This window comes from Pseudoalteromonas sp. S8-8, assembly GCF_000497875.1.
GTDB classification, from domain to species: Bacteria; Pseudomonadota; Gammaproteobacteria; order Enterobacterales; family Alteromonadaceae; genus Pseudoalteromonas; species Pseudoalteromonas arctica.
Window position 1 is genome coordinate 57672 of record NZ_AUTR01000033.1, and the last position, 57671, is coordinate 115342.

Below are 57671 nucleotides of genomic sequence, written 5' to 3' on the forward strand. Positions count from 1 at the left end.
ATTGCCAATAACCGCCCGTTACAAGTAGTAGGTACTATTAACGCCTACACAGCGATGATGGCTGAAAAAATGGGTCACCAAGCTATTTACCTCTCAGGTGCCGGTGTTGCAAACGCCTCGTTTGGTATGCCTGACTTAGGCATGACAAGCCTTGATAACGTGCTTGAAGATATTCGCCGTATTACAGGTGCTAGCGATTTACCACTACTTGTTGATGCCGATACCGGTTGGGGTGGGGCATTTAATATTGCACGCACAGTAAAAGAAATGACTAAAGCCGGTGCGGCGGGTTTTCATATAGAAGACCAAGTAGCGCAAAAGCGCTGTGGTCATCGCCCTAATAAAGAAATTGTAAGCCAAGGTGAAATGGTTGACCGCATTAAAGCGGCGGTTGATGCAAAAACCGATAGCGATTTTTATATTATGGCGCGTACCGATGCATTTCAAAAAGAAGGTTTAAACGCCGCGATAGACCGTGCAGCTGCCTGTGTTGAAGCCGGTGCTGACGCTATTTTTGCAGAAGCCGTGCACGACCTTGCTGATTACCAAGCATTTGCAAAAGCGATTAACGTTCCAATTTTGGCAAACATTACTGAGTTTGGCCAAACACCTATTTACACAAAAGAGCAGTTAAGCGATGTAGGCGTTGAAATGGTGCTTTACCCACTAAGTGCATTTAGAGCCATGAATAAAGCAGCACTAAGCGTGTATTCAGCAATTTTAAATGAAGGCTCACAACAAAGCCAAATTGAAAATATGCAAACGCGTTCTGAGCTTTACGACTTTTTAGATTACCACACGTACGAGAACACACTCGACACCCTTTTTTCATCAAAATCTGACAAATAATAATTATTAAAAAATAAAATCACACACAAATTTAAGATAGGAGAAAATCATGGTAGATAAAGCATTAGGCGGCGCGGGTTTACGCGGACAAGTAGCTGGTCAAACAGCATTGTGCACTGTAGGACAAAGTGGTTCTGGTTTAACGTATTGTGGTTACGATATTAGTGAACTTGCCGAAAAAGCGCAGTTTGAAGAAGTGTCTTTTTTACTTTCACGTGGTGAGTTACCTACTACAAGCGAATTAGCAGAATATAAAGCTAAACTTAAAAGCTTACGCGGCTTACCAGATGCACTTAAAATCGTGCTTGAAAATATTCCTAAAGACGCGCATCCAATGGATGTAATGCGCACGGGCTGCTCAATGTTGGGTAACCTTGAAATGGAGCTTGATTTTAACCAAGCCAACGACGCAATTGACCGTATGATTGCTGTGTTCCCAAGTATTATTTGTTACTGGTACCGCTTTACACATGATGGCGTACGCATTGAAACACAAACTGATGACGACTCTGTTGGCGCACATTTTTTAACACTGTTACATGACAAAGCACCTAGTGATTTATTTGCACAAGTGATGAATGTATCACTAATTTTATACGCAGAGCATGAGTTTAATGCCTCTACATTTGCGGGTCGTGTGTGTGCATCAACGCTTTCTGATATTCACTCTTGTGTAACAGGCGCGATTGGTACGCTACGTGGGCCACTTCATGGTGGTGCTAACGAAGCCGCTATGGATATGATTCAAGGTTTTACAAGTGCTGAGCATGCTGAGCAAGAAGTAATGGGCATGCTTGAACGTAAAGACAAAATAATGGGTTTTGGCCATGCGATTTATCGCGAATCTGATCCACGTAATGTAATTATTAAAAAATGGTCTGAAAAACTAGCGGCAGAGGTGAGCGATACGGTGCTTTACCCTGTGTCTGTTCGTTGTGAAGAGATTATGTGGCGCGAGAAAAAACTGTTTTGTAATGCCGATTTTTTCCATGCATCTGCTTATCACTTTATGGATATTCCGACTAAGTTATTTACGCCAATATTTGTAATGAGCCGCGTTACTGGTTGGACTGCACATGTAAAAGAGCAACGCGCTAACAACCGTATTATTCGCCCAAGTGCCGATTACACAGGGCCTGATGCACGTAGTTACACACCAATCGAATCAAGAAGTTAATTATTTTTAACTAAGGTGAGCCAGTGGCTCACCTTTTACGGCTTTAATGCTTTATATAATAAAAACAACTACAAACCTAAAGCCTTTCTTGAAAAATACCAATTACACTCTCCATAAAATTGGTACTACATCCGTCACCAAATTAGCGAACCCTTACCATGACCATAATTAATAATACCCAATACCGTAAACCTCTACCGGGCTCAAATGTCGACTATTACGATACCCAAGAAGCCGTAGATGCAATTAAGCCAGGTGCATACGCCACGCTACCTTATTCATCACGTGTATTTGCCGAAAACCTAGTACGCCGATGCGACCCTGCCATGTTAACCGATGCACTTAATCAGCTAATTGAGCGCAAACAAGATTTAGATTTTCCGTGGTATCCGGCGCGTGTGGTGTGCCACGATATTTTAGGGCAAACAGCACTTGTTGATTTAGCCGGTTTGCGTGATGCAATTGCAGCCAAAGGCGGCGATCCGGCAAAAGTGAATCCGGTAGTACCCACGCAGTTAATAGTGGATCATTCGTTAGCGGTAGAGCATGCTGGTTTTGATCCTGACGCATTTGAAAAAAACCGCGCCATTGAAGACAGACGAAATGATGACCGTTTTCACTTTATAAACTGGACAAAAACTGCCTTTAAAAATATTGACGTTATTCCACCGGGTAACGGCATTATGCATCAAATTAACCTTGAAAAAATGTCGCCGGTTATTCAAAACCGAGATGGCATTGCATTCCCAGATACCTTAGTTGGTACCGACAGCCACACGCCACATGTTGATGCGCTGGGCGTTATTGCTGTCGGCGTAGGTGGGCTTGAAGCTGAAAGCGTAATGCTGGGCCGTGCTTCTTATATTCGCTTACCTGATATTGTTGGTGTTGAGCTAACAGGTAAGCGCCAACCCGGTATTACCGCAACCGATATTGTGTTGGCTATTACTGAATTTTTACGTGAGCAACGTGTTGTTTCTACTTATTTAGAGTTTTACGGTGAAGGTGCCGATGCGCTTACTCTTGGCGACAGAGCAACCATTTCGAACATGACGCCTGAATTTGGCGCAACTGCAGCCATGTTTTATATCGATGATAAAACAATAGATTACTTGCGTTTAACAGGTCGCGAAGAAGAACAAATTGCCCTTGTAGAAAACTACGCAAAAACAACAGGCCTTTGGAGCGATAGCTTAAAAACCGCAAAATATGAGCGTGTGCTTAAGTTTGATTTATCAAGCGTGGGGCGCAATATAGCGGGTCCATCGAATCCACACCGCCGTGTATCGACAAGCGATTTAGCTAAAGAAGGTATTTCGGGCGTTGTTGAAAATGAAGAAGGCTTAATGCCAGACGGCGCATGTATTATTGCCGCTATTACTAGCTGTACTAATACTAGTAATCCACGCAATGTAATTGCCGCTGCACTACTTGCCCGTAACGCAAATGCTAAGGGTTTAATGCGCAAACCTTGGGTTAAAACTTCATTAGCACCGGGCTCAAAAGCGGTGCAATCATACCTTGAAGATGCAAACCTACTAACAGAGCTTGAGCAACTTGGCTTTGGCATTGTTGGTTTTGCGTGTACTACCTGTAATGGTATGAGCGGTGCCCTTGACCCTGTTATTCAAAAAGAAGTGATCGAACGCGATTTATACACTACAGCGGTGCTTTCGGGCAATCGTAACTTTGATGGGCGGATTCATCCTTACGCTAAGCAAGCATTTTTAGCGTCACCTCCTTTAGTTGTTGCGTACGCTATTGCAGGTACTATTCGCTTTGATATTGAAAAAGGGATACTAGGGCAAGATCAACAAGGCAACGATATTACGCTTAAAGATTTATGGCCATCAGACGAAGAGATTGATGCAGTAATTAAGCAAAGCGTTAAGCCAGAGCAGTTTAGAAAAGTATACGAGCCGATGTTTAATTTAACCGTAGATTACGGTGAAGATAACGACCCACTTTACGACTGGCGCCCAGAAAGCACCTACATTCGTCGCCCTCCTTATTGGGAAGGTGCACTTGCGGGTGAGCGCACAATGACCGGTATGCGTGCGCTTGCAGTTCTTGGCGATAACATTACAACGGATCATTTATCGCCATCAAACGCAATTATGGCAAGCAGCGCTGCTGGCGAATACCTGACCAAAATGAACGTCCCAGAGGAAGACTACAACTCGTACGCAACGCACCGGGGCGATCATTTAACAGCGCAGCGCGCAACCTTTGCAAATCCAAAGCTGCTAAATGAAATGGTACTTGACGAAAACGGCGCAGTTAAACAAGGTTCTTACGCACGGTTAGAGCCACAAGGTACTAATACCCGTATGTGGGAAGCAATCGAAGCCTACATGGAGCGTAAGCAACCGCTTATTATTGTAGCCGGTGCCGATTACGGGCAAGGTTCGTCGCGCGATTGGGCTGCAAAAGGCGTAAGACTTGCAGGCGTTGAAGTAATAGCAGCTGAAGGTTTTGAGCGTATTCACCGTACTAACCTAATTGGTATGGGTGTTTTACCGCTTGAGTTTAAAGCAGGCACAACGCGTAAAACTCTAAAGCTGGATGGCAGTGAAACGTACGATGTAGCGGGCGATTTAAAACCAGGTGCCACCGTTAATTTAAGTATTACCCGTAAAGATGGTGAAGTACTCACTGTGCCTATGAAGTGCCGTATTGATACGCAAGAAGAGCTTTCTATTTACGCGGCTGGTGGTGTGTTACAACGCTTTGCACAAGACTTTTTAGAAGCAACGCAATCTGCATAAGGGCAAGCATTATGTTTAAACCGCAAATTAAAGTGCCTGCAACCTATATGCGTGGCGGCACCAGTAAAGGTGTATTTTTTAATTTAACTGACTTGCCAAAGCCTGCTCAAGTAGCAGGCGAGGCGCGCGATAATTTATTACTGCGCGTTATTGGCAGCCCCGATCCGTATGCTAAGCAAACGGATGGCATGGGCGGTGCTACATCAAGTACCAGTAAAACCGTAATCTTAAGTAAAAGTGAGCAAGCTGACCACGATGTAGATTACTTGTTTGGTCAAGTGGCGATAGATAAACCTTTTGTAGATTGGAGCGGTAACTGCGGCAACTTAACGTCAGCAGTGGGTGCTTTTGCCATTAGTAATGGTTTGGTCGATAAAAGCAGAGTACCTAATAACGGTGTTGCTATCGTGCGTGTGTGGCAGGCTAATATTAAAAAAAGCATATTAGTGCATGTCCCCATGACAAATGGCGAAGTACAAGAAACCGGCGACTTTGAGCTCGATGGCGTTACATTTGCAGCAGCTGAAGTAAAACTTGAATTTATTGACCCCGCTGATGGCGATGGTGCGTTATTTCCAACTGGTAATGTAGCTGATGATTTAGAAGTACCGGGTGTTGGTACTCTAAAAGCCACGATGATAAATGCAGGTATTCCTACCATATTTATTAACGCCACTGATATTGGTTATACCGGCACAGAGCTGCAAGACGATATAAATAACGATGTTGCAGCGCTTGAAAAGCTTGAAACCATTCGTGCTTACGGCGCTGTTAAAATGGGCTTAATCACTAATATTAGTGAAGCGCAAGCTCGGCAACATACGCCTAAAGTTGCGTTTGTTGCATCACCTTTAGATTACAAAGCATCTAGCGGTAAAATTATTGAAGCTGCAAATATCAACTTGTTAGTACGCGCTATGTCGATGGGTAAACTGCACCATGCCATGATGGGTACAGCTGCGGTTGCTATTGGCACGGCCGCAGCAATTGAAGGCACACTCGTAAATATAGCCGCTGGTGGCGGCGCATTGAGTGAAGTCAACTTTGGTCATCCGTCGGGCACGCTAAAAGTAGGTGCAGAGGCTAAAAGTAGTGCAGGTAATTGGCTAGTTACCAAAGCAAGTATGAGTCGAAGTGCACGGGTATTAATGGAAGGGGTTGTAAGAGTCCCTTACTAATAACTGACCCAGTTACACGCAACTAAGCATTTACTTTAGTTGAGTAAACAAGTTTTATAAACGTTTGCTTAGCTAAAGTACATTCAACTAACCCTCCATATAAACAATCCTTTTTTATTAATTTTTCGAATTATCCTCTTTTTTAGCTCTCATCCATCGCATTTACTTGAAGAATATAATTAACAAACTAAATTGTATGTAATATTCATTTAATAAAGTGAATATATTGTATCAATATGTGCTGGTTCTTTATGAGTGTCTATAGGTTGTTGAATAATAGAGATGCTGATAAAGAAGTAGCTCATAGAATAAAGATAAATACTTCTATAAAACGTATAAATATGTAGCATAACTATATAGCTTAATGGTATTTTTAATGTTCTGGTAACAAAGGTTATGATTGTGTACTTTTTTAATGCTTTTCAAACATAAAAGCTTACACAAGCCACTATCAACTAAACTAATTTCTGATACTCATTCCAGGCTATCAAGGAGAAATAAATGGTAAAGCGTACGATCAAATTTACACCTATTGCAGCTTCAGTTGCACTTACATTAGGCTTAACAGCATGTGGTTCGGACAATGACAGAAACATTCCTGTTACACCTGTAGAATCTTTTACTGCAACAGGTGATGCACAGTTCAACATTGAAGTAACAGGTAAAGCTGTTAAAGGTTCAATGAAAAGTGCAGTAGTAACTGTAATGACTTTAGATGCATCTGGTCAAAGCGTTCCTGTTGCGTTTCGCTCAGCTGCTTCAGCAGAAGCAGAGTCTTTTTCTGAAGAAGCATTATCACAAAGTGCTGCTGATGCTGCAGTAGAAGCAAGTAAAATTGCTGCTAACCCTGAAGTATTAACTGATGAAAGCGGCCGTTACAGCATCTACTTAGATGATGACTTTACTGGACCAGTTTACATTACTGTTAAAACGTCTGCAGAAGGCGATGATAGCTTTTTACGTTGTGATGCTTACGTAGGTTGTGGCGATTACGATGTAGCGCCAGAAGAAGATGACGTAAATGATGGCGATACTGCGATTGAGTTTGGCGAATGGTACAAAACTGACCTAGAGCTTTCAGTTGTTAAATTTATTCCAGCTGTTGAAGCAGATACATCTGGTGCAAGCGGTGCTGCTGGCGGTCCTAATGTTGCAGGTTTTTATAAAGCTAATGTTACTTTCTTAACATCGTTAGTGGCGGCTCTTCTTCTTGACTCAGGTTCAAGTGTAGATGAAGACGCAATTGCTAAAGCAAGCTTAGATACTGTTGTACAAGTAATGGGTCAAGACGCTGCACTTTTACTTGCAGCTATTATTGGTGATTTATCTAACGGCGGCGCTGTAGATTTAAGTGATGTTGATGGCGAAGAAGAACTTACTGACGGTATTTTAGCAATTGCACAGCTTTCATCTTCAATTCAAGGTTTACCTTCAATTGGTGATGTAATGAGCAGCATTAAAGCTGGTATTAAATCAGGCCAGTTTAAAGGTAATACTGATGCTGGTATTGCTGCAATAGCTACAATGTTACAAACAGCTATTACAAACACTGCAAATATTTTTGTTGCTATAGCAACGGGCGATGAAACTGCAATTGAAGACGCTTTAAAAGCGGCATTCACTGCTAACAACCCTAGCGCAACACAGGCACAAATTGATGCGTTTGCCGCTAATTCAGTAGGTATTGCCAAAAAAGCAAAAGCTGCTAAAGATAAAGCTGTTAAAAATGGTGCAGCAACTGATGCTGGTCTTGCAGCCGCTGCAGTGAAAATTAAAAAAGCACTAGAAGTAATTGGTTGTACTGGCGAAGAATGTACAGTTGGAGATGACTTTTATACAGCTCTAGCAGCTGCTTTAACAGTAGAAGTTACTGCTTCTCAAACTGCACTTACTGCATTAGAGATGAGCATTGAAACAGCTCAAAGCTCACTTGCAGATGTTCAAGCAATGGGTGGCGATGCTCTTACAGCTGATAACGCAGCTGCATTTGTAAGTGCTGTTACATTACTAAAAAATGAAGCTACTACAGCTGATTTAACAGCTAAAGCGGCTTCTATTTTCGTTAAATCACAAGGTTATGTAACTGCTGCAAAAGCGTTAGTTACTCAAAGCTCTGATTACCAACAAGTTCTTGATTCTGCAACATCGTTGCAAACAGATGCATCTGTTGCTGTAACTGACACCGCTGCATACGACGCGGCACTAGCTGCACTAGTAGCTGAAGCTGAAGCAGCGATTACAGAGTTTGATGTGGCTCTTGCTGCTGCAAAACTAGTTGCTGAAGACACTGCAGACGTTGCTGATGAGAAAAAATCAGTAGCAGACACAGCTGAAGCGGCTTCTACTAGCGCACTTGCTAACGCAGAAAGTGCAATGGTAGATACAGCTGCAAACGCAACAGAAGCTCTTGAGCTTGCAATGACTGCAGTTACTGCTGCGTCTGATTTTGCTGCTGCTGTTGATGCACTTGAAATTGCTATTGAGCAAGCACTTGTTGCTGCTAATGCCTACCTAGAACTTGAAGGCGAAGGCGCACAAGCAATGATTGATACGCTTACAGCTATGCAAACAGCTGCTGTAGCTCAAGGTGAACTAGCTAGCGAGCAATTTGTAACAGCTTATAATCTACAGCTTGCTGCTGAAACTGCAGTTGCAAAACTTGAAGTACTAACTTCTGTTAAAGCTACATCAGAGTCATTATCGACTATGACTGTGCTTACAGGCACTGGTGCTGATGCAGTTGCTGATGCAGCAGATATTCTTGCAGACGTAATTGATGAATTAGCTGAAATGGGTAATAACTCAGGTACAGGCACATCAACTCGCAATGCTGATTGGGACTATGCTTACAGCTTAGATGATCTTACGCTAATGCTTAGCAATGCTACTACAGGTGAGATGATTAATGCAGCGGCTTCTTATGAAGGCGACAAGCTTGTTGTTGCTTGGGGCGCTACATTAAAAGGTGAGAATGACGTATCTGTTGAGCTTGTTACTGCTGCTACACAAACACAAGCACTTACAGATTGTGTTGATTTTGCAGCAGGTACAATTGATGCTACTCAAATCGATTCATGTTTAGTATTTACTTTTGATGGCGCAGTAACTGCTGACAATGTAGATGATGCAGAAATCATAATGACTGAAACGGCTAACCATGTTGAAATTATGGATGGTGATTCTGGCTTCACTGGTATGTTAAGTATTACAGCTGATGATGCAACAGATTCAGGCTCTATTACATTAGAGGGTGTTTCTGGTGATGTAGACTTTAAAGTAATGACTACATACCTTGACAGCGACATGGAAGAAGCAAGTGCTTTAACTATTACAGTGAATAATGCAATGGGTTACACGTTGTCTATTACTGGTAATGAAAGTGCAGGTTATACTGGTGACGTTATGGCTATGTACAATGAGATGATGATGTCTTTTGGTACTGCAGCTAAAACAACAAACGGTCTTTCAATTACTTACATTGATGGTGACGTAGTTGATTACACTGATGTTGATTTAATTGATTCATCTAAGTAATATTTAAACTATAAAAGGGGAAAGCAGCGCTTTTCCCTTTTTTTATAGAAAGCGATTAAATTATGAAAAAAAAAATTCTCTTGTTAGGATTTTCAACAGCTTTTATTTCTCCTCTTGCTTCCGCAGATAACCAATTTCAAATTTTTACCCACTTTGACGCAGAAATTTATACAGAAGCACAACCAGTACAAGCTTTTGTAGATGATTTTGATGCTCCATTAAAATCGGGTGACAGTGCATTTACCTATAATATATTTGAAGTAGGTGTTGGCTACGGTAATTTTAAGGTAGGTTTACAAAGTCGTTACGACTATGTTCTTAACTTTGATCCTGATACAGCTAAATATACTCATACCGAAAAAAATGATTTAGAGTTTGAAGATAGATTTTATACATATTACCTTGATGCTAAACAAGCAACGTCTAACGGTGTATTTGTATCTTATGATTTTAAATTTTTAGATAAAAATGCATTAACAATAACACCTAAACTTTCTGTTTTTGCCAGCTCACACTATCAAGATGCCACTGTAAATGGTGAAATTTATAGTGATGAAGTTGAAGGCGCTGTAACTGTTGATTACAACTTTTCAAAAGACATATTATTTAAAAAGTTTTCACCGTCACAAAAACCTGAAGGACTTGGATATAGCCTAGATATTTTTGCTGATTGGCAAGTAAATGATGAGCTTCAAGTTGGTTTTAGCGTAAAAGATTTGCTCTATAAAACAGAGTACGAAGACAGCGGCTCTGTAAAGGGTCAAACTACTGAAATTCCATTTAGCGAAGATGACAACGGCGATATTATTACTCAGCCAACAGTTTCATTAAAAACATCTGCATTTGGAAATACGGTATCTCATGATTTCGAAATGGAAATGCGACTACAAGCATTTGCCGATTACAGAATAAACGACCGATTTTCGACTCAGTTAACTTTAAAACGTTACGACAAAGACACGTTCAGCCAATTAAAAGGCCGTATACACTTTTGGGATCATTGGAAAGTACAGGCAGGCTACGAGACAAAAAGTGAAGCATTTTTAGTTGGTATAGAAAACGAGTATTTTGGTCTTAATTTACAAACTGATAGCCTAGATTTAGATAAAGCCTATTATGCTAATGTGAATTGGTACGTGAACATTAAGTTTTAAGGAATGAAGATGTTAAAACAAATTATACCCTTAGGGGTAGCTATTGCATTGGTAGGTTGTGGTTCTTCATCAGACAGTGACAGTTCAGAGTCTGTTGCAGTGAGTGAGATTGCTACATCTTCTTCTGTGAGTTTTTATGTATCTAATTGGCAATCACCGCAGGGCACGCTTAATGTTTTAGATAGCGACGGGGTGGTGCAAGAATCAATTGAAGTTGAAAACATCAATACTGCGAGTGTAAGTGTAACTCCACTTACTTTTAATAGTTTTGAGTTTATACCGAGTGATACTGCTCTACCTTGTCCGCGCTTTACAGGTTGTGGCAGAACAGTTCGTGGTGATGTAAATGACTTAAACGCAAACCGTTTAATAGACTACCAAGAATTGACAGCCGTTACTCTTAATTACAAAGCAGATGCATTTAGTGCACCAGGTGTAAATACGGTTTATTTATCGCCATTGAGTAAAGCAATTACAGATGAAGGCTTTAGTGCTACGCAAGCTAGTTTATCAGCCACGCCTTTTTATCATTTAACGCACAGCAATTTAAATGCAAGTGTTGAAGCAGAAATGGTTACTAATGCATTTACTTACGCGGCAATTTTAGCTGGTGTTGCTGATAGTTCGTTTAGTGTTGAAAGTGCTTTTAATGCATTTACTAACTTAGAGACTGACCAACAGGCATGGCAAGATTATAGCGATTTAGCAGCGCAGTATGTTACAGATAACTTATTTAGCGACCAAGGTAATGCTTTACTGCAAAATGTAGCTGGTCAAGTTAAGCAAACAATTGCAAGTGTAACTACATTTACAAAATGGCAGGCTCGCTCAACAGAAGTTCAAAGCTTAGATTCAAGAGAGTTACTTGTTGATACACGAAATATTATAGGTGCTGCAAGACTTCAAGAAAAAAGCTATTCAGATGAATTAGACGTAAAATTTGCTGAGCTTGAAAGTGCGTTTGATGAAGACACACAAAGAACCCTTGATGCACTTACTAATGCTTTAAACGAAGTTATTACAAATTATTCACCACTAGCTGATGGCTCTACACCATCAGGACAATATAAACTTCGTGACTTAGATATTGATTACAGCCAATCACCTTATACTTGGGCTATAACTGGCACATATGATGATTTACCTATAACAATTGATTTATCAATTCCAACATTTAGAGTAAGTGGTGTATTAGGTAATAAAATTGAAGGTGTAATGAGTGCAACGGTCACAAATGGTGCCACGGTATTAAGTGTAGATGTAAGTGAGTTGCTAATTCAGTTTGATGGTATAGATGCTCAAAGTGAATTAAATCCAGAAGCCGACACAGGTATTACACAGGTAACTACCAATGTAATTATCAATAAAGCCGCTGGTAAACTTGAAGGTGACTTATCACTAAACTTAAATCGCTTTGTTAATTCATTAGGTGAAGAGTCTACGACGTTATCTACTTTTGATTTTAATGGTGATTACGTAAGTGACATTCAAAACACTGCATTTCATATCACTGCAATAGAGGCTTCGCCTTTTATTGGTGAAGATAATGACGATTTAGCATTTACTTTTGAATTAGATTTTCCACTGAGTGGTGCAAGCGGTTTTAAGTTTGCTTACGTGGGCGATGTTGAAAACTTATCAGAGCTTACCTCTACAGATATATTTGTTAGCATAAAAAATCGTGCTTTAGATTTACGTATTCGTGATGTTAGTGGCAACATTAATCTAATAGCGAAAGGCGAAAATGGACGTTGGTTAGATGTAAAGCAAAAGGGCCGTAATTACAGTGGCGGTTTATATTTTGGTGATACTAAACTAGCCGATGTTACTGCAGTACGTGGTATTCCTGGTGTTTTATTCCCAAATGGTGAGTTTGAATCGTTATTTTAACCATTAGTTAAGTGGTTTTAGAAATATTCAAAATCCGATATTAGTTTTCTAGTATCGGATTTTTTAATGCTTGTTATATTAGGTAAATGCGCCTGAATCAAGGTAGCTGCCGATCCCGAGTGTAAACATCCACATCCCCCATAAACTATGCTCAATAACACACACGACGGTTGAGCGGCTTTGTGCATAGGTATAAGCAAACAGTAAGCCACCTAAAAAAGCTAAGGCTACTGCAATCCAATTTGCATACACAATATGAGCCAATGCAAATACACTCGCACTAACTATAATACGCACTGCTTTTTTTGGCATGATGCGTTTATAACGATGAAAAAAATACGTTCTGAATATTAACTCTTGAGGAATAACCGACAGTATTGGGTAGAGTAGCAACAGTAAAAGCCAATCATTAAACGAGTTGCGGGGAAGGGTAAACCAGTTGCCCTGATGAATAATCCCGTAAAACATACCTGAGAACAGCGCACCTAAAAAAAAGAAGCTAAACACACGTTTTTTAACAGCAGAAAACTGCCCAAGGCTTGTGAGTCTAAACCGTTTAAAATGGGGATCGCCCAGTAGCAACATACAACACACACTCATAAGTATAATAAGCGCAGGAATAAGCCAGTTAGCTAAATGCTCACGTAATCCAAAGCCCAATAAAGGCAGAAATACAAAAATGAGGGTAAATTCAAACCAACGGTATTGATTAGCGTTCAAGGTCGTCTCAACTTGTTTTTTTAATAAGCTAACAAGCTAAGACGACACTTTTATGACGAGGGGGCTTACTTTGCTGGTTCTTCTTCACTAGGGAGGTATTTGTACAAGGCAATGATAGTGGCAAAAATACTCACAAAGGTAATACCCATTAAGCCAAACACTTTAAAATTAACCCAAAAGTCGAGCGAAAAATTATACGCAATATAAATATTTAGTGCTGCTATTCCAGCAGTTATAGCAACCCACATTAGGTTAAGCTTATCCCATAACGGTCCTGGGACAACAATGGCTTGTTTTGTATCATTAGCATTTTCGAGTATTGAACTAAGCGCTTTTTTAACTAGATTTTTTTTAAGTGCATAACGACTAATAAGTAACGTTAAGCTTAAACCTGCGTATATGAGTGTTGCTTTCCATTTTATGTATTGCTCATCATGAAGTACCAGCGTTAACGTACCAAACACGGCAGCAATGCCAAAAAATATCCAATGACGAGTAGGCACATTGCCATGTTTAAAATAGCTATAAGCAACTTGAATGAGCGTAGTGGCCATTAATAAACCGGTAGCCCAGTATATATCGACTAGCTTAAAAACTGCAAAAAACAGTATGAGTGGGATGTATTCAATTAATGCGTGCATATACTACCTAAATTATACAAAAAAGAGTCAAAGGCTTTTTACCACATAAAGCTTAGCAACTACAAGGTTGACTTGTTGCCCTGTAACCCTTAGCCTGCGTGGCTTTATTACCAATTTGGTTTGGTATTTTTCATATCATCATATTCCCACGCTTAACCAACACTGATTTGGCGTGTATTTAGGAGCCTAAAATGAATAAAGCAGAACTCGTTGCTGCCATTGCACACAAAAGTGAATTAACAAAAAAAGATTCTCAAGCGGCACTTTCAAGCTTGCAAAAAGTAATTACTAAATCGCTTTCTGAGGGCGATCAGGTTCAAATAAATGGCTTTGGTACGTTTGCACTAAGTTACTACCCAGCGCGTACTGGGCGTAACCCGCAAACAGGGGCTGCAATTGAAATAGAAGGCGCAAATAAAGCGGTTTTTAAACCGGCTAAGGCGTTAAAAGATCTACTTTAATTCTATTTAAGGTTTTAAACCCCGTATTGATAGATAAGTTACATGAGCGCGAAGTAAATTCGCACCTACGGGTATATATTGTAGGTGAGGTTTTACACCTCGCGTTTGGTGGCTTTAAATTATATGAGCTGGAAATAAATTCGCACTTATGTACATTATTCATAATCTCTAAATAATTTACATAGCATCACAAACTCTACTCTAATTTATTCTTTAATTTTCAATGGTTTGTTATCGGCATGCATTATGCTGTTTAACTGTGTGTTTCGAATATATTTTTCAAGAAAAAGGAGATCTCAATGAGTACATTACAAACAAGCACACGTTTACAAGGCAAAAAAATTGCAATTTTAGCCACTGATGGGTTTGAGCAAAGTGAGCTTTTATCTCCACGCAGCGCATTACTTGATGCCGGTGCAAACATCGAAATAGTATCAATTAAAGAAGGCCAAATTACGGGCTGGGATGAAGATAAGTGGGGCGATAAAGTAACAGTAGATAAACTAGTTACAAACGCAGACCCCGCCGATTACGACGCGCTTATGCTCCCTGGTGGTTTATTTAACCCAGACAGTTTACGCCAAGATAAAGATGCTAAAGCCTTTATTGATGGCTTTTTTGGCGCAGAAAAAAACAAACCCGTTGCTGCAATTTGCCATGCTCCGTGGTTGTTAGCTGAAATTAATAAATTGCGCGACCGTACCATTACCTCTTTTCCAAGTATTAAAAGCGATTTAATTAACGCAGGTGCCAATTGGGTTGACCAAGAAGTATGTGTAGATAAAGGCCTAGTAACAAGCCGTAGCCCAGCCGATTTAGAAGCATTTAATGCTAAATTTATTGAAGAGATTTTAGAGGGTAAACACCAAGCTCACTAATTTTTTTAAAACGTTTGGATATTGCTATAGCGTTTGATTTTTAAAAAACAAAAAAGGGCATTTTAAATGCCCTTTTTTAATGCGTATAAAACACGCCTTAGTTAGCTTAAAGCGATGTCGCTGCTTTCATATCAGCTACAAATGCTTTTAGCTGAGCGGTCATTGTTGGTAAATCATTAAGGTTAGCTTCAATAATTTTAACCACGGCAGAACCTGAAATAGCACCGGCTGCTCCTGCATTAAGAGCCGCTTTTACATCATCTGGCGTTGAAATGCCAAACCCTAAAAGAGCAGGCGCTGCATGGTATTCTTTTAATTTAGTAACAATGTTACCCGCTGGCATTTGTGCCTTAGTATCGGTACCGGTAACACCTGCGCGCGATAGTAAATATGTGTAACCACGACCGTAAGAGGCGCACTGGCGAAGTGTGTCGTCATCCGCATTTGGTGTTGCAATAAAAATTGGGTCTACGCCGTTATCCATTGCTGACTTTCTAAACATTTTAGATTCATGCAGAGGCACATCAGCCACTAAAATTGAGTCTACGCCTACCGCTTTTGCATCTTTATAAAATGCTTCTATACCGCGTTTAAACACAAGGTTTGAATACAATAATAAGCCAATTGGAATATCAGCATTATACTCACGTATTTCTTTAATAATATCAAAGCAATCTTGTGTGTTAATGTGCACATCGAGCGCGCGAATATTAGCTTTTTGAATTACTGGACCATCTGCAATTGGATCTGAAAACGGAATACCAAGCTCAAGCGCATCAGCGCCGCCGTCAATTAGACTTTTAATAATCGCAATACTTTGCTCTTTACCTGGGTCGCCAATCGTTACAAATGGTACAAATGCACCTTGTTTTTGCTCGTTAAGCGCTGCAAACATTTTGCCGTAACGATCCGTTTTTACTTGGCTCATAGCTGACCTCTTTCAGTTAGTACATTGTGAACGTGTGCTAAATCTTTATCGCCACGACCACTTAAATTAATCACTATAACACTCTCCTCGGTTAGCTCCTCTGCGTACTTAAGCGCATAAGCTAACGCATGGCTTGATTCAAGTGCCGGAATAATCCCTTCATTTTTAGCAAGCGATTGAAACGCATCAAGCGCTTCTGTATCGGTAATACCAACGTATTGAGCGCGACCAGTTTCGTGTAAAAATGCATGCTGAGGACCAACAGCTGGGTAATCAAGACCCGCTGATACAGAGTAAGACTCTTCAATTTGGCCATCATCATTTTGCATAATGTACGTATAAGTACCGTGTAATATACCTTTTGTGCCTTTACAAATTGTTGCACCGTGCTCATTTGTATCAAGCCCTTTACCAGCAGGCTCAACACCAATTAATTTAACGCCTGGCTCGTCAATAAAGTCGGTAAACATACCAATCGCGTTTGAACCACCACCAACACAGGCAATAACAGCGTCAGGTAAACGACCTTCTGCTTTAAGTACTTGTTGTTTGGCTTCTTCACCAATAATTTTTTGATACTCGCGTACAATTGTTGGGAATGGGTGAGGACCCGCAGCTGTACCTAGTAGGTAATGTGCGTCTTGGTAGTTTGCTGACCAGTCACGCAGCGCTTCATTTACTGCATCTTTTAATGTGCCAGAACCCGCTGTTACTGGAATAACCTCTGCGCCCATTAACTTCATTCTAAATACGTTAGGTTGCTGACGATCAACGTCTTTTGCACCCATATAAATACGACATTTTAAACCCAGTAAGGCACACGCTAGCGCTGTTGCAACGCCGTGTTGACCGGCACCTGTTTCAGCAATAACTTGTTTTTTACCCATACGCTTAGTAAGTAACGCCTGACCAAGTACTTGGTTCGTTTTATGTGCGCCGCCGTGTAGTAAGTCTTCACGCTTTAGATACAGTTTTACTTTTGGGTTTTTAACTAAATTGCGCGTTAAAGTAAGTGGGGTAGGACGACCCGCATACTCGTTTAATAATTTACTTAGCTCTGCCTGAAACTCAGGATCTTTTTGTGCTTTGTTAAATTCGTTTTCTAACTGCTTAAGCGCAGGGACAAGTAACTCAGGTACAAACATACCGCCAAACTCGCCAAAATAAGCTGGATTTTGCATTTTAACCTCAATAATTTCTGATGCTTGTGAAAGCATTATGTAATTTGTTAGGGCACTTTTTACCCGCAGATTCTTCAACGCCTGAGTTTAAATCAAGGCCTAAGGCACCTTTAAAAAGCGCATCTTTAATATTGTCTGGATTTAAGCCTCCAGCGAGCATAAATGGTGTAGTTGCGCCGCTAAGCACCGACCAATCAAATGCTTTACCTGTACCGCCAGCTTGTGTATCGCTGTGCGTATCGTAAAGGTGTCGATCAACCCCATTTACAGGCGTTGGCAATGCATCTTTTATTGCTTGGGCTTTCCAAATTTCGCAATTAGTTGGTAACTGTGTACGCAACTCAGCAATGTAATCGTCACTTTCTTGGCCATGTAATTGAACTGCCGCTAATTTTAGCACACTTGCGTATTGAGTAACTTGCTCAATGGGGGCATCTACAAATACACCAACAAAGTTAAGTGGTGCGCTTTGGCTCAGCTCTCTTGCACAATCTAAATCGACATAGCGAGGCGATTTAGGATGAAAAATTAAACCACCATAAACAGCACCGTTTTGATATGCCGCTTGTGCATCTTGGCTACGTGTTAAACCACATACTTTATTGTCACCTAAAATAACACGGCGACATGCTTGCTCTAAATCACGCTCGCCCATAAGTGAGCTGCCAATTAAAAAGCCATCGCATAATGGAGCTAAACGTTTTACGTCTTGATGGGTGTAAATACCCGATTCCGAAATAACCACTTTATCAGCCGGAATAAGCTTTCGTAGTTTTTCAGTAGTGGCTAAATCGGTGCTTAAATCGCGTAAATCGCGGTTATTAATACCAATAATTTGTGCATCAAGCGCAAGTGCGCGGTGTACTTCTTCTTCATTACTTACTTCTGTTAGCACCGACATATTAAGTGAATCGGCAACAGCATGCAGTGCTTTATAGCTTTCGTCATCGAGTACCGAAAGCATCAGTAATATAGCATCACCGCCATAAATACGTGCCATGTACACTTGGTACTCGTCTATAAAAAAGTCTTTACAGATAAGCGGTTGTTCTACTTGGCTGCGCACAAATTCGAGGTAGTCAAAGCTGCCTTGAAAATATTTAGCATCAGTTAACACACTCATGCAGGTAGCATATTTTTTATAAACTGAGGTAATTTCAGTTAAATCAAATGGGTTTCTAATTAACCCTTTTGAAGGCGATGCTTTTTTACACTCTAAAATAAACTGAGTGCCAGGTGCTGCAAGTGCTTTATAAAAGCTACGGCTTGTAGGCACTGCAAGATGCCTAAAGCTTTCAAGCGGGCGCGCAGCTTTTCTCTCAATTAGTTCTAATTTTTTATCAGCAACAATTTTGTCTAATACATTAGCCATTACTTACCTCAATAATTGCACTTAGTGTGTTCATGGCTTGCCCTGAACTTAATAATGTTTGTACTTGTTTTGCCCCTTCTTTTAACGTTTCTGCTTTACCTGTTAGGTATAAAAGAGCAGCTACGTTAACCACAATAGCAGCATTATGTGCATCTGTGCCTTTGCCTTGCAAGATGGCGAGGCTAGCATTTGCGTTGTATTGTGGGCCTTCACCAGCGAGTTGTTCAAGTGAATAGTTTGCAAGGTCGAAGTCGCTTGGGTTTAGTGTGTACTGCGTAATCTCGCCATTATTTAGCTCAACTACCGTTGTTGGGCCGTGTAGGGCTATTTCGTCAGTGCCCGAGCCATGAACAATCATAGCGCGCTTTGTGCCAAGGGTTTTAAGTGTTTGTGCCATTGGCATACACAACGCTTCGTTATACACACCTAACAATTGCACTTCAGGTGCTGCTGGGTTAGCAAGCGGGCCTAAAATATTAAAAATAGTGCGTGTTTTAAGCGATGTTCGTACGCCCATCGCATGGCGTACGCCACTGTGATAGTGCGGTGCAAACAAAAAGGTAAAATTGGTTTGCTCAAGGCATTTTGCTGCTTGCTCTGGGCTCATATCTATATTAATGCCCAGGGCTTTGAGTAAATCGGCTGAGCCTGAATTACTCGATACACTGCGATTACCATGTTTTACCATGTTAATACCAGCAGCAGCGGCAACTATGGCTGCTGTTGTGCTTATATTAATTGTGTTTGAGCCATCGCCGCCGGTGCCACAGCTATCGGCAAGTTGCGTACTGCTGGTAGTAAAAGCAACGGCGTTTTCGCGCATTGAGGCTGCAGCGCCTGCAATTTCGTCGCTTACTTCGCCTTTAATTTTAAGGCTTATAAGTAGGGCGGTTAGCTCAATTTCACTCATATTACCTTGCATTATTTCATCAAAAAGCGCTTTGGTGTCTGCGTAGCTTAATGATTGCCCAGTAATTAGTTGCTCAATAGCGTGTTGAACATTTATGGGTTGTTCTGGTTGTGTACTCATAATGTCCTCTTTTATTTAGCGCGTGTTAAGTAAGCGACACTTTGCTGAAGTAGCATTGCGCCGTTTGGCGTTAGTATTGATTCTGGATGAAACTGATAACCTAATGCGTTGTCATCATGATGATAAATAGCCATAGGGATATCTTCGTACTGGGCAATAACCTCAATATTATCAGGCACTTTTGTTGCCATTAATGAATGGTAACGTGCCACAGGCATTGTATTGCCCATACCATCAAATACAGGGTGCTCGCCTAAATTAATAATTGAAGACTTACCATGTACGGTTTCACCCGCGTGACCGATTACTCCACCGTAACTTTGTGTTAATGCTTGTTGGCCTAAACAAATGCCTAGCATTGGGAAGTGGCCTTTAGAGAGCTCAATAAGCTCCATTAAACAGCCTGCATCGCTTGGTGTTCCAGGGCCAGGCGAAAGTACTAATAGCACTTGGCCTTGCTCTTGGCGCATTTTGTTAAAAATAACCTCAGCGCTAATGTTGTTTCTGTAAACAACCAGTTCGCAGCCAAGCATCATAAGCTCATCAACAAGGTTATATGTAAATGAGTCAAAGTTATCTAAAAAATAGATTTTGATAGGATTCGCTTTACTCATTTTATACCGCCTTATACGTAGATTTTATGGCGGTGATAACCGCTTGTGCTTTAGCGCGAGTTTCGTTTGCTTCTGAAATAGGATCTGAGTCAAACACGACACCGGCACCTGCTTGCACATACGCTTTATTATTTTTAACAAAAGCTGAGCGAATAACAATACAGCTATCCATTGCGCCATCACCGGTTAAGTAACCTACTGCGCCGCCATAGCTGCCACGGCGTTTACCTTCAGTTTGACGAACAAGCTCAGCAGCACGAACCTTTGGTGCACCAACAAGCGTGCCCATGTTCATACAAGCTTGGTACGCATGCAGTGCATCAAGCTCGGGTTTTAGTGTGCCAACAACGCGTGACACTAAATGCATTACTTGTGAATAGCGGTCTACTTTTAATAGCTCTTTGGCAAAACGAGTACCTGCAACACTAATGCGGGCTACGTCGTTACGGGCTAAATCGACAAGCATTAAATGCTCGGCGCGCTCTTTTTGATCGTTTCTAAGTTCGAGCTCAATGCGGCTGTCTAGGTCTGGGTTTATTTGCCCATTAGCAAATTTGCCACGTGGGCGAGTGCCAGCAATTGGGTATACTTCAACTTGCTGAGATTGCACTGTGTATTTAAGTGCTGATTCAGGCGATGCGCCAAATAAAGCAAAGTCTTCATCGCGCATATAAAACATATACGGGCTTGGGTTTTGCTTTTTAAGCTGGCTATAAGCGTGCAGAGGATCAGGACAAGGTAGTGAAAATGTACGCGATGGCACTACCTGAAAAATATCACCATCTACAATATTCTTTTTAAGCTTAACCACTTGCTCGCAGTAAGTGTCATCGTCTATATCAACGCTTACCTCACATTCGCCACTTTGCATATCCGCACTAAATTCTGAGGCGTTATCGCACAGTGTATTTAATCGCTCTAGCTCTTTGCCTACTTCAAAGCAATTTGCATGTACGTCTGGGCCGTTAAATACATTACCAATGAGTTCGGTTGTTTGTTTTTGATGATCAATAACAACTAAGGTTTCGGCTAAATAAAATACGTAATCTGGGCAGGTATTTTCGCCATCAGGTACATCACTTAACTGCTCAAAGTTTGCTACCATATCGTAGGCAAATACACCGCCTAAAAATAACGAAAATGGATTGTTAGTTGTGCTTTTTATACTGTTAATACAAGTGCGCAGAGCGCTAAATGCATTATCTGCAATTAGTTTACTCGCTTCGTCAGTATCGCCGCTAGTGTCTAAATAACACAGGGTAAGTGTTGCGCCGTCTAAAGTAGCGTCACAGCTTTTAACATTTGCCTGCAAGTAGCTTAGAAGCTGTTGCCCATTATTAGATTGAGCAGTAATAGTGACTGTTTTACCTTGGCATACAATGCGCAGTGCACAGTCGACTAAAATTAAACTTTTTACACTGTCTTTAGAATCAATCTCAGCCGATTCAAGCAGTAGTGAGTTAGGCTTATCAAGTGCCGCGTATAATGCAAGTGGACTACTTATATAGTCGCGTACTTGCGTAATGCTTGTTACTTCGCCTGGTGTGGTAGTTATATGACTAAAAATCAAACCTCATTCCCTCAAAAAATTAAACCCCGCAATGCTTTAGCAATGCGGGGTTTGAATAACGATATCTAAATTACAAACAGATCATTACCGTCCCGCTATATCAGGCGCCACCACCAACGATGTGTAAGAGTAAGACCGTTATTCATGTTTTTCTGCCTCAAAATTTGTTAAATATTTTTAACGTATACGTTTCGTAAAATTTAGTTATAAAAAAACCCGCATAGTTGCGGGTTTTGAATTTTTGTTAGACACGACAATTCATCACCCGATAATTACGAGTGCCACCACCAAATAGTGTTTAAGTTTGAATTGATCATTATTGTTAATTCTTAATGTGTCTGAAAGTGGCTACAGTAAAACGTATCTTATGCTTTTGTGTCAAGTGTTTATTTAAAACAATTTAGTCAAAAAAGTTGTTATACTTACATAAACACCAGTAACCCTTAATTTTAAGCAGTTTTCTTTTGATAAAATATGATTTACATAGCCATACCACACATTCAGACGGGCGTTTAACGGTTGAAGAATTATTGCATCGCGCTGTTGATAAAAATATTGATGTGTTTGCTATTACCGATCATGACACTGTGGCGGCTATTAAGCCTGCGCAGCAATTTATTAAAACCGAAAATTTACCGCTTTCATTAATAACGGGTACCGAAGTGTCTACTAAATGGGAAAGCTTCGAAATTCATATTGTAGGTTTAAATATTGATATTAATAATATTGACCTTACCTCTTTATTATCAGCTCAGCAGCAAAAGCGAGAAGAGCGTGCACTAGAGATTGGTGTTCGCCTTGCAAAAAATGGCTTTGATGGCATTTACGAGCAAGCTAAAGAGCTGGCAAAAGACGCGCAAATAACGCGTGCACATTTTGCACGCGCCCTTATTGAGCGCGGTGTTGCTAAAAATTTCCCGGGTGTTTTTAAAAAGTACTTAGGGCGTGGCAAAACAGGCTACGTACCAAGTTGCTGGTGCACTATGCAAACCGCTATTGAGGCCATACATGCCGCTGGTGGTGTTGCTGTACTAGCGCATCCAAGTAGCTATCAAATGTCAAACAAGTGGCTACGCAAATTATTAGTAGAATTTAAAAGTGTAGGAGGGGACGCAATGGAAGTTGCACAACCTCAACAGGCGCCAAGCGAACGTCAATTTTTAGGTGAACTCAGCCGTGAGTACGAACTACTTTGCTCGCAAGGGTCTGATTTTCATTTTCCGACAAGCTATTTAGAGCTTGGCAAAAATTTATACCTACCAAAAGACTGCCAAGGTGTTTGGCAAGCTTGGGAAGGAGAAGAAGGGGCATTAACATGAGTCAATTATTTCATATTCATCCTGATAACCCGCAACCGAGACTGATTAGTCAAGCCGTTGATATTATTAAACAAGGCGGCGTTGTTGTTTACCCAACAGATTCGGGCTACGCCATCGGTTGTAACATTGGTAATAAGCAAGCCAAAGAGCGCATAGAGCGTATTCGTGGTATTGAAAAAAACGATAATTTTACGCTAGTTTGCCGTGATTTATCGGAGCTATCTACTTACGCACGCGTAGATAACCAGCTATTTAGGTTAATAAAAAATAATACGCCAGGGCCATATACCTTTATTTTTAAAGGCACAAAAGAAGTCCCTAAACGTTTATTAAACGACAAGAAAAAAACCATTGGCATGCGTGTAATTGAGCACCCAATAGCTTGCGCGTTGCTCGCCGAACTTGGTGAGCCGTTAATGTCGTGTTCTTTAATTTTACCAGGTGAGCAGTTTACAGAATCAGATCCTGATGAAATATTAGAGCGATTAGATAAACACGTTGATTTAATTATTCACGGTGGCCACTTAGCCGAGCAAGCAACCACGGTAATCGATTTGTCGGAAGATGAAGTCAAGATTTTGCGTGTTGGCTGTGGTGATACAAGCCCGTTTGAGTAATAGCGAGTGAGCGAAAGCACTGCGAATACAAAAAATAGTGAAAAGCCAGTGCAGCAAAAGCTGCCACTGGCTTTTTTGCATGGTAAAGCGGTTGTAGACAAACCTGAAGATTTATACATTCCACCTGACGCGCTCGAAATAATATTAGAAACCTTTGAAGGCCCGCTCGATTTACTGCTCTATTTAATTAAAAAGCATAAGCTTGATGTACTCGAACTTTCTATTTTTAGTATTACAGAGCAGTACGTAAGTTATGTAGAAATGATGACCGAGTTTCAACTCGAACTTGCTGGCGAATATTTAGTAATGGCTGCGTTACTTGCACAAATTAAGTCGCGCTTATTATTACCTGTACACGAAGAGCTAGAAGAGGAAGAAGATCCTCGCGCTGAGCTTATTAAGCGTTTACAAGAATATGAGCTATTTAAAAAAGCCGCTGAAAATCTCGATGACATTCCTCGTGTTGGTCGTGATATTTTTATAGCGCATGCCGCTATGCCAATACGTGAAGACACAACTCAAAAACTCCCCGAACTTGAACTTAAAGACTTAATGCTGGCGTTGAGTGATGTAATGGCGCGCGCAAAAACGTTTGAGCATCACCAAATTACTGCTGAAGTACTCTCAACGCGAGAGAGAATGAGTCAAATATTACAGCAACTATCGCAAGCAAACTCGGCAGTGGTATTTAATGCGCTTTTTACCCCAAATGAAGGGCGAAGTGGTGTAGTGGTTAGTTTTATAGCTATGCTTGAGCTTATTAAAGAAGGACTTGTTACCTGTTTGCAAGTAAGCCCTGAGAGCTTAATTTATGTCAGCTTAAGCGAACAATCCACCCTATAAACTTATCTGTTTAATCATCTATTTGCAAAACTGACTCTAAATAATAAAGTTCTGTGCGTATACGCACGTAAAGTGTTTGTAAATGTTATTTTCATTTACGGCTGTGCACTATATTGTAACGTCATAGCATTATAGGAAGTTACACATGTTTAAAAATACACCTTCATCTTACGGACTTGTCGCCATTATTTTACATTGGCTCATGGCACTGACTATTTTTGGCCTGTTTGGTTTAGGTTTATATATGGTTGAGCTTACTTATTACGATAGCTGGTATAAAGGTTCACTCGATTTACATAAGAGTATTGGTATTACGCTTGTGGCCGTATTTTTATTTAGAATTTTATGGCGTGCTTTATCTACACAACCTAAACCATTAGGTGAGAGTAAAGGCATGAACCAATTAGCACATACTGCGCATATTGCTATGTATATTATTTTGGCCGTTATTGTTGTTGCTGGGTATTTAATATCAACCGCAGACGGACGTCCAATAGAAGTGTTTACCTTATTTAACGTATCAGCGCTTGATTTTGCTTTTGATGACCAAGCCGATATTGCAGGAAAAGTACATTATTATGGCGCGTGCACATTAATCGGGTTTGCAGTATTGCATGCACTAGGGGCGTTAAAACATCACTTTATCGATAAAGATAAAACCTTAATCAGAATGATCAAACCATTAAAGGATGATTAAAATGAAAAAATTATTAGTAAGCACAGCCGTTTCGGCTGCAATGATGTTATCGGCAACAGCCGCTAATGCAGCTGATTATGTTATTGACACAAAAGGCGGGCACGCATCTGTTAATTTTAAAATTAAACACTTAGGTTACAGCTGGTTATATGGTCGTTTTAATACTTTTGACGGCACATTTAGCTACGATGCTAAAAACCCTGATGCGTCAAAAATTATGGTAAACATTGATACCACAAGCCTTGACTCTAACCATGCAGAGCGCGATAAGCATTTACATGGTAAAGATTTTTTAAATGTAGATAAATACCCAAAAGCGACATTTAAAAGCACGAGTATTAAATTTGATGAAGACGGCGAAGAGGCTGATGTAACCGGTGAGTTCACGCTGCACGGCGTAACTAACACTATTACCTTTGAAATAGATAAAGTGGGCGAAGGTAAAGATCCGTGGGGCGGCTACCGCGTAGGTTTTGAGGGCGAAACCAGCCTTAAACTTACCGACTACGGTATTGATTATAACTTAGGACCTGCATCTACTCATGTTGATATTATTTTATCAATAGAAGGCGTTCGTCAGTAATACCATTATTAAATATAAAAACGCCACTTACTGTGGCGTTTTTTTTGCTTAACAGAAACTCAAATTAAGCGACTTCGAATTTGCTTATTTTGCGCTATTAATACGTGACTGTAATAGCGGCCTTAAATGCTCGGGCAACCAGCGCATGAGTAAATCATTATAAGCCTGCGTTTTTTTAATAACTTTGAGCTGCTCATTAAGAATAGCAATGTCTTCTGCGCCTTGCTCGTTTTTAGTACAGCCAATAAAACCATAACTTAACGCGGGTGATTCGGTTAATGGACGCTGCGTTAAGTTTTCTTCAAAGTGCATTGATTTAGCTAAATAGTAATGCTCGCTTGGGTAACCCAGTAAAATATCAATTCGTTTTAGGTTAAGCATATATGTGAGGCTCGCTAGGCTATCGCGAGTGGGTCTGATTACTAAATCTATATTAGGCGTACTGTTTATCAATGTATCTATCTCTTGGCCATAAGAGCGACTCATAGAGATCCCAAGAGTTAGTTTTTTATCTTGTATTAAATTGAGTAGTGATACTTCTTTTGATTCCGCTATATTTAGCGCTTTGGCGAGTCTTTTGTGCATTGCTATTGAAGGCGAGAGGCCCGTTGTTGAGCTCTCCTCTGTAAAATAAATATGCTCTTTTCTGTAATCATTTTTATAAAGGGATAACGCACAAACATTATTTGAAGTATTAGATAGCTCTTGGATTACTTTACCTGAGGGGATAAGCATGCGGTTAAAGGTAATATTAGGAAGTTGTTTTTCAAGTAATGAAATTATGCTTTCGTCACGGCCTTGGTGTTGATATTGACCATTTAAAATATAATAGGGTGCAAAGTCGTGCGCTAGCCAGTTTATGGTTCTAGCATTGCCTATTGAGCTCAGACAGAAAAAAAGTAAGAAAGTTAAAAATATACGGAGCATTACAACAGCTGCCAGTAATTATTATTGTAAAACTATTGTAACCAATAAAGAGCTAAAAAGTAAAATGCCAGCAACGAGGCTGGCATAATATCTTATCAATAATTGCAATAATAAAAGGGCAATTAAAGTTATGTGTTGCTTAGTTAGCTTTTAGCCACTTAACAAACTGGCGTGCATCACTCGCTTTTTGAAACAATGCATTTTTTAAACCTTGTGTATCACTAAAGATTACACGATGTTTGTTTACTGAAATTGATTGCACTGGATGTGCGATTTGGATCATAGACCCATTATATTTATAAGACATAATAAAACTCACTTTATTCTTGTTATTTATTCTGCGCTATATTTTTATAGCAAATTGCAGTTAATAAATTAACGATGTTGTGTTTAGCTTCATTACAGTGTTGACGATCTTTATGACACTTTTGCGATGATAGTAAAAAATCATCTCGGTATTATTCAAGGGGTTCTCGCCGTACAATAACTTAGCTTTCAAATATACGTTTTGCGGGGCTTACTGGATCAGGGTAAATGGTTAACCGCGGCGGTTTCTTTAAACCAGAGGGGGAAGGTAACTTATATATAAATTGTGTGCAAGCTATTTTTGTAAAAATATTTATAATAAATCTTATCAACTGCTTACAAAGCCCATTTTTAGTTACCAAAGGATAAGTATGAATTACCTAATAGTGAGTGATATTTATGGTTTAACCCCTGCTTTAAGGAGGTTATCACAGGCAATTAGTTCAAATTTAGTTATTGTTGACCCTTATAATAACAAGTTTCAAGCTATTGAAAGTGAACAAGATAGTTACAACAATTTTATACAGCAGTGTGGCCATGATAAATACACCGACAAACTTCAAAAATGCTTTGAGAGTTTAAAATTGCCCACCACGTGTATTGCTTTTAGTGCAGGGGCAAGTGCAGCATGGCGGGCACAGTTATTAACAGGCAATACACACCTTAAAAAGTTAATTGGCTTTTACCCGTCGCAAATTAGACATAATTTAAATTTAAGCGCAAAAGTACCCTGTGAGTTCATATTTCCAGCAAGTGAGAGTCACTTTAATGTTGATGAAGTTATTAAAGCTTTAAGCACCAAAGCGAATGTTAAGTGCTATAAAACCAATTTTTTGCATGGTTTTATGAACGAGTACTCAACCAATTTTAACGCGCAAGGGCTTGTTGAATATAGTAACTATATAAAACAGAGCAGCCGTTAAAGCGTGTTTAGCTGCTCTTTACTAATATCAGGAAAATCGGTGCGGGTATTATATTTTGCATACAGCGTTGTAAAAACGCTACTACCGGATAGCTTATCTAACTCTTTTATAAAGGTTTTAGCACTAGATCGAGCGGGTCTACAGCATACTTGATACTGTTTTATTATACCCGCGACAGATAAACCTTGTTTTTGTAGCTCCAAATCGGCCTGTGCAAAAAAAGCCGCACCTGTCCAATAAACACGTTGCTGGGCTCGTTGTTTCCACATATCGGCAGAGAGCTCATTAAGTGGCTGTGTTTTAGTTTTAGTTTGCATGCGGGCACGATCAAATCCTGCATTTAAACGTTGTACAAATTGCGGCTGGGTAATTATACCGCTGTTACGCATTATTACGTTTTGCATGTAACTGGCAAAACCTTCGCTTAGCCAAAAACCGGAGTAGGGAAGTAGCGGCAAATATAAATGCGAAAGTTCATGGTATAGCGTCCAATCTTTAGTGAATGCATTTAAACTGGCATAGCGATCTATATGTAGTTCAAGCCCATCGGGGTTATTGCGCTTAACTGTAGCCCAAGGTACAGGCTCAAAAGCAAAGTATTGCGGTTTTAAATAAATAGGTAATGTGGTTTGTTTTAAAGGTCCCAGTGTATTTTGTGTTTTTTCAACACTTTGATTAACCCATGTAGACACCGTATTTTGAGCATTACTTGAGAGCGAGCTAAGGTTATGTATGACCACTTCAACGGCTAATACGTTAAAAGAGCTGATTGATAGTAGCAGTACAAAAAAGAATTTCATTAAAATGCTCCACTGTAATTTAATAACTGGTACGCCAGGCTTAATATACAAGACCAACTAAATGGATAAATAATCACGCCTAATTCTTTATTTTTTAAAATGATAGTAACTATAAAAGTACAAATACAGACACTCCTAGCTAAGCATGGTTTAATCAATTAATCGTTATTTTAAGTTAGGTTTAGCCATGACGTATCAGCATATTCACGTTCCTGAGCACGGCCAAAATATCACTATTGATGCACAAGGACATTGGCAAATACCGTTAGAACCTATAATTGCCTTTATTGATGGCGATGGCGTGGGTCTAGATGTTATGCCGGTAATGCGCCATGTTGTTGATAGTGCAATTGAGTATTGTTATAAAAGTGCACGGAAAATTCATTGGATGCAGGTTTATAATGGCGAGCAGGCCGCAAAGCTGTATGACGGTGATTGGTTTCCGCAAGAAACAATTAACGCGGTACGTGCCTGTAAAATTGCCATAAAAGGGCCGTTAACCACACCACTGGGTGGTGGCTTTCGATCTCTTAATGTTGCACTCAGGCAAGAAATGGATTTGTTTGTAAATATGCGCACTATAAAAGGCTTTAGTGCACTCCCTTCTCCTTTAAAAAACCCTTTTTTAACAAACATAACAGTGCTTCGTGATAGTAGCGAAGACGTGTACTCAGGTATTGAGTGGCAAGCAGGCAGTGTAGAAAGCGAAAAAATGCTCGATTTTTTATGTGAGGAAATGGGCGTAACCCGCTTAAGGTTTTCACAAGAGTGCGGAATTGGTATTAAAAATATATCTAAAGAAGGCTCTGAGCGACTAATGCGCTTTGCAATTAACTATGCACTTAAAAACGATAATGAATCATTAACACTAGTGCACAAAGGTAATGTACTTAAATTTACCGATGGGGCATTTAAGCGTTGGGGGTTTGTACTTGCACAAAACGAGTTTAATGCCACCGCACATGAAAATGGGCGTTGGTTGCAAATAGAGCGAACACACCAAGCGCCCTTAATTATTAAAGAAGTCATAGCCGACAACATGCTGCAACAATGTTTAATGCATCCAGAGCAATTTGATGTAGTGGTGACTACTAACCAAAATGGTGACTTTTTAGCGGATATGCTCAGTGCACAAGTTGGCGGTGTTGGCATAATGCCCGCTGCAAATTTAAATAACGATGTCGCATTTTTTGAGCCTACACATGGCACGTTTGAACGTATAGCAGGGCAAAATAAAGCAAACCCCAGCAGTAGTATTTTAAGTGCGGTATTAATGCTTAAATTTATGGGATGGGACGAAGCCGCATTACTCATAGAAAATGCGTTAGAGCAAACATTTAAAAGCGGTGAAGTAACCTTTGATTTAGCGCAAGAGCAGAGCGATAACTCAAGTATTCATAACTCGACAACCTTAACTTGTACTGGCTTTGCAAAGAAGGTTATCGAGCACTTTTAAATACATTCATTATTAAGCTGCTGAGGCAGTTTTTACTCTGTGCATACAAGGGCGGTTGGTTAACTGCGCTGCACGATGGTAAATCTCATGTGCTTGGGGTTCATCGCACTGCGTACCACTAAGCGTATCCATTAACGCAACAACAATAATTGCAGGAACCTGGCAGCAATATTCGTCTAAAACGGCTTCCGTAGTTTGTGCATCAACATGGCAAAGTGGATGATTTTTAAGTTGGTATGCGTTTAATAATGTATCAACTTCTAATACATCATCTGGTTGGTGCTTTGTTTTACGGCATTTGCAACCAAACTCATCAACTAAAGTAGCTAACGCTTGGTAAGTTTCAGTGGTGTTAGCTTTAGTGCATAACTGCTCTTCAATGAACTGATGTAAGTTAGCATCGATGAATAATCCGTCTTGGCGTGTGAAAGAAGTTGTTGTCATAATAATTACTCTTAGTTTGTTGGCTTAACTTCACTCTAGCGCTAAGTGTATTATTAATAAAATTGTTGTTTTCAATAACTGATATTGATTTTATCAATAGTAAGTTTAAAAACTAAATAAAAAATAGAAAACATATCTAAATAATACTAATTAATTTGGTGCAATGCGGTGAAGGTGTGCACAAAACTGGAACAAGGGGAGGAGTTGAGGAATAAAGAAGGAATCTTAGTTAATTGTTTTCATTGAATTTTAATTATTTTATGAAGTTGGTACTAAGCTTGCTAATAATACACTGTAGGTAGATTCCTATATCGACGATTTCCAAAAGCGCCACGGTATTTTCCCAAAGTTGAATACCGTGGCGCTTTTTTATTTTTCGCGTGTATTTTATTTAGCCGTCACAATAACAATAGCAATAGCAATAGCAATGTTAAATTTTAATAAAGTAGGGAATAGCCACTAAAATAGCGCCTACAATCAGCAGCATACTAACACTGGTCATAAAGTACGGAAAAACCAATAACGACAAACCAATACAAAGTGGCACTACGGCTTTTTTTCTTCGCCCGTAAGTAAGGTAGCCAATACCTATGCCGCCAAACAAAACACTCCACGCAATTATTGATGCACTATCCATTTATAAATTACCTATTTTGAAATACTGATTTAAATTACAACCGACATAGCCAGCTTTTCAATACCATGTGAAGGAGTCCATCTTTTGAATTCCACGAAACCATGCTTTTTATATAAATTTATTGCAGGAGTATTAGCAACTGCAGTCTCAACTCTTGCATGAGATAAATCACCCATTGCTAGAACATAATTTATTAGCTTACTTGCGATACCTTTTTTAAAATAGCTAGGATCAACGGTTAAACTACAAATATCTAAAAACTCGTTGTTTATATCTACTTCTATAACTGCTGCTAAGCATTCATTTTCGCTGTAGCCATAAAAGGTTGTTTCTGACTTTTTAATATCTTCAGTATTACGTGTTAAAGGAGGAAAGTTATGCGCGCCGATCAGTTTAGCCTCAATAGCATAGGATTTTTGAAAGACAGCAAAAATTATATTTGCAGTATTCTTATTATTAAGTTTGTTTATCATTATATTCTTTTTTAGAAAATAAAGTATGAATACCATATGCCGTAATAAAACCTCCGGCACCAATTGTGAAAAAAAGAAATAAATAAAACTTTTTCGGGTTACTTTCTAAAGATGCCACTGCCGGCTCATTGTATCTCTTATAAATGACACCACTTTCGTAATTAAAATAGCTGCGTAAAAGAATAAACAAACCTAAAACAATACACAGGAGCGCTTTACTTATTTTCTTAGTGTTATTTTCAGCTATTACTATTTGTTGCGCAGATTTCGGCTCGTTACGATTTGGTTTAGCTAATTCATCTTTAAGTCGTTTATAGTTCTCTGGATATTTATGTGAGTCAATACTTTCAAGTGCTTCGTTTAATTCACTAAGTGAATAAGCAGAGTAATCAATATTTATAATAATCTTCCTTAAAAGGCTCTTAAATAACATTTACACAGCAAGATTTTTAAGTTGTTGTTATTTAATGGTATTTTTATAATCCGATTAAGTTTATTTTAATGTAGCAAAGACTTGAGGTTAGTCACTTTTACTTTCATATTTAAGCTCGAATGAAACTATTGCAGCCAATATACCTCCAGTCGCTAATATAGCAGCGCTAAATAACATCTCCCATAATAATTTTTTCAATAGTAGAGTCTGATGAATATTTGTAAATATTACGCTCCAAGTTTGTTCAAAGTTGTATAAATTAACAACTTCATGAACATCATATAAAAAAGTACCTAACCCATTCAAAAAGTATGCAAGAGCTATATAAACAAAAAGTCGTGCAGTAAATAAGAGGGTTTTTAAATTATCAGTTTCAACTTTAGAGAAAGGAAGAAAGCTAATTTTAGTGGCCTTGCTCATTATAAGTGAACACTTTAAATATAAGTATTGGTACATATAATTCCATTTTTTAATATGTCGTAGGTTCTTGATAACGAGTATCTAAAGTTATTGGCTTTATATTACTAATTAAGAATAACGCAGTACCTATTTTGATTCAATTCTTTAGCGAACATTGTATTTGAGTTCTAGCTTTTTCATTAGGTAGTTTTTAACTCAATGTATTTAAAATGCTAACCAAGCTATTAGCTCAAAATCAGATGATTCAGTACATAGCACAGGCACTCGCATTAGGCTCTTGAGTGCTAATTAAAGGTTTGCTCTTAATTACCTATCTGCAATCGTTTTAGCAAACGCTAATAACTCACGTCTTAACCATTGGTGTGCAGGGGCATGGTGCAGCAGTGGGCTCCATATCATTTTTACTTCAATAGGCACTATTTGAAATGGTACAGGGCTGATTACTAAATCAGTATGAGAGGTTAATAGCTTAGCTTGCCTGCGCGGTAGGGTGGCAATAAGTTGCTCTGATTGGCAAAGCAGGCTTGCGACCATGTAGTGGCGAGTAAAAACACGTATTTTACGGGTTTGTTCTAGTTGCCAAAGCGCTTCGTCTACCCAGCCTAATTTTTGCTTTCCCGATTTATTAGTAACAGCGGCCTCCGGCCCCCAACCTGCACGGTTTACCCAAATATGTTCTTTTTGTAAGTAGTCGTCTAACCCTGATTGTTGTAAAAATGTATTTTTAGGATGGGTTAAACAACAGTAGTTATCTCGCCATACACTGGCTTGATGAAACGAGCGTGGTAGGCCATTAAAGCGGTTTATTGCTAAATCAATAGTGCCTTTTTCCATGTCTTGCAGGTTTACGTCGCTTGGGCTTAATACATCAAAATTAATACCTGGATTTTTACTAAGCTGCGCAGTTATAAAAGGGGCTATTAAGGTCGACTCTATGTAGTCGTTTGCCATTATTCTAAAGGTAACTTCAGCGGTTGTAGGGTTAAATTGCTCACTAGGCTGCGTAATAGCTTCAGCCATTTTTAATAGGGCCTCAACTTCGGGCTTTAATGCAAGTGCCTTTGCCGTTGGCGTCATAGAGCCTGCGGCACGCACAAGTAGCGGGTCGTCAAATAAATCGCGCAAACGTTTTAATGCGTTACTCATAGCCGGTTGAGTAAGCGCGAGTTTATTTGCAGCTTTTGAAACACTTTTTTCATCTATTAACACATTTAAATAAACGAGAAGGTTAAGATCGACATTTCTTATATTCATTAGATCAATGCTATTTATATGCTTTATTAATTATCTAAATTAAAGCCTGCTTGCTAAGGTGTAAACAATTAATAAAAAATAACCGCCATAACTGGCATCAATATAAGTGCTGTATTTATGCAAAATAGGCTAACAAATCAATCTAATAATGCGCTACAACACGTTGTAGCCAGTAAGCTTGCACGATCTGTTTTTGCTGGATTTGAGGCGATGTTTTCGCAATTTTTAAATATTACACTGGGTGCACAAAGCCGGTTTGAGCAACGACAGTATCACAGTGTACAAAGTGCTATGCGTGAACGTTTACAAGTGTATGAGCGCGAAGTAAAAAACGTGAGTGAAGCCGTGAGAGTTATTGCTTACGCTGAACTTACTTGCCCGCAAACGTGGCAGTTAGCTAAAAATATTTATGGCGATATGGTACAAAATCATGAAAATAAACCTATTGCGCATACCTTTTTTAACTCAACGTTTGGCGCAATTTGGGACGATAAAAAAATTCGTACTGTGCATTTATTTGTATTAAAAGCAAAGTATCGTAGTGAGCCACGCTCTTATGAAAGCTTAGTGAGCAGGGTATCGCTACATAATGGGTTTAATAACGCCGTTAAAACGCTTATTACTAATCAAGTATTTAGAGTGCCATTTAGTAATTTAGAACGCGATGTAGCCACATTACAAAGTACGTTAATGCAAGGCGCTAAGCAGCAATGCAAACAGGTGTACGAACTTATAAATTTAAACGATGGGTATATTGAATACGCCAACTCATTATTTTTTAGAAACAAAGCCTGTTATTTAATTGGGCGCTGCATTGCTAAAAATGGCGACAATATGCCTTTTGCTATCGCTATTTTAAATACCGATGAGGGACTAAAGCTTGATGCTGTAATGATGGGCGCCGATCAATTAAGTTTATTATTTGGTTTTGCACGCACCTATTTTATGGTTGATACCGATAAGCCCGCTCGTTATGTAGATTACTTAAGTGTGTTAATGCCACATAAACAACGTTTTGAGTTATTTAACGCCATTGGTTTTATAAAGCACGCCAAAACTGAGTTTTATCGACACAAGGTTGATACGACTAAAAATAGTCCAGCCAACTTTAAGTATGTCACAGCACCAGGGACGCCAGGTATGGTAATGCTGGTATTTACTATTGAAGGGCTAGATTACGTTTATAAAGTAATTAAAGACAAATTTAGTGCGCCAAAAACAGCCACCAAAGCACAAGTGAAAGAAAAGTATAACTTTGTAAAACAAGCCGATAGGGTTGGTCGTTTGGTAGACACACACGAATTTAGATATTTAGCGTTTGATTTAAGCCGTTTTAACGACGAGCTGCTTGAGCAGATGAAAAGCCAAATTGGTAGCAGCATGGTTATATCTGGCAAGGCACTTATTTTAAAGCATGTTTATGTTGAGCGTAAAATGACCCCGCTTAATTTATATATTACCCAATGCGATAACAAAACCTTAGAGAGAGTTATGCATGATTACGGTAAAGCAATTAAAGAATTAGCCGGTGCTAATATATTTCCGGGCGACATGCTAATGAAAAACTTTGGCGTAACGCGATGGGGGCGAGTGGTGTTTTACGACTTTGACGAAATTTGCCCACTAACCGATTGCAACTTTAGAGAGGTGCCACAAACCCAAAATGCACTCGAAGAGCTAAGTAGTAACTCGTATTTTGATATAGCTGAAAACGATATATTTCCGAGCCAATTTAAGGTGTTTTTTAGCGCCAACGAGATTGCGTTTAATTATTTTAATAATGAGCACAGTAACTTGTTTTTAGCGACGTTTTGGCAAGGTTGTCAGCAACAAGTACACAATGGTTATCTACCCGATGTTTATCCTTACAAACAAAGTTGGCGCTTTTGAGGTTGTTTGAATCTGTGTTCATCCCCATCTATATGTTATTACAGTTTTTAAACTTGGAGCAACAATGAAATATATTTCTCATGAAGATGGTAATCTTGCATTTAGTGAAACCGAAAAACCGGTTTTAAAGAGCCATGAAGTACTTGTTAAAGTTGCAGCAATAGGTGTAAACCGTGCAGACAGCATGCAGCGCCAAGGTAAATACCCGGCCCCAGCGGGAGATAGCCCTATTTTAGGTTTAGAATGTGCCGGTGTTGTTAGCGATATTGGCGGTAAAGTTGATAGAGTTTGGCTTAATAAACGTGTTTTTGCTTTGTGTGCTGGTGGCGCTTACAGTGAATATGTAGCCGTTGATGCAAAACAGCTAATGGAATTACCCGATGATGTAACAATGGCTGAAGGCGCTGCAATAAGCGAAGTGTATTTAACAGCATTTGGCGCGTTATTTGAGCTTGGTAAATTGCAAAAAGGGCAAACAGCGCTTATCCATGCAGGTGCTAGTGGTGTGGGCGGTGCAGCAATTCAAATGGCTAAAAGCGCAGGTGCTACCGTAGTTATTACCGCTGGTACGGATGACAAATGCCAACACGCAAAAGAACTCGGTGCCGATCATGCAATTAACTACAAAACCACCGACTTTGTAGAATATATGAAAGCAAATGAGTTAACAGCAAATGCAATTGTAGATCCTGTTTCGGGGAGTTACTTAAATAAAAATGCCGCTATTGCAGCGATGGATTGCCAAATTGTAATGCTTGCATTTTTAGATGGACGTTTTGCAGAAGTTGATTTTGCCGCGCTTTTACGCAAACGTATTTCGTTTCATGCCTCAACGCTTAGAAATCGTAGTATTGAGTTTAAACGCCAGGTGCGCGACGACTTTGTAGCGCGTTTTTACAATGATATTGCCACTAAAAAGTACGACTTTAACCTGTATAAAACATTGCCTTGGAGCGACGCAAACGAAGCTCATGCTATTTTAGAGCGTAATGAAAATGCTGGTAAAGTTGTTTTACTTGTAGAGTAACTCTTTAATTTTAGGGTTTAGCCCATATACTAAGCCCTATAAAAAACACTTAAGGTTTAATAATGAATCCAATACTAGCAATACTTAAAGAGCACAATGTAAGCGACGAAAAAGTAAAAGCATTGTTTGAAGCGTTTACTCAAAACCCAATGATGGCAATGGCGCTTGTTCAAGAGCTTGGTATTCCGCCAGAAAAACTACAGCAACTAATGGCAGTCGTAATGACTCAACCGCACCTTATTAAAGAAGCGACTGACGAACTTGGTTTAGATTTTGAAAAAGTAAGAGAAGCGAAAGAAAAACTAAATCAATAATTTGTTATGTCATGAAACAAAAATAAATAAAAAAGCATAAGTATTTACTTATGCTTTTTTAGTTGGCTTATTCTTTTATGACTACTCTTTTGGAAGTAGTACTGTGTCGATAACATGAATTACGCCGTTGCTTGCTTTTACATCAGCTTTTACAACTTTAGCGTCATTTATCATTACGCCCATGCTGTCGGCTTTAACCATAACTGATTGGCCTTGTAGTGTTTTCGCACTATCTACCTTCATTACATCGGCTGCCATCACTTTTCCAGACACTACGTGATAAGTTAATACCGCCGTTAGCTTATCTTTGTTTTCAGGCTTGAGTAACATTTCTACAGTGCCTTCAGGTAATTTAGAAAATGCAGCATCTGTTGGTGCAAAAATAGTAAAGGGTCCTTTACCTTGCAGTGTTTCAACTAAACCTGCGGCTTTAACAGCAGCAACAAGAGTAGTGAACGAACCATTTTCAACGGCTACTTCAACAACGTCTTTTTTCATACCATGATGATCAGCATAAGCCATTGTAGTAAATCCAAGGCTTGCAGTTGTAAACAATAATGCAGTAGTAATTTTCTTAAACATTTTATTTTCCTTTAAGTTAATACCCGTTGGTTTCGTTAAATGTTACGACGCTCTAAATTTAATCGATCAATTAAAATTAGTAGTCAACATGTTTTGTTACATCATTGATTGAACTGCAGCTAATTAGCAAAGTCATATAAACAGTTACTTAATTAAAGACTTGTTCAATTGAAGGGAATAGGCATGAAATTAGTTTATAAGTTTTGGAAAAATAACCGCTCTCTTATCGTATTTATTGCACTGATGAGCGTATTTAGAAGCGCTGTTGCCGATTGGTACGAAGTACCAACAGGCTCAATGAAACCGACCATTCAAGAAGGTGACAGAATACTTACCGATAAAATGGCCTACGATATTCGCGTCCCATTTACGCACATAAAATTACTTAAATTAGCGGATCCACAAGCTGGTGATATTATTGTTTTTGACTCACAAGCTGCCGATAACCGTTTAATTAAGCGTGTAATTGGTGTGCCAGGAGACACCGTTGCGCTTGAAAATAATGAGCTCATTATTAATGGTAAAAAACTTAATTATGCAGATCAGCGCAGCAACATAGACTCACTTGATAAAATTGAAGATTTAAACGGATTAGAGCATTCGATAAGAGTGGCAAATATTCCTTCACGTTTATCGGGGTTTGATGCAATTACAATTCCTGATGATTATTACTTAGCAATGGGCGATAACCGCGACAATAGCGCTGACTCGCGTGTAATAGGTTTAATTCCGCGTAACGAGTTATTAGGAAAAGCAGAGCGCGTTATAGTGTCACTTGATTACGATAATTATTACTTACCAAGAAAAGATCGCGTATTGAAAAAGCTGAATTAATTAGTAGTAATTAATTTTGTATAGCGCCCAATCAAATTTTATGAGCGCACATTTGGCTATTTTATAAATAAAATAAACTGCCTATTTAGGCAGTTTACTTATATAGTTTTTTACAAGCTTGGTAAGATCACTACGCTCTTGTTCGGTATTTAATACCTTACAAAAATCGCCACTTACTGCCGCGCCACAAGCACCTGCTTCAAACCATTGTGATAAATTATCTAAATTCACACCACCAACAGGTATTAATTGTGCTTCTGAAAATGGACCTGTTAATGCTTTAAAGTAACCAACGCCCATACTGCCTGCAGGAAATACCTTAATAATATCTGCCTTATATTCAATTGCATTTGCTACATCGGTAGGTGTTAGCGCGCCCATTAATACTGGTAACCCGTGCTGGTGGGCAAGTTCGACAACCGATTTGTTGGTATTTGGCGTTACGATAAACTGCGCGCCTGCATCAATTGCTTGCTGAGCAAGGGTGGTGTTAATTATTGTGCCTGCACCAATAAGTGCGTTTTTATGAGCTGCACGAGCTTTTGCTATTTCTTGCTCAAAGCCCGGTGTATTTGAGGTGATCTCGAGTGCGTTTATGCCCGCATTAACTAAACAATCAATTAATGGTGCTACATCACCTTGTTGCTTTAAGCGCAGTATGGCGACTAATTTGTGTTGTTTTATTTGGCTACTTACTTTTATTCTGTTGGCATCTAAAATTTGGGTCATAATTACAATTCACTTTATTTAATACAGAGGCATTCGTATTGAATATACGACTAAACATTGTTTTTGCCCATAAAAAAACCGCTGATGTATCAGCGGTTTTTATTGTATGAGTAATATTACATTACGCGCATACCAGGCTCTGAGCCGTCATCTGGGTTAAGAATATAAATTTCTTTTCCGCCAGGACCTGCAGCTAATACCATGCCCTCTGACATACCAAAGCGCATTTTACGAGGCTTAAGGTTAGCGACCATAACGGTTAACTTACCTTCAAGATCCTCTGGTGCGTAAGCTGATTTAATACCTGCAAACACTTGGCGAGTTTCTCCGCCTAAATCAAGTGTTAGCTTAAGTAGTTTATCAGCGCCTTCTACGTGCTCTGCTTTAGCAATTTTAGCTACGCGTAAGTCTACTTTTGCAAAGTCATCAAATTCTATCTCGTCGCTAATCGGCTCTTTTGCAAGTGGGCTGTTAGGGTCAATAGTTACTTTTGGCGCTAAGCTTTCTTTAGATTCTTCAACCATTTTATTTACTTTATCCATTTCAACACGTTGCATTAACGGTTTAAATTTATTGATAGGGTGGCTTACGAGTGCATTTTGAACGCCGTCCCATGCAAGGTCGTCATTTAAAAATGCTTGTACGTTGTCGGCCATTTCTGGTAGCACTGGTTTTAAGTAAGTAATTAAAACGCGGAACAAGTTAAGACCAAGAGAACACACTTCGTGTGCTTCTTGTTGCTTAGTTTCGTCTTTAATTAATACCCAAGGTGCTGCGCCATCAATAAATTGGTTTGCTTTGTCGGCAAGCGCCATTATTTCGCGAATTGCGCGGCTGTAATCGCGGTTCTCATAGTGTGTTGTAATGCTAGGTGCAGCCGCTTGAAACTCTGCTAACAGCTCTGGTTGCATAATAGTGCTGCTTAGCTTGCCATCAAACTTTTTAGTAATAAAGCCAGCACAACGGCTCGCTATGTTTACTACTTTACCTACTAGGTCTGAATTTACGCGTTGTGCAAAGTCTTCTAGGTTTAAATCAAGATCAACAATACCGCTGCTTAATTTTGCTGCGTAGTAGTAACGTAAGTACTCTGGGTTTAAGTTATCTAAATAAGTACGCGCTTTAATAAACGTACCCTTTGATTTAGACATTTTTTCGCCATTTACAGTAACAAAACCATGAGCGAATACGTTAGTTGGCTTTCTAAAGTTAGCGCCTTCTAGCATTGCTGGCCAAAATAAGCTGTGGAAATAAATGATGTCTTTACCAATAAAGTGATAAAGCTCAGCGTCTGAACCTTCAGCCCAAAACTCATCAAAGTTGATGCCTTTTTTATCACATAGGTTCTTAAAGCTCGCCATGTAACCAATAGGTGCATCTAACCAAACGTAAAAATATTTGCCCGGTGCATTTGGAATTTCAAAACCAAAGTAAGGCGCATCACGGCTAATATCCCACTGTTGCAGACCATCGGTAAACCATTCGTCTAGTTTGTTAGCCATTTCTTGTTGAATAGTGCCCGAGTGTAACCACTCTTTTAACATGCCTTCAAATGCTGGTAGGTCAAAAAAGTAATGCTCAGAATCTTTAAGTACAGGCTCAGCGCCCGACATTACAGAACGTGGATTAATGAGTTCGGTAGGGCTGTATGTAGCACCACACGAATCACAGCTATCGCCGTTTTGGTTTTCAGACTTACACGTTGGGCAAGTACCTGTTACAAAGCGGTCAGGTAAGAAAATACCTTTTTCCGGATCGAATAATTGCGAAATAGTGTGCTTTTTAATATGACCAGCATCGTTTAGGCGGTTATAAATAAGTTCGCTTAATTCTTTGTTTTCTTGGCTGTGCGTGCTGTGGTAGTTATCAAATTTGATATTAAAGTCAGCGAAGTCGCGTTGGCGTTCTATGCTCACTTGTTTTACCATTTCTTCAGGCGTGATCCCTTGCTTTTGTGCATTAAGCATAATTGGTGTGCCGTGGGCATCGTCTGCGCAAACATAATAAGCTTCGTGGCCCTGTAGTTTTTGAAAACGTGACCAAATATCAGTTTGAATATATTCCAATAAATGACCTAAGTGAGTAGGGCCATTTGCATAAGGTAATGCGCTGGTAATCAGGATCTTTCGCTGCGTCATAATCATTCCGAATTGAGGATAAAACGCCGTTTTTATTATACAAACGGCAATTATCATTAATTTATCTACAAGCTATCTGCTTAGAGTGCGCACAGCTTATGGATTTTTATAAATTGACTGGTGTTAATGCCCTGAATGTTACATAATTCCGTGGCACTTTTCATCAAAGAAACGCTATTTAATTGCTATGTTTGGACTGTCGAAACTATTCTCTTCTAAATCGGTGCAAAAACAACCGATTATTACTGCCTTAGCGGCATATCGTAGTGCGGCTTTTGCCGTCGGTATTGACGAAAGCTTCATTAATACTATTACTCAAAATGACGATAAATCACTACACATTAAATTAACCCTACCTTTTGCTGGGCAATCAGAAATGCCTTTAGTGGAGCAGCACGTAAGTGAAAGCTTAAATGTGCCTGTAACAATTAGTGCCAAGGTTATCATTAAAGAGGCAGCTAAGTTTAAGGCGATTAAACATATTGTGCTTATTGCCTCAGGCAAAGGCGGAGTAGGTAAATCGACTACTGCTGTTAACTTGGCGGGCGCCCTTAAAAACGAAGGCGCAAAGGTGGGTATTTTAGATGCTGATATTTATGGCCCATCTATTCCAATGCTTTTAGGCTTGGTGGGCGCAGAGCCCGTCACTAAAGATAACAAACAGCTACAGCCTTTTGATGCAAACGGCATTAAAGCGCAGTCAATTGGCTTTTTAGTCCCAAGCGATGACGCCACCGTATGGCGCGGGCCAATGGCTTCAGGCGCGCTTAGCCAATTGCTTAACGAGACTGATTGGGGCGAGCTTGATTACTTAATTGTAGATATGCCACCGGGCACTGGTGATATTCAACTTACAATGAGCCAAAAAGTACCAGCGAGCGGCACTGTTATTGTCACTACGCCGCAAGACTTAGCCCTTGCCGATGCGCAAAAAGGCATTGCCATGTTTAATAAAGTAAACGTGCCAGTGCTGGGCTTAATAGAAAACATGAGCCATTACATTTGCAGCCACTGCGGTGAAGCTAATCACGTATTTGGTAAAGACGGTTCACAAAAGCTGGCGCACAAGCACGGCGTACCCGTACTTAGCCATATTCCTCTTGCAATCGATATACGTGAGTATTCTGAGCAAGGAAAACTTATTGCCAACGATAACGACGCGGCAATAAGCAAAACATACAGCGCAGCAGCGAGGCTTATAGCCAGCACGCTCTATTATCAACAGCATCACAATGCGATTGAAATTGTGATTACGGAAGATTAAATAATAATGAGACTTTCAGACACACATATTAATGAATACCTAAGCGATGGTCGCATTGTTATTGAGCCTGCGCCAACAAGTGACATGATTTCAGGTGTAACTGCTGATTTACGCTTAGGTAATAAATTCAGAACTTTTAATGCACACAACGCAGCATACGTCGATTTAAGTGGTCCAAAAGATCAGCTAAATAAAGCCATGGAATCAATCATGAGTGAAGAAATAGTGCTTGATGAAGGTGAAGCATTCTTTTTACACCCAGGTGAACTTGCACTTGCTATAACGCACGAAAAAGTAACTCTGCCAGCAGACATAGTAGGGTGGTTAGATGGACGCTCATCGCTAGCTCGTTTGGGTTTAATGGTGCATGTAACTGCGCACCGAATAGATCCAGGCTGGAGCGGTAATATTGTTTTAGAGTTTTACAACTCAGGTAAATTACCACTGGCGCTTCGCCCACTGATGAAAATTGGGGCTATGAGCTTTGAAATGCTATCGGGCCCGTGTGAAAACCCATACAACATCCGTAAAGATGCAAAATATAAAGATCAAAACAGTGCAGTAGCAAGTCGTATTAGTGACGATAAGTAATCACCAAATATAGACATTACTCGTCTATTTTATGAAGCGCATAACCCAGTAGTTCAAAGTACTGGTTAAGCGCTTCATTTGCTTTATTAATATGCCCAATATTTGGGTATATTAAATTACTACTTTGTAAGCCCCCCACTAAAAAGCTATTTTTTATATTTGAATGCTGCTCAATACAGGCTTCAAAACAACGTGCGGCAAGCTCCTCTGGCATACTCATATAATTCATATTGTGAGCTTTATCGTGTTCTATGCATGTTTGTACAAAGTTATTAGCATCAACGCCGTGCTCATCTAAAAATACATTTTTATAAAAACTGTTCAAAGCATTATTAAGTGGGTGCGATAAATTAGGTGTGTTTGAAAGCCATAGTTTTGAGGCAAAACCAAATCGTGGTTTTGCTGCAAATAAATGCTCGCTTATATGATGATCAAACGCATGAAACCATTCGTGAGCAAGTGCACCACCGCCTGCATTTTTTGCAAGTGCAAGCGTTTGAGAAGCTGCATTATAATGCGCTTGTACACCTTTTTGACCGCCATGACCAAATGCAAAATTAAGTTTGCCACGAAGACCAATGGCTTTGGGCGGTAAATGCAGTATTTGTGCAAGGTCGGCCAGTGCATCGTAAATTAAATTAGCGCTAATGTAGCGCTCTTCTTTAGTTACCCATTTACCGACGACCATTGATCTAAAGCCAAAGGTATCTCTTATATCGCTAAAGTCGACTTGGTCGTCAAAGCGATAGTCGGGGCCTTGGCGAGTAAAGCCACGTTTTAGCCTGTTAGGGTAGTTACGCATTGCAAGTTTCATATAGTAACGAATTTAATCTAAGTAACGTGCTTTTACGTGCTCGGGCATGTGTTGGGTTTGTTTTTGTATTAATTCATCAAGCACATTATAAAGTGGTGCAGGATTTAACTGCTCTATTAAAAACAAACTATGCGCTACGGCTTCAAGTGTGGATAGGCTGTCGGCCCTAGGGGCTTTACGAATAGCATAACGATTTTTAGGTAACTGTTTAAAACTGACCGTTTTGAATTGATTTAGCAATGTGGTGAGCTGCAAAATTTTGTAGGCTTTTTTCCATGTACCATCAACCACGATTAAATGGGTGATGTTTTTTATATTAGATTGCTCAGCGCTATCGTCTAAATTAATAGCGTTTTCGTTAGGGTAGAGCAAAACAGTTGAGCTTACTGGCAGTGATTTAAGAATAGAAAAGTCGTCATTATTTTCGCCTTTGACTATTTGGCAATCAGTTAGACACAAATTGAGTAGTTTAGCGGTATTTTTTGCTATTTTTTCTTCGCTTGGGTGCTGTAGAATAATAACCTTAACTTTGTTGTTTATATTTGTAATTGCGCTGCAAATACAGGTGTTAAGTGCAAAGTTACAATGATTACAAAGTGTGCGTGCCATTTAATAAACTTTTTGTTGCCAGTATGATCCTCACAATTATACATTTATAAGGTAATTAAGTTGGTTTTTTTTACGCATCAATATAAAGTAGTACTATTAAACTGTAATTTACATGGATTGTTTTAAGGGCTTAAAATATGATAGAAATAAATATTGATACATCAGCATTAGAGAGTATGGAATCGTTATTGGGTGAGCAGTTTGCTGATACACTTGATTTTTGCTGCTCGGAGTTTGAGCGTTTAGGCTCTGAAGTTTTAGCAACCATTGGAAAAGACAGAGAAGCGGCGATTCGTCATTCTCATAGCTTAAAATCTAACGCTGCGCAGTTTGGTGCTTCAAGCCTTGCTGAAGTATCTCGCGTTATTGAACAAAATTTAAACCTAGATAACTTAGCTGAAGCCATCGACGCATCTAATAGCTTAATGGCTCAAGTAACTGGCTCTCAAGCTAAGCTAAATGAATGGTTAGCATCTCGTTAATTATTGAAGCTGAAACGTGAATTTATTTCAGTACTAAGTAATCAAATACACTGGCATTTTGCGCCTTTACTAGGTTAGTCTAAAGACTCACTAGTCGAGGTAAAAATGTCTGATATTAAAAAGAGTCACAAATTAGAAGGTGTATGTTATGACATTCGTGGGCCGGTTTTAGCGCAAGCTAAAAAAATGGAAGACGAAGGTCAAAAAGTATTAAAATTGAATATAGGTAATCCGGCTGCTTTTGGTTTTGATATGCCAGAAGACATGCACCGCGATATTATCCGCAACTTATATTCAGCCCAAGGTTACTGTGACTCTAAAGGCCTCTATTCAGCCCGCGTGGCTATTTATCAACACTACCAACAACGTGGATTACATAATTTAGATGTAGATAACATTTATATTGGTAATGGCGTAAGCGAACTCATTCAAATGATCACTCAAGCGCTATTAAATAATGGCGACGAAGTGCTTATTCCTGCTCCAGATTATCCACTTTGGACTGCTTCGGTCACGTTATCTGGTGGTAATCCGGTGCATTATTTATGTGATGAAGAGCAAGATTGGTTTCCGGACATTGCAGATATAAAAAGTAAAATCACGTCTAAAACTAAAGCGCTGGTATTAATTAATCCTAATAACCCTACTGGTGCGGTTTACAGTGATGATTTGTTAATGCAATTAATTGATATAGCGCGTGAACATAAACTGCTGTTATTGAGCGATGAGATTTACGAAAAGATTTTATACGATGGTATAACGCATACTTCAATCGGCTCACTTTGCGACGATGTGCCTATTATTACTTTTAATGGTTTAGCAAAAACATACCGTGCAGCCGGGCTGAGAATGGGGTGGATGGTTCTGAGCGGTCGTACCTCGGTAATGGATGATTTACGCAAAGGCCTAGAAATACTTTCATCTATGCGTTTGTGCGCAAATGTACCTGCACAATATGCAATTCAACAGGCGTTGGGTGGCGTGCAATCAATTGATAGTTTAATAAACCCGGGTGGGCGCTTATATGAGCAGCGTGATATTGCATGGCGCGGGTTAAATGATATTGAAGGCATTAGTTGTAAAAAACCTAAAGGCGCGCTCTATGCGTTTGCAAAAGTAGATACAGCACTTTTTAACGTTAAAGATGATGAAAAGATGATGTACGATTTACTCAAAGCCGAAAAAATATTACTAGTACATGGCAGGGCGTTTAACTGGCCAGAGCCTGATCACTTTAGATTAGTATTTTTACCAAGCAAAGATGATTTATCGGATGCGATGTTAAAAATGAAGCGCTTTTTTAAAGACTATCGCCAAGTATAATTTAAAAATAAATAAAAAAACGAGCCAATTTAGGCTCGTTTTTGTTTTAAACGTCAATAGACATAACTATTTAATACGCGGTATCTACCCGAACAGTGTTGTCGGTTAAGTATACTAACCTTACGTTGTCACCTTTGCTAAAGCGCATTGATTGGTCTTGATCTTGAACAACCATAAACTGGTCGCCGTTTTCAACTTGTATTAATAACTCTACAAAATGATTTTGCTGATAATGACTTTGCTGCTGCCTGTTATGCGCAACACTGCCGCCAATTACCGAGCCTAATATTGTTGCTACTGTGCGGCCGCTACCGCCACCAAACTGGTTGCCTACAACACCACCGAGTAATGCACCGCCGAAGGTTTTCCAGCCGTTGTTTTTGTCTTGAATGATTTCTTGTTCGGTAATATTGCGTACCGATTTTACGTCACCAAATAAAACTTGCTGCACAGGGACTGCTTTATTGCGCTCGTATTTAGCAAACGTAGGCGCACTTATTGTAAGTAAAGCGCACATAATTACAGTAATTGCTTTCATAACTTGCTCCTTTTATACCAACCTGCATAAATCTTTGATCAATTTAACGAATTAAATTGCGCTATAACGTCGTTAAAAATTTTTTATTTAGAACAACTAAATACAAAAATTTTTGCCTAGTACTAGCGTAATTTTCTTAACATTAAATAGACCCCATATATAAGCAGGTTGGTATTAGCTACCAGCCAAAGGTTGATTTTTCTTTAGTTTTACGAATTTCAGTTTCGTCTGCCCATTCAACTAGGCCGCTTTCCATATCCATTAGACGCATCGTAAATTTATAGTATACGTCTGATTTGTCGGCATTTGATTTAACTATGCTCGATAAATTTCCGTATAACATATATTGCGCGCCAATTTGTTTACCAAATGCAACGGCTGTTGCAGGGTTAACAAGGGCATCTTCGTTTTGAAACGTTAATTGCTCACGTACTGACTCAACACGCGTCATATCTACAAAACGGAACTTACCACTGCGTAGCATTTGCGTTGAGATTGAATCGGTGATTGATTCAGTATCAATGTGCTCACTAGTTTTGTTTTTAATACGCTCAACAAATACTACAGGGCGTTTATTAGCGGTCATTGTGCCAACAACGGGTGAGCTGAGTAATGAGTCGGTCATTTGGCTCGCTACTTTTTGTAAGTCGGTAGAACCAAAATTAATATCGGTTGTTTCTACTGCTTGTGCATCGCCATAACTTACTACGGCTTTATTAGCACAGCCACTTAATACTAAAGCGCTCAAGCCAACTAAAGCGTAAGTTGATGCTGTTTTAAATTTGTTACTGATGATCATGGTTGTTTCCTTTAATCTTTAAATTCTTGTGATTCGGTAGACACTTCTCTTACTGCTAAAGAAAAGGTAACCGCATCAGAGCTAGGTGCTAAGCCCGGTAATTGTGTTTTTGCAAAACCAAATAAGGTGAGTGCTTGCCAAGGTGAATGATTGCCTTTAATAACAAAGCCGTCTTTATCAAACCAATTAAATTGATACTGCAAATACTGTGATTTTTTATACTGGCTCGAAAGTGTCACTACTACATCGGTTAACTGGTTGGTTTGACGTGTTTTAACATCAGTAATGGCCAGCTTTTTACCGAGCTCTGGGTTATCTACACGTAATTGCTCATTAAACTGATTTTTATTTTGTTCAACAGAAATACCCGATGTAACCGGTTTGCTGGAACATGCACTGAGCATTAAAACTGCTAATAATGGCGCTATGTATTTCATGATGGCTCCTAAAGTTGAACTACGTGGTAATTAAAGTAGTTATTAACGGAGGTTAAGTAAATTAACGTTAACCCTTGCTTACTAACGGTAAAATTTATAGGTGCTTGTGTGCCTATATGCAGAGAATGCTCACCTGTATTTAGGCTTTGCCTTGCAACACTTATTTGATTTGGAAGCGTAAGCCAACTGCGTGTATCAGCTTGCTCAGACGCCAAATTATAAATATTGGCAAGTATATTACCTACGTCACCGGCACTGCGTGCAAGCTCTGCACGCACTTTCTCTTTAGCTACTAACCTAAGCACTTGGCGAGCTACTTTTGCAGGTATTTGATCTTCTAATGTTTTTGCTGCAAGTGCTTCAATGTGTACTAATGGGCTCAGCTCTAAGCTTTGTGCATCTATGTTTATATTATTAAGACGGCGCACATAGGCATTATCTTTATATACTGGCATTGCAAGGCTGTAAAAGCGTGCATCGCCGCGTGACGAATAAATTGGCAAGCGCAGTTTAAATTCATCTTGTTTTGGTACTAAGCCTTGTTCAAATAAAACAATTACTTCGCCTTGTGTTGCAGAAATAGTGGGTGCATCACTAAAACGTTTTTTAAATTCACTTAGGTCTTGGTCAAACCCTTGTTTTTTAGCAAAGCGCATTACGTCCTGCTGTAAATAAATATTGTTAGGTTGTATAGCCAGTGCTTTTTTATAATCAATATAAGCATCGTCATACTGTTTAGCGCTTTGGTAAAGCAAAGCAGATAAATAAAATGTGTAGGCATTTTGAAAGCCATTTTTTACATCTCTGGTTACATTGCCCATGCTAGGGTAGTGCTGCTGCGCTTCCTTAACTGTTGAGTCGCCATCTGTTTTATTTTCGCTTAGTGCATCAACTTGTACTTTATTAGCACGGCGAATTTCGACCAAAGCGCCTTCTACATCATTTTTATACACGTAGTTAAGTGCTTTATAACTATGAAGCATACTCATTTCGTAAGCCGGTGGTATATAAGTAATTGCTGAGTCGTTAGTAAATAACGCATTGCTTTGCTCAAGCCCCGCACTTACTTGTATTTTGGCGGCTTCGCGTTTTTTTTGCATTTGCGTATACACGTTCTCAAATTTACTTTGTGCCTCTTGTGGCGTATTGGCTAAGTCGTTTAAGCGAGCTTGCTCAAGTTGGTTGAGTAAGTAGCTGCTGTGCATGGTGCTATTATTGGCAATAAGGGATTGCGCTTCTTCGATATTGTTTTTCTCGATCGCATTTCTTATTGGTGTCATTTGCGTGGCATAGTCATTAAATAGGTCATTAAAGCCCATTGTGCTACACCCACTTAAAATACAACAAAAGCTTAAAATTATACTTAGGCGCACTGCGCACTCCTCTTAATTTACCTGCATACATTAACATATTATTTTTAGCTGAATATGCGAAATATTGTAAAAAATCGTAGAGTAAAACTGCCTGCTAATAAGGAAATATAAAATGACATTGGTGAACAAAGTGTGAATTTTCTTGTTGGGTAACAATATTGAAATACTTAAGGTACTTTATTGGTCTTATTGAATACAATGATCCCTAAAGCGTGACGATAAATGAATTTTTTAAATGAAGTAATTGCTACTCATTAAGTCGTATACGAAAAATACTAAAAGGATATCTTGTGTTGTAGACACCGTATTTTGCAAATGCGGCTAAGATTTGAGTACAAATGATCTAATTTATTAAAACTAGATACTCTCTTTGCGCAGTTATACCAATCCTGTTTAAATGTGCTGCTCAGTAAGCGGTTTTATAGGCGCTTATGACAATGTTTTTAGCTTAGTAGGTTAATTAATTAATTGAAATAACGCTGTAATTTGTTTTTATTGCTAAGGAATTTTTTTGAAAGCTACGTTGTACACAATCATTGCTTTAATTGCGTTTGCTGCAAACTCTCTTTTTTGCAGAATGGCTTTAGCCGAAGGCTATATAGATGCTTGGAACTTTACAGTTATTCGCTTACTCAGTGGTGCTGCGTGTTTGGGCATTATAATGGCTATTTATACTCATAATTTAAAACGAAAAGGCACTTTTAACCCCGCTATTTTAAGCGATAAAGGAAGCTGGCGAAGCAGTATAAGCCTTTTAGTTTATGCACTTTGTTTTTCGATTGCATACGTAGAGCTAGATACAGGCACCGGTGCACTGATTTTGTTTTCAGCCGTGCAACTCACTATGATTGGCTGGGGTATATATCAAAAAGAGCAGTTGAGTGTGCTTCAGTGGTGCGCGTTTATAGTGGCGCTAGGTGGGTTTGTATATTTAATGCTGCCATCTGCTGCTGTACCTTCATTATTAGGTGCATCACTCATGGCACTCAGTGGTGTGGCATGGGGTATTTACAGTATTCGCGGTAAAGTGTGCGTATCGCCACTGCGTACTACAGGGTTTAACTTTATAAGAAGCTTAGTGGCTATCCCTGTTTTATTACTTGTTGGTATGAGTTATTTAAAAAATATGAGTATTGAAGGGGTTTTGCTTGCATGTGCCTCGGGTGCGATAGCGTCTGGAATTGGTTACAGTGTTTGGTATGTGGCTATGCCACTGCTTAAAAGTACCCAAGCTGCTGTTGTGCAGCTTTGTGTACCTGTACTTGCAGCCGTTGCCGGGGTCTTGTTTTTATCAGAGCAGGTAACAATGGAATTTATTGTAGCAAGCTCATTAATATTAGGCGCTGTGCTGGTATTTATCTTAAATAAAAAGAAGGTGTGATACCACTTAAACAAGTTCTTTATGGCGGACTAACGTTTGTTACAAAGCGTGTATAAATAGCGGGTAAGTTATCAAGTATTGCCTGCTTACCCTGTAGTTCACTGTTTTTTATGCATTCAAAAAGTACTTGCTCGCTAAGCTTATTCACTAATAATTGCGATTGCTTAATATGGCTTATATGCCAAAGCTCAGGTGCGACACCACCTAAATCATGCTGGTAAGGGCGATAAAAGCCAAATTTATCTAAGTTAGTATCAAGCCAATTACTTAAAGGCGCAAACGGCCCACTTTGCAGGTATTCATCAGGTGTTAGCTGTAGTTTATAATCATCACTTACCGCAGCTTTATCAAACACATCTAAATCGGTGCCTAAATGGTGCCTGCTTGCCCCAGGTAATGCAGAGTAGAGCATTATTGCTATGCATTTATCTACATCATTTAATTTAGTTAAATCTACAACCTTTTGCTGTTTATTATAAACAGGTCGAATACCTAAAAACTTATTATTCCAAATAATTGATTGACGATTAAAGTCGCGAAAACTTGAGGCAATAGTAAGCTCAAATCCCGCTTTTTGTGCTGCACTTTGCAGCGCTAAAAAGTCGCTGATAATAGCGCTGTGCAAGCGATGATTTTGTATATCAGTTAAATGTGTATCACTTTGCCCTGTGATACACATTATTGGTGTTGGTTTAGTAACATCCATTATGTTAAAAGTTGCTCTAGTATTTGCTCGTAAATGTCGGTAAGGGCTATTAAATCATCGGTACTTACGCATTCATCTACTTTATGAATAGTGGCGTTACGTGGGCCAAGTTCAATTACTTTAGCGCCTGTTTGTGCAATAAAGCGACCGTCAGATGTGCCGCCGGTAGTTTCTAGATTCGTGGTTAAACCGGTTACTGATTTAATAGCTGTAACAGTGGCATCAACAAGCGGCCCGTGCTCGGTAATAAAAGGTAAGCCATTTACTATCCAACTTAATTCATAATTTAAGTTATGCTTTTGTAGAATGTCATTTACACGCTGTTGTAATTGCTCATGTGTTACTTGCGTGCTAAATCTAAAGTTAAACTGTACTTCTAGATCACCCGGGATCACGTTACCAGCACCTGTGCCGCCATTAATATTCGAAATTTGAAAGCTGGTAGCAGGGAAGTATTCGTTTCCGTTATCCCACACCGTTTGGCTAAGCTCAGTAAGTGCAGGCGTTGCTAGATGAATTGGGTTTTGTGCTAAATGTGGGTAGGCAACATGACCTTGTACGCCTTTAACCGTTAGGTAAGCGGTAAGTGAGCCTCTTCGGCCATTTTTAACAACATCGCCTAATACATCTCGTGATGAGGGTTCGCCTACTAGGCACATATCAATTTTTTCACCGCGTGCCTCTAGCATATCAATTACGCGAGTAGTCCCGTTTACAAACGGTCCTTCTTCGTCAGAAGTGATTAAAAAAGAAATAGAGCCTTTATGATCTGGATGTTTAGTAACAAAACGCTCTGTTGCTACAAGCATTGCGGCTAATGAGCCTTTCATATCGGCAGCACCACGCCCGTGTAATAGGCCGTCTTTTATTAATCCTGAAAACGGCGGGTGTTGCCAATTTTTTTCAGGGCCTGTTGGCACAACGTCGGTGTGACCTGCAAAACAAAAGTGCGGCGATTGTGTGCCTTTTCGAGCCCAAGTATTAAGTGTGTCGGTAAAAAATAATGATTCTATATTAAAACCAACCGCAGCAAGGCGATCGTTCATCATTTGTTGGCAGCCAGCATCTTCGGGCGTTACCGATTCACGTTGGATTAGCGCTTGGGCGAGTTGAATTACGTCATTAGTCATTATTTAAAAATCTCGTCGTATTGGGCTGCTTTAAAACCTAAATGGTAACTGCCATTGTTTACCAGTACTGGACGTTTGATCATGGCAGGTTGTTCAACCAACAATGGGATAGCACTTTCTTTAGTTAGGCTTTGTTTTTGCTCATCAGTTAATGCGCGATAAGTTGTTCCACGTTTATTAACGAGTTGTTCCCAATCGAGCTTGTCTGCAAAATCACTCACCATTTGCTCATTTACGCCATCTTTGCGGTAGTCATGAAACGTAAATTCGATGTTGTTATCAGTTAAATGTTTTTTAGCTTTTTTTATCGTATCGCAGTTGCTAATGCCGTATAGAGTGATCATAAATCTAGTTCTTCTTAATAATAGTTAATAGTGTGTCTTCACCCGCATTTACATGCGAATGCGAGTAATGAAATGTGCCAAGGTTATGGCCGTTTAGTAAAATTAAACTAGCAAGCATTGGAGTATCAAGTTCTCGTAAATCAAAATAAGCAAGGCGTTGACCTTTGCATATTTTGCTACCATTGAGTTGCGCAATATGGGTATGCGTAATTGATTGCGAATCAAAAATAGTTAAGTCAATCAAGATTTTTAGACCATTATTAGCTTGTAGAATAAACTCAGTACCTGCATTTTTTACTTGTAATAAAGTTCCATCAAACGGTGCTAAAATTTTATGACTTGTTAGTTGCACCATAATACCAGGGCCCAGAGTGCCAAAACGAAAAAAAGGTTCTGGGTGCTCTTTCAGTTCAATTACTTTACCTGTAAATGGGCTGGTAATATTTATTGCATTAAGAGGCGTTTTATTTTGAGCTAAATAGTCAATTTTTTGAGCTTTCATAAGTTAGTTTACCACCACGTTATAACCCTCTTTTTTTAAAGCGGAAATAGCATTTTCTGCAGTGTGTTTTTTTATGAGAATATAATCAGTATCGTAGGTTGAGATTGAAAAGATAGAAATTTTAGCGCGCGCTAATACCCCTGAAATATTAGCCATTATTCCGGTTAACGAAAAGCCAAGTGGACCTACAACCTCTAAAGCTTGCCAGTCGGGTTCGGTATCCAGGCTTTTTACCTCAAAATCGCTTGGGCATACAATTGAAAGTTCATCATGGGTTTTAGAAATAAAAAACAAAGATTGCTTTAAAAGTGCCGCAGGTATGTCGGCATCTACATCTAAACTGTGTATAGATAAAATGGTGCTGTGTAATTGTAATGTTTGTTTTGACATTAAAAGCCTGCGAACAGCAATATTGATAGCTTTATAGTATAGATTATTGGCTTTAAATTAAAGGTGTAACAACGACTAACTCAGCAGTAAATAAGTAGATAAAAGAAGGGGGTAAAAACTTACCCACAATTTCTGTGGATAAGTATGGGGGTTGCAGGGTATAAATAACCTAACTAGTTAATTATTAAATAATTAATAGCTAGGCTATAAAAAGCACACGTTACGTTTAATGAGTAATTAGCGGTTCTGCTTGAGCTGCCTGAATTGCAGTTAAGGCGATTGTATACACAATATCATCAACTAATGCACCACGGCTTAAATCGTTTACAGGTTTACGCATACCTTGCAGCATAGGGCCAATACTTATCAAGTCGGCACTACGTTGTACTGCTTTATACGTGGTATTACCTGTATTTAAATCTGGGAATATAAATACGGTCGCTTTACCGGCTACAGGGCTGTTAGGTGCTTTTTTAAGTGCTACGTTTTCCATTATAGCGGCATCGTATTGTAGTGGGCCGTCGATAATTAAATCTGGACGTTTTTGTTTTGCTATTTTTGTGGCTTCACGTACTTTTTCAACATCGGCACCGGTACCAGAAGTGCCCGTGCTATAGCTGATCATGGCAACGCGTGGCTCTATGCCAAATGCAGCTGCAGAGTCGGCAGATTGAATCGCTATGTCTGCAAGTTGTTCAGCATTAGGGTCTGGGTTAATCGCACAGTCACCGTAAACTAACACTTGGTCAGGTAGTAGCATAAAAAATACAGACGATACTAGCGATGACCCTGGCGCTGTCTTAATTAATTGCAGTGGTGGGCGAATTGTATTTGCCGTAGTGTTTACCGCGCCCGATACTAAACCGTCTACTTTACCTTGCTCAAGCATCATTGTACCCAGTACGACGTTATCTTGTAGTTGCTCTTGTGCTATTACGGCAGTTAGGCCTTTGCTTTTACGAATTTCGACCATAGGCGCAATATAATCATTAATAATGCTTTGAGGCTCGATAATACTTACATGTTCGTTTAGCTCAATACCTTGCTGCTGTGCAATACGCATTATTTCTTCGCGATCGCCTAGTAATATAGTTTTAGCAATTCCGCGTTGACCACAAATAGCAGCCGCTTTAATTGTACGAGGTTCATTACCTTCTGGTAGAACCACGGTTTTACCTGCTTTACGCGCTTTAGTGGTAAGTAAGTAACGAAATGCGGGTGGTGATAACTTACGAGTTTTACCTACACTTTTAGCTAGAGTATCTAGCCAGCTTGAATTGATATGCTCTGCGTTGTGATCTTTTACTTTTTCAATACGTTGGTCATCATCATTTGGTACTTCCATATTAAAGTTATGCAGTAGTAATGATGTACGCCATGTGTCTGCATCGGTTGCGAGTATTGGCAAACCGGTTTGCATGGCTTGCTCACACAAGGCCATAATACGTGGCTCTGGCTCAAAACCACCGGTGAGTAATATAGCACCAAGTTTAGTGCCGTTCATAGCAGATAAGCACGCAGCAACAAGTATGTCAGAGCGATCGCCCGGTGTTACTAATAAAGCGCCTGGCGTAAAATAATTTAAAATATTTGAAACCGTACGAGCACAAAAAGTAATGCGGCGCAGACGACGATGAAGCATATCGCCTTCGTTAATAATCGTGGCTTTTAAGTATGCGCTTAAGTCTTTTACGCGCGGGGCTACTAAGTCAAAATCCCACGGGATTGCACCAAGTAACATAAACGGATTTTTTTTAAAAATAGGTAGGGATGCTAAACGATTTAACTCGTTTTCAAGCTCTTCAGGTTTATAGGCATCGACTAAATCGGCGCGTGCACGACCTTCATCATCAAGTGGCGCATTTACTTTATTAAAAATACAGCCCAGTACGCGAGGATGATCGATACCACCGTAGTTACCTGCTGCAATTTCAAGGCGGTCTTCTATTTGAGTAATGGTGTAATTACCTGGGGTAAGTACAAATACAATTTCGGCGCCGAGTGTTTGCGCAATTTCGCGGTTTACACGCCCAGCATAAGGTTGACGACGAGTAGGTACCATACCTTCAATAATAGCGACTTCGTCGTCGTTTATTTTACTTTCAAAGCGTTCAACAATTTCCTCTAGTAGGTCATCACCTTTACCGTCGCCAATCATTTGCTCAGCATAATCAAGTGCAAAAGGCATTGGGGGATTAATAGGTGAGCCTTGAGTGACTATTTGTGTTGATTTTTCAGGGCCTGTTTCACCAGAACGTGGCTGAGCTATTGGTTTGAAAAAGTTAACTTTAACTGTTTTTTGTTCAAGTGCACGCACTAAACCAACTGATACCGACGTCAAACCCACACCGGTAGAAACAGGAATTAACATAATACGACGTGCCATATTAAAGCTCCTTTACAATATTTGCAGCATCAAGGGCAATAACCCATTCTTCATTAGTTGGCATTACAACTGCTTTGATGTGTGAATTTTTACAGCTAATAACGCCTTCTTGACCAAAGCGCGCATTGAGGTTGGCTTGCGGATTACAATTAATGCCTAAAAAGGCAAGTTGTGTAATTACTTTTTCACGAATAATATCTGAGTTTTCACCAATACCACCAGTAAATATAACAGCATCAAGGCGCTGTAATGGCACCATATACGCTGCAATTTGTTTTGAAAGGCGGTAGCAAAACATTTCAATTGCGAGTATCGCTTTTTTATTACCGACCATAGCGGCTTCTTCAATGGTACGGCAATCGTTAGAAAGCTCGCTAATACCTAACAAGCCACTTTTTTGATTTAGTAGGTTATCAATTTGCTGGGCTGTGTAATCAAGTTGAGTGGTTAAAAAATTAAATAAACCAGGGTCAATATCGCCGCTACGAGTGCCCATTATCAGTCCCTCTAGAGGCGTTAGTCCCATGCTGGTATCAACACTCTTACCATTTTTAATAGCGCATACAGAACAACCGTTGCCTAAGTGGGCACTAATAAAATTGCTTTGCTCGATAGGTTGCTGAAGTAACTTTGCTGTTTGCCCTGCAACATAAAAATGACTTGTGCCGTGAAAACCATAACGCCTAACACCAAACTCGGTGTACAACTTATATGGAAGAGCGTAAAGAAAGGCAACTTCATTCATAGTTTGGTGAAATGCAGTATCAAACACCGCGACTTGTGGCAAACCTTCAAACGATGCCTGCGCCGACGATATACCTAGTAAATTAGCGTGCCCATGAAGCGGCGCAAGCGTTGCCGACTGTGTAATGCCTGCAATTACTTTTTCGTCAATCAATACCGATTCCGTAAAGTGCTCGCCGCCATGTACTACACGATGGCCCACTGCGATAAGTTGCTCGTCTAATTTGTGATCTTTTATTAAGCTTACAAGCGTATTTATAGCCTCAG

The 57671-nt window shown here is 39.5% G+C and carries 58 protein-coding genes (2 of these 58 cut by a window edge); 25 read left to right on the forward strand and 33 right to left on the reverse strand.

Annotated elements, in window-relative coordinates; translation table 11 throughout:
- The 7 genes from prpB to L659_RS0109680 all read left to right on the forward strand — a co-directional run.
- Positions 1 to 849, forward strand: partial view of a methylisocitrate lyase gene (prpB, locus tag L659_RS0109650; RefSeq protein ID WP_024590402.1) — the 3' portion only. The gene continues 30 nt to the left of window position 1, outside the view; the window shows 849 of its 879 coding nt (coding positions 31-879); the start codon falls outside the window, past its left edge; it ends in the stop codon at positions 847 to 849.
- A 49-nt stretch (positions 850 to 898) separates the two neighbouring features.
- Positions 899 to 2026, forward strand: a complete 1128-nt coding sequence (gene prpC, locus L659_RS0109655; RefSeq protein ID WP_024590403.1) for a bifunctional 2-methylcitrate synthase/citrate synthase — start codon at positions 899 to 901, stop codon at positions 2024 to 2026.
- 158 nt (positions 2027 to 2184) lie between these two features.
- On the forward strand, positions 2185 to 4794 hold the full coding sequence (gene acnD, locus L659_RS0109660; RefSeq protein ID WP_024590404.1) for a Fe/S-dependent 2-methylisocitrate dehydratase AcnD: 2610 nt from the start codon (positions 2185 to 2187) through the stop codon (positions 4792 to 4794).
- Positions 4795 to 4805: 11 nt separating this feature from the next.
- A complete protein-coding gene (gene prpF / locus L659_RS0109665; protein WP_024590405.1) occupies positions 4806 to 5972 on the forward strand; it encodes a 2-methylaconitate cis-trans isomerase PrpF in 1167 nt (388 codons plus the stop codon).
- Between the two features lie 501 nt (positions 5973 to 6473).
- Positions 6474 to 9506: a hypothetical protein gene (locus tag L659_RS0109670; protein WP_024590406.1), complete on the forward strand. Its 3033-nt coding sequence runs from the start codon at positions 6474 to 6476 to the stop codon at positions 9504 to 9506.
- Between the two features lie 62 nt (positions 9507 to 9568).
- Positions 9569 to 10660, forward strand: coding sequence for a hypothetical protein (locus L659_RS0109675; RefSeq protein ID WP_024590407.1), 1092 nt, complete (start codon positions 9569 to 9571; stop codon positions 10658 to 10660).
- Between the two features lie 9 nt (positions 10661 to 10669).
- Complete coding sequence (locus tag L659_RS0109680; RefSeq protein WP_024590408.1) at positions 10670 to 12550, forward strand: hypothetical protein; 1881 nt, start codon at positions 10670 to 10672, stop codon at positions 12548 to 12550.
- A gap of 78 nt (positions 12551 to 12628) precedes the next feature.
- Here the strand turns inward: L659_RS0109680 and L659_RS0109685 are convergent, their stop codons facing one another.
- Together L659_RS0109685 and L659_RS0109690 are read right to left on the reverse strand one after the other, a co-directional pair.
- Positions 12629 to 13270 (reverse strand): CPBP family intramembrane glutamic endopeptidase, encoded by a 642-nt coding sequence (locus tag L659_RS0109685; protein WP_024590409.1) that lies wholly within the window; start codon positions 13268 to 13270, stop codon positions 12629 to 12631.
- Positions 13271 to 13335: 65 nt separating this feature from the next.
- A complete protein-coding gene (locus tag L659_RS0109690) occupies positions 13336 to 13911 on the reverse strand; it encodes an inner membrane-spanning protein YciB (protein ID WP_024590410.1) in 576 nt (191 codons plus the stop codon).
- 191 nt (positions 13912 to 14102) lie between these two features.
- Here L659_RS0109690 and L659_RS0109695 point away from each other — a divergent pair, with 191 nt between their 5' ends.
- Both L659_RS0109695 and L659_RS0109700 read left to right on the forward strand, forming a co-directional pair.
- Positions 14103 to 14372: an HU family DNA-binding protein gene (locus tag L659_RS0109695; protein WP_007375441.1), complete on the forward strand. Its 270-nt coding sequence runs from the start codon at positions 14103 to 14105 to the stop codon at positions 14370 to 14372.
- A 299-nt stretch (positions 14373 to 14671) separates the two neighbouring features.
- The gene (locus L659_RS0109700) at positions 14672 to 15250 is read left to right on the forward strand and encodes a type 1 glutamine amidotransferase domain-containing protein (RefSeq protein ID WP_007582489.1); all 579 of its coding nucleotides are present in this window, start codon (positions 14672 to 14674) and stop codon (positions 15248 to 15250) included.
- Positions 15251 to 15356: 106 nt separating this feature from the next.
- On the opposite strand, the gene trpA is transcribed toward L659_RS0109700, so the two are convergent.
- Genes trpA through L659_RS0109730 form a run of 6 tightly spaced genes read right to left on the reverse strand, consistent with a single transcriptional unit; the run spans position 15357 to position 21945 of the window.
- Positions 15357 to 16178 carry a tryptophan synthase subunit alpha gene (gene trpA, locus L659_RS0109705; RefSeq protein ID WP_024590411.1) on the reverse strand — a complete coding sequence of 274 codons (822 nt, stop codon included), beginning with the start codon at positions 16176 to 16178 and terminating at the stop codon, positions 15357 to 15359.
- Positions 16175 to 17359: a tryptophan synthase subunit beta gene (gene trpB, locus L659_RS0109710; protein ID WP_024590412.1), complete on the reverse strand. Its 1185-nt coding sequence runs from the start codon at positions 17357 to 17359 to the stop codon at positions 16175 to 16177. Before trpB ends, trpA begins: the two co-directional genes overlap by 4 nt.
- 7 nt (positions 17360 to 17366) lie before the next feature.
- On the reverse strand, positions 17367 to 18731 hold the full coding sequence (gene trpCF / locus L659_RS0109715; protein ID WP_024590413.1) for a bifunctional indole-3-glycerol-phosphate synthase TrpC/phosphoribosylanthranilate isomerase TrpF: 1365 nt from the start codon (positions 18729 to 18731) through the stop codon (positions 17367 to 17369).
- Positions 18724 to 19761: an anthranilate phosphoribosyltransferase gene (gene trpD, locus L659_RS0109720; RefSeq protein WP_024590414.1), complete on the reverse strand. Its 1038-nt coding sequence runs from the start codon at positions 19759 to 19761 to the stop codon at positions 18724 to 18726. Before trpD ends, trpCF begins: the two co-directional genes overlap by 8 nt.
- An 11-nt stretch (positions 19762 to 19772) precedes the next feature.
- Complete coding sequence (locus tag L659_RS0109725; protein WP_024590415.1) at positions 19773 to 20375, reverse strand: aminodeoxychorismate/anthranilate synthase component II; 603 nt, start codon at positions 20373 to 20375, stop codon at positions 19773 to 19775.
- 1 nt (position 20376) lies between these two features.
- Positions 20377 to 21945 carry an anthranilate synthase component 1 gene (locus L659_RS0109730; RefSeq protein WP_024590416.1) on the reverse strand — a complete coding sequence of 523 codons (1569 nt, stop codon included), beginning with the start codon at positions 21943 to 21945 and terminating at the stop codon, positions 20377 to 20379.
- A 464-nt stretch (positions 21946 to 22409) separates the two neighbouring features.
- Here L659_RS0109730 and rnm point away from each other — a divergent pair, with 464 nt between their 5' ends.
- The 5 genes from rnm (at position 22410) to L659_RS0109755 (ending at position 26004) form a co-directional block, all read left to right on the forward strand.
- Positions 22410 to 23264: an RNase RNM gene (gene rnm / locus L659_RS0109735; RefSeq protein WP_024590417.1), complete on the forward strand. Its 855-nt coding sequence runs from the start codon at positions 22410 to 22412 to the stop codon at positions 23262 to 23264.
- Positions 23261 to 23881, forward strand: coding sequence for an L-threonylcarbamoyladenylate synthase (locus tag L659_RS0109740; RefSeq protein ID WP_024590418.1), 621 nt, complete (start codon positions 23261 to 23263; stop codon positions 23879 to 23881). Before rnm ends, L659_RS0109740 begins: the two co-directional genes overlap by 4 nt.
- 6 nt (positions 23882 to 23887) lie before the next feature.
- A complete protein-coding gene (locus tag L659_RS0109745; protein ID WP_024590419.1) occupies positions 23888 to 24724 on the forward strand; it encodes a segregation and condensation protein A in 837 nt (278 codons plus the stop codon).
- 145 nt (positions 24725 to 24869) lie between these two features.
- The gene (locus tag L659_RS0109750; protein WP_002961572.1) at positions 24870 to 25421 is read left to right on the forward strand and encodes a cytochrome b; all 552 of its coding nucleotides are present in this window, start codon (positions 24870 to 24872) and stop codon (positions 25419 to 25421) included.
- A 1-nt stretch (position 25422) separates the two neighbouring features.
- Positions 25423 to 26004, forward strand: coding sequence for a YceI family protein (locus tag L659_RS0109755; protein ID WP_007582505.1), 582 nt, complete (start codon positions 25423 to 25425; stop codon positions 26002 to 26004).
- 84 nt (positions 26005 to 26088) lie between these two features.
- Here the strand turns inward: L659_RS0109755 and L659_RS0109760 are convergent, their stop codons facing one another.
- The gene (locus tag L659_RS0109760; RefSeq protein ID WP_024590420.1) at positions 26089 to 26931 is read right to left on the reverse strand and encodes a transporter substrate-binding domain-containing protein; all 843 of its coding nucleotides are present in this window, start codon (positions 26929 to 26931) and stop codon (positions 26089 to 26091) included.
- Between the two features lie 139 nt (positions 26932 to 27070).
- On the reverse strand, positions 27071 to 27238 hold the full coding sequence (locus L659_RS1000000123785) for a hypothetical protein (protein ID WP_002961566.1): 168 nt from the start codon (positions 27236 to 27238) through the stop codon (positions 27071 to 27073).
- Positions 27239 to 27608: 370 nt separating this feature from the next.
- On the opposite strand from L659_RS1000000123785, the gene L659_RS0109775 reads away from it, so the two are divergent.
- Complete coding sequence (locus L659_RS0109775; protein ID WP_024590421.1) at positions 27609 to 28160, forward strand: hypothetical protein; 552 nt, start codon at positions 27609 to 27611, stop codon at positions 28158 to 28160.
- Here L659_RS0109775 and L659_RS0109780 read toward each other — a convergent pair.
- Positions 28157 to 28960 (reverse strand): M61 family metallopeptidase, encoded by an 804-nt coding sequence (locus L659_RS0109780; RefSeq protein ID WP_024590422.1) that lies wholly within the window; start codon positions 28958 to 28960, stop codon positions 28157 to 28159. The two genes, L659_RS0109775 and L659_RS0109780, sit on opposite strands and share 4 nt — an antisense overlap.
- 187 nt (positions 28961 to 29147) lie before the next feature.
- Here L659_RS0109780 and icd point away from each other — a divergent pair, with 187 nt between their 5' ends.
- Positions 29148 to 30416 carry an NADP-dependent isocitrate dehydrogenase gene (gene icd, locus L659_RS0109785; RefSeq protein ID WP_024590423.1) on the forward strand — a complete coding sequence of 423 codons (1269 nt, stop codon included), beginning with the start codon at positions 29148 to 29150 and terminating at the stop codon, positions 30414 to 30416.
- 12 nt (positions 30417 to 30428) lie between these two features.
- Here the strand turns inward: icd and L659_RS0109790 are convergent, their stop codons facing one another.
- From L659_RS0109790 to L659_RS0109815, 6 genes are all read right to left on the reverse strand, one after another.
- The gene (locus L659_RS0109790) at positions 30429 to 30860 is read right to left on the reverse strand and encodes a hypothetical protein (protein ID WP_007582519.1); all 432 of its coding nucleotides are present in this window, start codon (positions 30858 to 30860) and stop codon (positions 30429 to 30431) included.
- Between the two features lie 430 nt (positions 30861 to 31290).
- On the reverse strand, positions 31291 to 31497 hold the full coding sequence (locus tag L659_RS0109795) for a hypothetical protein (RefSeq protein ID WP_008169332.1): 207 nt from the start codon (positions 31495 to 31497) through the stop codon (positions 31291 to 31293).
- A 29-nt stretch (positions 31498 to 31526) separates the two neighbouring features.
- Positions 31527 to 31970: a GNAT family N-acetyltransferase gene (locus L659_RS0109800; RefSeq protein WP_024590424.1), complete on the reverse strand. Its 444-nt coding sequence runs from the start codon at positions 31968 to 31970 to the stop codon at positions 31527 to 31529.
- The gene (locus L659_RS0109805) at positions 31954 to 32403 is read right to left on the reverse strand and encodes a hypothetical protein (protein WP_024590425.1); all 450 of its coding nucleotides are present in this window, start codon (positions 32401 to 32403) and stop codon (positions 31954 to 31956) included. Before L659_RS0109805 ends, L659_RS0109800 begins: the two co-directional genes overlap by 17 nt.
- A gap of 87 nt (positions 32404 to 32490) precedes the next feature.
- Complete coding sequence (locus tag L659_RS0109810; protein ID WP_155945820.1) at positions 32491 to 32823, reverse strand: hypothetical protein; 333 nt, start codon at positions 32821 to 32823, stop codon at positions 32491 to 32493.
- A 306-nt stretch (positions 32824 to 33129) separates the two neighbouring features.
- Positions 33130 to 34077, reverse strand: coding sequence for a LysR family transcriptional regulator (locus L659_RS0109815; protein ID WP_008138369.1), 948 nt, complete (start codon positions 34075 to 34077; stop codon positions 33130 to 33132).
- A 117-nt stretch (positions 34078 to 34194) separates the two neighbouring features.
- Here L659_RS0109815 and aceK point away from each other — a divergent pair, with 117 nt between their 5' ends.
- The 3 genes from aceK (at position 34195) to L659_RS0109830 (ending at position 37308) form a co-directional block, all read left to right on the forward strand.
- Complete coding sequence (gene aceK / locus L659_RS0109820) at positions 34195 to 35967, forward strand: bifunctional isocitrate dehydrogenase kinase/phosphatase (protein ID WP_024590427.1); 1773 nt, start codon at positions 34195 to 34197, stop codon at positions 35965 to 35967.
- A gap of 64 nt (positions 35968 to 36031) precedes the next feature.
- Positions 36032 to 36994 (forward strand): zinc-binding dehydrogenase, encoded by a 963-nt coding sequence (locus L659_RS0109825; RefSeq protein ID WP_024590428.1) that lies wholly within the window; start codon positions 36032 to 36034, stop codon positions 36992 to 36994.
- A 62-nt stretch (positions 36995 to 37056) separates the two neighbouring features.
- Positions 37057 to 37308, forward strand: coding sequence for a DUF2999 family protein (locus L659_RS0109830; protein WP_024590429.1), 252 nt, complete (start codon positions 37057 to 37059; stop codon positions 37306 to 37308).
- A gap of 81 nt (positions 37309 to 37389) precedes the next feature.
- On the opposite strand, the gene L659_RS0109835 is transcribed toward L659_RS0109830, so the two are convergent.
- The gene (locus L659_RS0109835; protein WP_007582534.1) at positions 37390 to 37890 is read right to left on the reverse strand and encodes a fasciclin domain-containing protein; all 501 of its coding nucleotides are present in this window, start codon (positions 37888 to 37890) and stop codon (positions 37390 to 37392) included.
- A gap of 183 nt (positions 37891 to 38073) precedes the next feature.
- On the opposite strand from L659_RS0109835, the gene lepB reads away from it, so the two are divergent.
- Positions 38074 to 38724: a signal peptidase I gene (gene lepB, locus L659_RS0109840; protein ID WP_007582535.1), complete on the forward strand. Its 651-nt coding sequence runs from the start codon at positions 38074 to 38076 to the stop codon at positions 38722 to 38724.
- 81 nt (positions 38725 to 38805) lie between these two features.
- Here the strand turns inward: lepB and L659_RS0109845 are convergent, their stop codons facing one another.
- Both L659_RS0109845 and metG read right to left on the reverse strand, forming a co-directional pair.
- Positions 38806 to 39453 carry a bifunctional 4-hydroxy-2-oxoglutarate aldolase/2-dehydro-3-deoxy-phosphogluconate aldolase gene (locus tag L659_RS0109845; RefSeq protein ID WP_024590430.1) on the reverse strand — a complete coding sequence of 216 codons (648 nt, stop codon included), beginning with the start codon at positions 39451 to 39453 and terminating at the stop codon, positions 38806 to 38808.
- Positions 39454 to 39569: 116 nt separating this feature from the next.
- Complete coding sequence (metG, locus tag L659_RS0109850) at positions 39570 to 41591, reverse strand: methionine--tRNA ligase (RefSeq protein ID WP_007582537.1); 2022 nt, start codon at positions 41589 to 41591, stop codon at positions 39570 to 39572.
- A 187-nt stretch (positions 41592 to 41778) separates the two neighbouring features.
- Here metG and apbC point away from each other — a divergent pair, with 187 nt between their 5' ends.
- Together apbC and dcd are read left to right on the forward strand one after the other, a co-directional pair.
- Positions 41779 to 42855: an iron-sulfur cluster carrier protein ApbC gene (apbC, locus tag L659_RS0109855; protein ID WP_024590431.1), complete on the forward strand. Its 1077-nt coding sequence runs from the start codon at positions 41779 to 41781 to the stop codon at positions 42853 to 42855.
- 6 nt (positions 42856 to 42861) lie between these two features.
- Positions 42862 to 43446 carry a dCTP deaminase gene (dcd, locus tag L659_RS0109860; RefSeq protein WP_007582539.1) on the forward strand — a complete coding sequence of 195 codons (585 nt, stop codon included), beginning with the start codon at positions 42862 to 42864 and terminating at the stop codon, positions 43444 to 43446.
- Between the two features lie 16 nt (positions 43447 to 43462).
- On the opposite strand, the gene L659_RS0109865 is transcribed toward dcd, so the two are convergent.
- Complete coding sequence (locus L659_RS0109865; protein ID WP_024590432.1) at positions 43463 to 44248, reverse strand: CLCA_X family protein; 786 nt, start codon at positions 44246 to 44248, stop codon at positions 43463 to 43465.
- A 24-nt stretch (positions 44249 to 44272) separates the two neighbouring features.
- Positions 44273 to 44869, reverse strand: a complete 597-nt coding sequence (locus L659_RS0109870) for a tRNA-uridine aminocarboxypropyltransferase (protein ID WP_024590433.1) — start codon at positions 44867 to 44869, stop codon at positions 44273 to 44275.
- A gap of 137 nt (positions 44870 to 45006) precedes the next feature.
- Between L659_RS0109870 and L659_RS0109875 the strand changes: the two genes are divergently transcribed.
- Both L659_RS0109875 and L659_RS0109880 read left to right on the forward strand, forming a co-directional pair.
- Positions 45007 to 45351, forward strand: a complete 345-nt coding sequence (locus L659_RS0109875; protein ID WP_024590434.1) for an Hpt domain-containing protein — start codon at positions 45007 to 45009, stop codon at positions 45349 to 45351.
- A gap of 105 nt (positions 45352 to 45456) precedes the next feature.
- Positions 45457 to 46674 (forward strand): pyridoxal phosphate-dependent aminotransferase, encoded by a 1218-nt coding sequence (locus L659_RS0109880; protein ID WP_024590435.1) that lies wholly within the window; start codon positions 45457 to 45459, stop codon positions 46672 to 46674.
- A 70-nt stretch (positions 46675 to 46744) separates the two neighbouring features.
- Here the strand turns inward: L659_RS0109880 and L659_RS0109885 are convergent, their stop codons facing one another.
- The 4 genes from L659_RS0109885 to L659_RS0109900 all read right to left on the reverse strand — a co-directional run bounded on the left by L659_RS0109885 (position 46745) and on the right by L659_RS0109900 (position 49821).
- Positions 46745 to 47212, reverse strand: a complete 468-nt coding sequence (locus L659_RS0109885) for a glycine zipper 2TM domain-containing protein (protein WP_024590436.1) — start codon at positions 47210 to 47212, stop codon at positions 46745 to 46747.
- Between the two features lie 178 nt (positions 47213 to 47390).
- Entirely contained in the window at positions 47391 to 48011 is a 621-nt protein-coding gene (gene lpoB, locus L659_RS0109890) for a penicillin-binding protein activator LpoB (protein WP_007375407.1), read from the reverse strand.
- A gap of 11 nt (positions 48012 to 48022) precedes the next feature.
- Positions 48023 to 48448 (reverse strand): YcfL family protein, encoded by a 426-nt coding sequence (locus L659_RS0109895; protein WP_007582549.1) that lies wholly within the window; start codon positions 48446 to 48448, stop codon positions 48023 to 48025.
- 8 nt (positions 48449 to 48456) lie between these two features.
- The gene (locus L659_RS0109900) at positions 48457 to 49821 is read right to left on the reverse strand and encodes a COG3014 family protein (RefSeq protein WP_024590437.1); all 1365 of its coding nucleotides are present in this window, start codon (positions 49819 to 49821) and stop codon (positions 48457 to 48459) included.
- Positions 49822 to 50332: 511 nt separating this feature from the next.
- Here L659_RS0109900 and L659_RS0109905 point away from each other — a divergent pair.
- The gene (locus L659_RS0109905) at positions 50333 to 51202 is read left to right on the forward strand and encodes a DMT family transporter (protein WP_024590438.1); all 870 of its coding nucleotides are present in this window, start codon (positions 50333 to 50335) and stop codon (positions 51200 to 51202) included.
- A gap of 19 nt (positions 51203 to 51221) precedes the next feature.
- Here L659_RS0109905 and L659_RS0109910 read toward each other — a convergent pair whose 3' ends face one another.
- The 7 genes from L659_RS0109910 to L659_RS0109940 all read right to left on the reverse strand — a co-directional run.
- A complete protein-coding gene (locus tag L659_RS0109910; RefSeq protein WP_024590439.1) occupies positions 51222 to 51908 on the reverse strand; it encodes a M15 family metallopeptidase in 687 nt (228 codons plus the stop codon).
- Complete coding sequence (gene dapE, locus L659_RS0109915) at positions 51908 to 53038, reverse strand: succinyl-diaminopimelate desuccinylase (protein ID WP_024590440.1); 1131 nt, start codon at positions 53036 to 53038, stop codon at positions 51908 to 51910. Before dapE ends, L659_RS0109910 begins: the two co-directional genes overlap by 1 nt.
- Positions 53038 to 53382 carry an ArsC family reductase gene (locus tag L659_RS0109920; protein ID WP_024590441.1) on the reverse strand — a complete coding sequence of 115 codons (345 nt, stop codon included), beginning with the start codon at positions 53380 to 53382 and terminating at the stop codon, positions 53038 to 53040. The genes dapE and L659_RS0109920 overlap by 1 nt, the downstream gene beginning before the upstream one ends.
- Positions 53383 to 53386: 4 nt before the next feature.
- The gene (locus tag L659_RS0109925) at positions 53387 to 53884 is read right to left on the reverse strand and encodes a PTS glucose transporter subunit IIA (RefSeq protein WP_024590442.1); all 498 of its coding nucleotides are present in this window, start codon (positions 53882 to 53884) and stop codon (positions 53387 to 53389) included.
- Between the two features lie 3 nt (positions 53885 to 53887).
- Positions 53888 to 54274 carry an ACT domain-containing protein gene (locus tag L659_RS0109930; RefSeq protein WP_007582563.1) on the reverse strand — a complete coding sequence of 129 codons (387 nt, stop codon included), beginning with the start codon at positions 54272 to 54274 and terminating at the stop codon, positions 53888 to 53890.
- A 226-nt stretch (positions 54275 to 54500) separates the two neighbouring features.
- Positions 54501 to 56660 (reverse strand): phosphate acetyltransferase, encoded by a 2160-nt coding sequence (gene pta / locus L659_RS0109935; RefSeq protein WP_024590443.1) that lies wholly within the window; start codon positions 56658 to 56660, stop codon positions 54501 to 54503.
- 1 nt (position 56661) lies between these two features.
- Positions 56662 to 57671: the 3' portion of an acetate kinase gene (locus tag L659_RS0109940; protein ID WP_024590444.1), read on the reverse strand. It continues 205 nt past the right edge of the window; only the last 1010 of its 1215 coding nucleotides appear in the window; its start codon lies beyond the right edge, outside the window; its stop codon occupies positions 56662 to 56664.

Coding starts and splice junctions, on each gene's coding strand:
- prpC (WP_024590403.1), top strand. CDS start 899: ATGGTAGATAAAGCATTAGGCGGCGCGGGTTTACGCGGACAAGTAGCT.
- acnD (WP_024590404.1), top strand. CDS start 2,185: ATGACCATAATTAATAATACCCAATACCGTAAACCTCTACCGGGCTCA.
- prpF (WP_024590405.1), top strand. CDS start 4,806: ATGTTTAAACCGCAAATTAAAGTGCCTGCAACCTATATGCGTGGCGGC.
- L659_RS0109670 (WP_024590406.1), top strand. CDS start 6,474: ATGGTAAAGCGTACGATCAAATTTACACCTATTGCAGCTTCAGTTGCA.
- L659_RS0109675 (WP_024590407.1), top strand. CDS start 9,569: ATGAAAAAAAAAATTCTCTTGTTAGGATTTTCAACAGCTTTTATTTCT.
- L659_RS0109680 (WP_024590408.1), top strand. CDS start 10,670: ATGTTAAAACAAATTATACCCTTAGGGGTAGCTATTGCATTGGTAGGT.
- L659_RS0109690 (WP_024590410.1), bottom strand. CDS start 13,911: ATGCACGCATTAATTGAATACATCCCACTCATACTGTTTTTTGCAGTT.
- L659_RS0109695 (WP_007375441.1), top strand. CDS start 14,103: ATGAATAAAGCAGAACTCGTTGCTGCCATTGCACACAAAAGTGAATTA.
- L659_RS0109700 (WP_007582489.1), top strand. CDS start 14,672: ATGAGTACATTACAAACAAGCACACGTTTACAAGGCAAAAAAATTGCA.
- trpA (WP_024590411.1), bottom strand. CDS start 16,178: ATGAGCCAAGTAAAAACGGATCGTTACGGCAAAATGTTTGCAGCGCTT.
- trpB (WP_024590412.1), bottom strand. CDS start 17,359: ATGCAAAATCCAGCTTATTTTGGCGAGTTTGGCGGTATGTTTGTACCT.
- trpCF (WP_024590413.1), bottom strand. CDS start 18,731: ATGGCTAATGTATTAGACAAAATTGTTGCTGATAAAAAATTAGAACTA.
- trpD (WP_024590414.1), bottom strand. CDS start 19,761: ATGAGTACACAACCAGAACAACCCATAAATGTTCAACACGCTATTGAG.
- L659_RS0109725 (WP_024590415.1), bottom strand. CDS start 20,375: ATGAGTAAAGCGAATCCTATCAAAATCTATTTTTTAGATAACTTTGAC.
- L659_RS0109740 (WP_024590418.1), top strand. CDS start 23,261: ATGAGTCAATTATTTCATATTCATCCTGATAACCCGCAACCGAGACTG.
- L659_RS0109750 (WP_002961572.1), top strand. CDS start 24,870: ATGTTTAAAAATACACCTTCATCTTACGGACTTGTCGCCATTATTTTA.
- L659_RS0109755 (WP_007582505.1), top strand. CDS start 25,423: ATGAAAAAATTATTAGTAAGCACAGCCGTTTCGGCTGCAATGATGTTA.
- L659_RS0109760 (WP_024590420.1), bottom strand. CDS start 26,931: ATGCTCCGTATATTTTTAACTTTCTTACTTTTTTTCTGTCTGAGCTCA.
- L659_RS1000000123785 (WP_002961566.1), bottom strand. CDS start 27,238: ATGTCTTATAAATATAATGGGTCTATGATCCAAATCGCACATCCAGTG.
- L659_RS0109775 (WP_024590421.1), top strand. CDS start 27,609: ATGAATTACCTAATAGTGAGTGATATTTATGGTTTAACCCCTGCTTTA.
- L659_RS0109780 (WP_024590422.1), bottom strand. CDS start 28,960: ATGAAATTCTTTTTTGTACTGCTACTATCAATCAGCTCTTTTAACGTA.
- icd (WP_024590423.1), top strand. CDS start 29,148: ATGACGTATCAGCATATTCACGTTCCTGAGCACGGCCAAAATATCACT.
- L659_RS0109790 (WP_007582519.1), bottom strand. CDS start 30,860: ATGACAACAACTTCTTTCACACGCCAAGACGGATTATTCATCGATGCT.
- L659_RS0109795 (WP_008169332.1), bottom strand. CDS start 31,497: ATGGATAGTGCATCAATAATTGCGTGGAGTGTTTTGTTTGGCGGCATA.
- L659_RS0109800 (WP_024590424.1), bottom strand. CDS start 31,970: ATGATAAACAAACTTAATAATAAGAATACTGCAAATATAATTTTTGCT.
- L659_RS0109805 (WP_024590425.1), bottom strand. CDS start 32,403: ATGTTATTTAAGAGCCTTTTAAGGAAGATTATTATAAATATTGATTAC.
- L659_RS0109810 (WP_155945820.1), bottom strand. CDS start 32,823: ATGAGCAAGGCCACTAAAATTAGCTTTCTTCCTTTCTCTAAAGTTGAA.
- L659_RS0109815 (WP_008138369.1), bottom strand. CDS start 34,077: ATGAATATAAGAAATGTCGATCTTAACCTTCTCGTTTATTTAAATGTG.
- aceK (WP_024590427.1), top strand. CDS start 34,195: ATGCAAAATAGGCTAACAAATCAATCTAATAATGCGCTACAACACGTT.
- L659_RS0109825 (WP_024590428.1), top strand. CDS start 36,032: ATGAAATATATTTCTCATGAAGATGGTAATCTTGCATTTAGTGAAACC.
- L659_RS0109830 (WP_024590429.1), top strand. CDS start 37,057: ATGAATCCAATACTAGCAATACTTAAAGAGCACAATGTAAGCGACGAA.
- L659_RS0109835 (WP_007582534.1), bottom strand. CDS start 37,890: ATGTTTAAGAAAATTACTACTGCATTATTGTTTACAACTGCAAGCCTT.
- lepB (WP_007582535.1), top strand. CDS start 38,074: ATGAAATTAGTTTATAAGTTTTGGAAAAATAACCGCTCTCTTATCGTA.
- L659_RS0109845 (WP_024590430.1), bottom strand. CDS start 39,453: ATGACCCAAATTTTAGATGCCAACAGAATAAAAGTAAGTAGCCAAATA.
- metG (WP_007582537.1), bottom strand. CDS start 41,591: ATGACGCAGCGAAAGATCCTGATTACCAGCGCATTACCTTATGCAAAT.
- apbC (WP_024590431.1), top strand. CDS start 41,779: ATGTTTGGACTGTCGAAACTATTCTCTTCTAAATCGGTGCAAAAACAA.
- dcd (WP_007582539.1), top strand. CDS start 42,862: ATGAGACTTTCAGACACACATATTAATGAATACCTAAGCGATGGTCGC.
- L659_RS0109865 (WP_024590432.1), bottom strand. CDS start 44,248: ATGCGTAACTACCCTAACAGGCTAAAACGTGGCTTTACTCGCCAAGGC.
- L659_RS0109870 (WP_024590433.1), bottom strand. CDS start 44,869: ATGGCACGCACACTTTGTAATCATTGTAACTTTGCACTTAACACCTGT.
- L659_RS0109875 (WP_024590434.1), top strand. CDS start 45,007: ATGATAGAAATAAATATTGATACATCAGCATTAGAGAGTATGGAATCG.
- L659_RS0109880 (WP_024590435.1), top strand. CDS start 45,457: ATGTCTGATATTAAAAAGAGTCACAAATTAGAAGGTGTATGTTATGAC.
- L659_RS0109885 (WP_024590436.1), bottom strand. CDS start 47,212: ATGAAAGCAATTACTGTAATTATGTGCGCTTTACTTACAATAAGTGCG.
- lpoB (WP_007375407.1), bottom strand. CDS start 48,011: ATGATCATCAGTAACAAATTTAAAACAGCATCAACTTACGCTTTAGTT.
- L659_RS0109895 (WP_007582549.1), bottom strand. CDS start 48,448: ATGAAATACATAGCGCCATTATTAGCAGTTTTAATGCTCAGTGCATGT.
- L659_RS0109910 (WP_024590439.1), bottom strand. CDS start 51,908: ATGGATGTTACTAAACCAACACCAATAATGTGTATCACAGGGCAAAGT.
- dapE (WP_024590440.1), bottom strand. CDS start 53,038: ATGACTAATGACGTAATTCAACTCGCCCAAGCGCTAATCCAACGTGAA.
- L659_RS0109920 (WP_024590441.1), bottom strand. CDS start 53,382: ATGATCACTCTATACGGCATTAGCAACTGCGATACGATAAAAAAAGCT.
- L659_RS0109925 (WP_024590442.1), bottom strand. CDS start 53,884: ATGAAAGCTCAAAAAATTGACTATTTAGCTCAAAATAAAACGCCTCTT.
- L659_RS0109930 (WP_007582563.1), bottom strand. CDS start 54,274: ATGTCAAAACAAACATTACAATTACACAGCACCATTTTATCTATACAC.
- pta (WP_024590443.1), bottom strand. CDS start 56,660: ATGGCACGTCGTATTATGTTAATTCCTGTTTCTACCGGTGTGGGTTTG.